56 protein-coding genes and 1 tRNA gene (1 of these 57 running past the window's edge) are annotated in these 55,475 nt (G+C 69.8%); 34 read left to right on the forward strand and 23 right to left on the reverse strand.

Annotation, left to right across the window (positions count from 1 at the left end; genetic code table 11):
* The first annotated feature begins 137 nt into the window (after positions 1-137).
* The 3 genes from ACYQ78_RS27035 (at position 138) to ACYQ78_RS27045 (ending at position 3,109) form a co-directional block, all read left to right on the forward strand.
* Complete coding sequence (locus tag ACYQ78_RS27035) at positions 138-773, forward strand: GntR family transcriptional regulator (RefSeq protein WP_459803722.1); 636 nt, start codon at positions 138-140, stop codon at positions 771-773.
* 127 nt (positions 774-900) lie between these two features.
* Positions 901-1,560, forward strand: coding sequence for a cysteine hydrolase family protein (locus ACYQ78_RS27040; RefSeq protein WP_459803723.1), 660 nt, complete (start codon positions 901-903; stop codon positions 1,558-1,560).
* A gap of 1 nt (position 1,561) precedes the next feature.
* A complete protein-coding gene (locus ACYQ78_RS27045) occupies positions 1,562-3,109 on the forward strand; it encodes a hypothetical protein (protein WP_459803724.1) in 1,548 nt (515 codons plus the stop codon).
* A 60-nt stretch (positions 3,110-3,169) separates the two neighbouring features.
* On the opposite strand, the gene ACYQ78_RS27050 is transcribed toward ACYQ78_RS27045, so the two are convergent.
* Positions 3,170-3,964 (reverse strand): DUF1206 domain-containing protein, encoded by a 795-nt coding sequence (locus tag ACYQ78_RS27050; RefSeq protein WP_459803725.1) that lies wholly within the window; start codon positions 3,962-3,964, stop codon positions 3,170-3,172.
* 126 nt (positions 3,965-4,090) lie between these two features.
* Here ACYQ78_RS27050 and ACYQ78_RS27055 point away from each other — a divergent pair, with 126 nt between their 5' ends.
* Positions 4,091-5,284, forward strand: coding sequence for a CHAP domain-containing protein (locus ACYQ78_RS27055; protein WP_459803726.1), 1,194 nt, complete (start codon positions 4,091-4,093; stop codon positions 5,282-5,284).
* Positions 5,285-5,517: 233 nt separating this feature from the next.
* Entirely contained in the window at positions 5,518-5,733 is a 216-nt protein-coding gene (locus ACYQ78_RS27060; RefSeq protein ID WP_459803727.1) for a hypothetical protein, read from the forward strand.
* A gap of 56 nt (positions 5,734-5,789) precedes the next feature.
* Here ACYQ78_RS27060 and ACYQ78_RS27065 read toward each other — a convergent pair whose 3' ends face one another.
* Entirely contained in the window at positions 5,790-6,680 is an 891-nt protein-coding gene (locus ACYQ78_RS27065) for an SDR family oxidoreductase (protein ID WP_459803728.1), read from the reverse strand.
* A gap of 67 nt (positions 6,681-6,747) precedes the next feature.
* On the opposite strand from ACYQ78_RS27065, the gene ACYQ78_RS27070 reads away from it, so the two are divergent.
* Positions 6,748-7,404 carry a TetR family transcriptional regulator gene (locus tag ACYQ78_RS27070; protein WP_459803729.1) on the forward strand — a complete coding sequence of 219 codons (657 nt, stop codon included), beginning with the start codon at positions 6,748-6,750 and terminating at the stop codon, positions 7,402-7,404.
* Here the strand turns inward: ACYQ78_RS27070 and ACYQ78_RS27075 are convergent.
* From ACYQ78_RS27075 to secA2, 4 genes are all read right to left on the reverse strand, one after another.
* A complete protein-coding gene (locus ACYQ78_RS27075) occupies positions 7,340-8,356 on the reverse strand; it encodes a tetratricopeptide repeat protein (RefSeq protein WP_459803730.1) in 1,017 nt (338 codons plus the stop codon). The two genes, ACYQ78_RS27070 and ACYQ78_RS27075, sit on opposite strands and share 65 nt — an antisense overlap.
* Complete coding sequence (locus tag ACYQ78_RS27080) at positions 8,307-9,845, reverse strand: ATP-binding protein (protein ID WP_459803731.1); 1,539 nt, start codon at positions 9,843-9,845, stop codon at positions 8,307-8,309. Before ACYQ78_RS27080 ends, ACYQ78_RS27075 begins: the two co-directional genes overlap by 50 nt.
* The gene (locus ACYQ78_RS27085; RefSeq protein ID WP_459803732.1) at positions 9,842-10,099 is read right to left on the reverse strand and encodes a hypothetical protein; all 258 of its coding nucleotides are present in this window, start codon (positions 10,097-10,099) and stop codon (positions 9,842-9,844) included. The genes ACYQ78_RS27080 and ACYQ78_RS27085 overlap by 4 nt, the downstream gene beginning before the upstream one ends.
* Before the next feature lie 198 nt (positions 10,100-10,297).
* Complete coding sequence (gene secA2 / locus ACYQ78_RS27090; RefSeq protein WP_459803733.1) at positions 10,298-12,550, reverse strand: accessory Sec system translocase SecA2; 2,253 nt, start codon at positions 12,548-12,550, stop codon at positions 10,298-10,300.
* 127 nt (positions 12,551-12,677) lie between these two features.
* Between secA2 and ACYQ78_RS27095 the strand changes: the two genes are divergently transcribed.
* Positions 12,678-14,258: a phytoene desaturase family protein gene (locus ACYQ78_RS27095; protein WP_459803734.1), complete on the forward strand. Its 1,581-nt coding sequence runs from the start codon at positions 12,678-12,680 to the stop codon at positions 14,256-14,258.
* A 45-nt stretch (positions 14,259-14,303) separates the two neighbouring features.
* Complete coding sequence (locus tag ACYQ78_RS27100; protein WP_459803735.1) at positions 14,304-15,161, forward strand: DMT family transporter; 858 nt, start codon at positions 14,304-14,306, stop codon at positions 15,159-15,161.
* On the opposite strand, the gene ACYQ78_RS27105 is transcribed toward ACYQ78_RS27100, so the two are convergent.
* A complete protein-coding gene (locus ACYQ78_RS27105; protein ID WP_459803736.1) occupies positions 15,151-16,245 on the reverse strand; it encodes an FAD-dependent monooxygenase in 1,095 nt (364 codons plus the stop codon). The genes ACYQ78_RS27100 and ACYQ78_RS27105 overlap by 11 nt on opposite strands.
* A 59-nt stretch (positions 16,246-16,304) precedes the next feature.
* Between ACYQ78_RS27105 and ACYQ78_RS27110 the strand changes: the two genes are divergently transcribed.
* Positions 16,305-16,889 carry a TetR/AcrR family transcriptional regulator gene (locus ACYQ78_RS27110; RefSeq protein WP_459803737.1) on the forward strand — a complete coding sequence of 195 codons (585 nt, stop codon included), beginning with the start codon at positions 16,305-16,307 and terminating at the stop codon, positions 16,887-16,889.
* On the opposite strand, the gene ACYQ78_RS27115 is transcribed toward ACYQ78_RS27110, so the two are convergent.
* Positions 16,867-17,442: a YdeI/OmpD-associated family protein gene (locus tag ACYQ78_RS27115; protein ID WP_459803738.1), complete on the reverse strand. Its 576-nt coding sequence runs from the start codon at positions 17,440-17,442 to the stop codon at positions 16,867-16,869. The genes ACYQ78_RS27110 and ACYQ78_RS27115 overlap by 23 nt on opposite strands.
* Before the next feature lie 137 nt (positions 17,443-17,579).
* Here ACYQ78_RS27115 and ACYQ78_RS27120 point away from each other — a divergent pair, with 137 nt between their 5' ends.
* From ACYQ78_RS27120 to ACYQ78_RS27135, 4 genes are all read left to right on the forward strand, one after another.
* Entirely contained in the window at positions 17,580-18,524 is a 945-nt protein-coding gene (locus ACYQ78_RS27120; RefSeq protein ID WP_459803739.1) for a phosphotransferase family protein, read from the forward strand.
* Between the two features lie 3 nt (positions 18,525-18,527).
* Positions 18,528-19,721 (forward strand): acyl-CoA dehydrogenase family protein, encoded by a 1,194-nt coding sequence (locus ACYQ78_RS27125; RefSeq protein WP_459803740.1) that lies wholly within the window; start codon positions 18,528-18,530, stop codon positions 19,719-19,721.
* Positions 19,722-19,794: 73 nt separating this feature from the next.
* Complete coding sequence (locus ACYQ78_RS27130) at positions 19,795-20,964, forward strand: acyl-CoA dehydrogenase family protein (protein ID WP_459803800.1); 1,170 nt, start codon at positions 19,795-19,797, stop codon at positions 20,962-20,964.
* Complete coding sequence (locus ACYQ78_RS27135) at positions 20,961-22,001, forward strand: acyl-CoA dehydrogenase family protein (RefSeq protein WP_459803741.1); 1,041 nt, start codon at positions 20,961-20,963, stop codon at positions 21,999-22,001. The genes ACYQ78_RS27130 and ACYQ78_RS27135 overlap by 4 nt, the downstream gene beginning before the upstream one ends.
* Positions 22,002-22,108: 107 nt before the next feature.
* Here the strand turns inward: ACYQ78_RS27135 and ACYQ78_RS27140 are convergent, their stop codons facing one another.
* Positions 22,109-22,708: a TetR/AcrR family transcriptional regulator gene (locus tag ACYQ78_RS27140; protein ID WP_459803742.1), complete on the reverse strand. Its 600-nt coding sequence runs from the start codon at positions 22,706-22,708 to the stop codon at positions 22,109-22,111.
* Between the two features lie 166 nt (positions 22,709-22,874).
* Between ACYQ78_RS27140 and ACYQ78_RS27145 the strand changes: the two genes are divergently transcribed.
* Positions 22,875-23,642 (forward strand): nuclease-related domain-containing protein, encoded by a 768-nt coding sequence (locus tag ACYQ78_RS27145; protein WP_459803743.1) that lies wholly within the window; start codon positions 22,875-22,877, stop codon positions 23,640-23,642.
* Here the strand turns inward: ACYQ78_RS27145 and ACYQ78_RS27150 are convergent.
* The 3 genes from ACYQ78_RS27150 to ACYQ78_RS27160 form a co-directional block, all read right to left on the reverse strand.
* The gene (locus ACYQ78_RS27150) at positions 23,598-24,788 is read right to left on the reverse strand and encodes a low temperature requirement protein A (protein WP_459803744.1); all 1,191 of its coding nucleotides are present in this window, start codon (positions 24,786-24,788) and stop codon (positions 23,598-23,600) included. The genes ACYQ78_RS27145 and ACYQ78_RS27150 overlap by 45 nt on opposite strands.
* Positions 24,789-25,016: 228 nt before the next feature.
* Positions 25,017-26,345 carry a vWA domain-containing protein gene (locus ACYQ78_RS27155; RefSeq protein ID WP_459803745.1) on the reverse strand — a complete coding sequence of 443 codons (1,329 nt, stop codon included), beginning with the start codon at positions 26,343-26,345 and terminating at the stop codon, positions 25,017-25,019.
* The gene (locus ACYQ78_RS27160) at positions 26,342-27,184 is read right to left on the reverse strand and encodes an AAA family ATPase (protein WP_459803746.1); all 843 of its coding nucleotides are present in this window, start codon (positions 27,182-27,184) and stop codon (positions 26,342-26,344) included. Before ACYQ78_RS27160 ends, ACYQ78_RS27155 begins: the two co-directional genes overlap by 4 nt.
* A gap of 91 nt (positions 27,185-27,275) precedes the next feature.
* On the opposite strand from ACYQ78_RS27160, the gene ACYQ78_RS27165 reads away from it, so the two are divergent.
* Positions 27,276-27,349 (forward strand) — tRNA-Lys (locus ACYQ78_RS27165).
* Positions 27,350-27,482: 133 nt separating this feature from the next.
* Here the strand turns inward: ACYQ78_RS27165 and ACYQ78_RS27170 are convergent.
* Positions 27,483-27,917 (reverse strand): hypothetical protein, encoded by a 435-nt coding sequence (locus tag ACYQ78_RS27170; RefSeq protein WP_459803803.1) that lies wholly within the window; start codon positions 27,915-27,917, stop codon positions 27,483-27,485.
* Here ACYQ78_RS27170 and ACYQ78_RS27175 point away from each other — a divergent pair.
* The 8 genes from ACYQ78_RS27175 to ACYQ78_RS27210 are packed head-to-tail and all read left to right on the forward strand — an operon-like array spanning position 27,801 to position 39,536.
* Positions 27,801-28,949 (forward strand): hypothetical protein, encoded by a 1,149-nt coding sequence (locus ACYQ78_RS27175; protein ID WP_459803801.1) that lies wholly within the window; start codon positions 27,801-27,803, stop codon positions 28,947-28,949. The genes ACYQ78_RS27170 and ACYQ78_RS27175 overlap by 117 nt on opposite strands.
* Positions 28,946-32,707 (forward strand): DEAD/DEAH box helicase, encoded by a 3,762-nt coding sequence (locus tag ACYQ78_RS27180; RefSeq protein ID WP_459803747.1) that lies wholly within the window; start codon positions 28,946-28,948, stop codon positions 32,705-32,707. Before ACYQ78_RS27175 ends, ACYQ78_RS27180 begins: the two co-directional genes overlap by 4 nt.
* Positions 32,704-33,879, forward strand: coding sequence for a hypothetical protein (locus ACYQ78_RS27185; protein ID WP_459803748.1), 1,176 nt, complete (start codon positions 32,704-32,706; stop codon positions 33,877-33,879). The genes ACYQ78_RS27180 and ACYQ78_RS27185 overlap by 4 nt, the downstream gene beginning before the upstream one ends.
* The gene (locus tag ACYQ78_RS27190) at positions 33,872-35,365 is read left to right on the forward strand and encodes a phospholipase D-like domain-containing protein (protein ID WP_459803749.1); all 1,494 of its coding nucleotides are present in this window, start codon (positions 33,872-33,874) and stop codon (positions 35,363-35,365) included. Before ACYQ78_RS27185 ends, ACYQ78_RS27190 begins: the two co-directional genes overlap by 8 nt.
* Before the next feature lie 10 nt (positions 35,366-35,375).
* Positions 35,376-35,819: a DUF4259 domain-containing protein gene (locus ACYQ78_RS27195; protein WP_459803750.1), complete on the forward strand. Its 444-nt coding sequence runs from the start codon at positions 35,376-35,378 to the stop codon at positions 35,817-35,819.
* Positions 35,820-35,822: 3 nt separating this feature from the next.
* The gene (locus ACYQ78_RS27200; RefSeq protein ID WP_459803751.1) at positions 35,823-37,751 is read left to right on the forward strand and encodes a BTAD domain-containing putative transcriptional regulator; all 1,929 of its coding nucleotides are present in this window, start codon (positions 35,823-35,825) and stop codon (positions 37,749-37,751) included.
* 10 nt (positions 37,752-37,761) lie between these two features.
* Entirely contained in the window at positions 37,762-38,418 is a 657-nt protein-coding gene (locus tag ACYQ78_RS27205) for a peroxiredoxin (protein WP_459803752.1), read from the forward strand.
* The gene (locus tag ACYQ78_RS27210; protein ID WP_459803802.1) at positions 38,418-39,536 is read left to right on the forward strand and encodes an NAD(P)/FAD-dependent oxidoreductase; all 1,119 of its coding nucleotides are present in this window, start codon (positions 38,418-38,420) and stop codon (positions 39,534-39,536) included. The genes ACYQ78_RS27205 and ACYQ78_RS27210 overlap by 1 nt, the downstream gene beginning before the upstream one ends.
* On the opposite strand, the gene ACYQ78_RS27215 is transcribed toward ACYQ78_RS27210, so the two are convergent.
* The 5 genes from ACYQ78_RS27215 to ACYQ78_RS27235 all read right to left on the reverse strand — a co-directional run bounded on the left by ACYQ78_RS27215 (position 39,533) and on the right by ACYQ78_RS27235 (position 42,091).
* A complete protein-coding gene (locus ACYQ78_RS27215; RefSeq protein WP_459803753.1) occupies positions 39,533-40,243 on the reverse strand; it encodes a maleylpyruvate isomerase family mycothiol-dependent enzyme in 711 nt (236 codons plus the stop codon). The two genes, ACYQ78_RS27210 and ACYQ78_RS27215, sit on opposite strands and share 4 nt — an antisense overlap.
* Entirely contained in the window at positions 40,197-40,724 is a 528-nt protein-coding gene (locus tag ACYQ78_RS27220) for an NUDIX domain-containing protein (protein ID WP_459803754.1), read from the reverse strand. Before ACYQ78_RS27220 ends, ACYQ78_RS27215 begins: the two co-directional genes overlap by 47 nt.
* 9 nt (positions 40,725-40,733) lie before the next feature.
* Positions 40,734-41,411: a hypothetical protein gene (locus ACYQ78_RS27225; protein ID WP_459803755.1), complete on the reverse strand. Its 678-nt coding sequence runs from the start codon at positions 41,409-41,411 to the stop codon at positions 40,734-40,736.
* A gap of 1 nt (position 41,412) precedes the next feature.
* Positions 41,413-41,571: a hypothetical protein gene (locus ACYQ78_RS27230; protein WP_459803756.1), complete on the reverse strand. Its 159-nt coding sequence runs from the start codon at positions 41,569-41,571 to the stop codon at positions 41,413-41,415.
* 139 nt (positions 41,572-41,710) lie between these two features.
* A complete protein-coding gene (locus ACYQ78_RS27235; protein WP_459803757.1) occupies positions 41,711-42,091 on the reverse strand; it encodes a nuclear transport factor 2 family protein in 381 nt (126 codons plus the stop codon).
* Positions 42,092-42,147: 56 nt separating this feature from the next.
* On the opposite strand from ACYQ78_RS27235, the gene ACYQ78_RS27240 reads away from it, so the two are divergent.
* From ACYQ78_RS27240 to ACYQ78_RS27265, 6 genes are all read left to right on the forward strand, one after another.
* Positions 42,148-42,495, forward strand: a complete 348-nt coding sequence (locus tag ACYQ78_RS27240) for an ADP-ribosylation/crystallin J1 (protein WP_459803758.1) — start codon at positions 42,148-42,150, stop codon at positions 42,493-42,495.
* Positions 42,492-43,133: a class I SAM-dependent methyltransferase gene (locus ACYQ78_RS27245; RefSeq protein WP_459803759.1), complete on the forward strand. Its 642-nt coding sequence runs from the start codon at positions 42,492-42,494 to the stop codon at positions 43,131-43,133. Before ACYQ78_RS27240 ends, ACYQ78_RS27245 begins: the two co-directional genes overlap by 4 nt.
* Before the next feature lie 6 nt (positions 43,134-43,139).
* Positions 43,140-44,150, forward strand: a complete 1,011-nt coding sequence (locus tag ACYQ78_RS27250; protein ID WP_459803760.1) for a Dyp-type peroxidase — start codon at positions 43,140-43,142, stop codon at positions 44,148-44,150.
* Positions 44,147-44,950 (forward strand): family 1 encapsulin nanocompartment shell protein, encoded by an 804-nt coding sequence (locus ACYQ78_RS27255; RefSeq protein ID WP_459803761.1) that lies wholly within the window; start codon positions 44,147-44,149, stop codon positions 44,948-44,950. The genes ACYQ78_RS27250 and ACYQ78_RS27255 overlap by 4 nt, the downstream gene beginning before the upstream one ends.
* 86 nt (positions 44,951-45,036) lie before the next feature.
* Positions 45,037-45,669, forward strand: coding sequence for a response regulator transcription factor (locus ACYQ78_RS27260; RefSeq protein ID WP_459803762.1), 633 nt, complete (start codon positions 45,037-45,039; stop codon positions 45,667-45,669).
* Positions 45,670-45,727: 58 nt separating this feature from the next.
* Positions 45,728-46,381 (forward strand): hypothetical protein, encoded by a 654-nt coding sequence (locus tag ACYQ78_RS27265; RefSeq protein WP_459803763.1) that lies wholly within the window; start codon positions 45,728-45,730, stop codon positions 46,379-46,381.
* 31 nt (positions 46,382-46,412) lie between these two features.
* Here the strand turns inward: ACYQ78_RS27265 and ACYQ78_RS27270 are convergent, their stop codons facing one another.
* Positions 46,413-47,345, reverse strand: coding sequence for an oxidoreductase (locus ACYQ78_RS27270; protein WP_459803764.1), 933 nt, complete (start codon positions 47,343-47,345; stop codon positions 46,413-46,415).
* An 82-nt stretch (positions 47,346-47,427) separates the two neighbouring features.
* On the opposite strand from ACYQ78_RS27270, the gene ACYQ78_RS27275 reads away from it, so the two are divergent.
* The gene (locus ACYQ78_RS27275; protein ID WP_459803765.1) at positions 47,428-47,955 is read left to right on the forward strand and encodes a TetR/AcrR family transcriptional regulator; all 528 of its coding nucleotides are present in this window, start codon (positions 47,428-47,430) and stop codon (positions 47,953-47,955) included.
* A 24-nt stretch (positions 47,956-47,979) separates the two neighbouring features.
* Here ACYQ78_RS27275 and ACYQ78_RS27280 read toward each other — a convergent pair whose 3' ends face one another.
* On the reverse strand, positions 47,980-48,714 hold the full coding sequence (locus tag ACYQ78_RS27280) for a GntR family transcriptional regulator (protein ID WP_459803766.1): 735 nt from the start codon (positions 48,712-48,714) through the stop codon (positions 47,980-47,982).
* 189 nt (positions 48,715-48,903) lie between these two features.
* On the opposite strand from ACYQ78_RS27280, the gene ACYQ78_RS27285 reads away from it, so the two are divergent.
* From ACYQ78_RS27285 to ACYQ78_RS27300, 4 genes are read left to right on the forward strand one after another with little or no spacing between them, the layout of a single operon-like run.
* Positions 48,904-50,079 (forward strand): ABC transporter substrate-binding protein, encoded by a 1,176-nt coding sequence (locus ACYQ78_RS27285; protein ID WP_459803767.1) that lies wholly within the window; start codon positions 48,904-48,906, stop codon positions 50,077-50,079.
* Entirely contained in the window at positions 50,079-50,927 is an 849-nt protein-coding gene (locus tag ACYQ78_RS27290; protein ID WP_459803768.1) for an ABC transporter permease, read from the forward strand. Before ACYQ78_RS27285 ends, ACYQ78_RS27290 begins: the two co-directional genes overlap by 1 nt.
* Positions 50,915-51,709 (forward strand): ABC transporter permease, encoded by a 795-nt coding sequence (locus tag ACYQ78_RS27295; RefSeq protein ID WP_459803769.1) that lies wholly within the window; start codon positions 50,915-50,917, stop codon positions 51,707-51,709. Before ACYQ78_RS27290 ends, ACYQ78_RS27295 begins: the two co-directional genes overlap by 13 nt.
* Complete coding sequence (locus ACYQ78_RS27300) at positions 51,706-52,764, forward strand: ABC transporter ATP-binding protein (RefSeq protein WP_459803770.1); 1,059 nt, start codon at positions 51,706-51,708, stop codon at positions 52,762-52,764. The genes ACYQ78_RS27295 and ACYQ78_RS27300 overlap by 4 nt, the downstream gene beginning before the upstream one ends.
* A 6-nt stretch (positions 52,765-52,770) precedes the next feature.
* Here the strand turns inward: ACYQ78_RS27300 and ACYQ78_RS27305 are convergent, their stop codons facing one another.
* From ACYQ78_RS27305 to ACYQ78_RS27315, 3 genes are all read right to left on the reverse strand, one after another.
* The gene (locus ACYQ78_RS27305; RefSeq protein ID WP_459803771.1) at positions 52,771-53,565 is read right to left on the reverse strand and encodes a hypothetical protein; all 795 of its coding nucleotides are present in this window, start codon (positions 53,563-53,565) and stop codon (positions 52,771-52,773) included.
* A complete protein-coding gene (locus ACYQ78_RS27310) occupies positions 53,562-54,785 on the reverse strand; it encodes a hypothetical protein (RefSeq protein ID WP_459803772.1) in 1,224 nt (407 codons plus the stop codon). The genes ACYQ78_RS27305 and ACYQ78_RS27310 overlap by 4 nt, the downstream gene beginning before the upstream one ends.
* Positions 54,786-54,943: 158 nt before the next feature.
* Positions 54,944-55,475 carry the 3' portion of an alpha-ketoglutarate-dependent dioxygenase AlkB gene (locus tag ACYQ78_RS27315; RefSeq protein WP_459803773.1) on the reverse strand. Its footprint extends 101 nt past the window's final position, so 532 of the gene's 633 nt are visible here — the last part of the coding sequence; its start codon lies off the right edge, out of view; its stop codon occupies positions 54,944-54,946.

A 55,475-nucleotide genomic window follows, 5' to 3' on the forward strand; every position in this document is an offset into this window, starting at 1 on the left:
CCATAATGGTAATAACTCGTGTTATCACGCTTTACCTCCCCCAAAGGTACCTCTAATGGTACAGAAGTGCTTTTTCGTGCCCGTGGGAAGGTGTGCGTGATTGATCTGCCAGAGTTGGGGGGTCAGAGGAGGTGGGCGTGCTCGAATCGGCCAGTCTCGTCGAGCTGTCGATGAACCAGCTCCGCGAGGACATCCTGAGCGGCGCGCTCCAGCCGGGGGAGCGCCTGATCGAGGAGGCCCTCACGCGGAGGTTCGGCATCAGCAGGGCGCCGTTGCGCGAGGCCCTGCGGCTGCTCGACGAACAGGGGCTCGTGGAGCACCTGCCCAGGCGCGGGGTGCGGGTGGCGCAACTGTCCGAGCGCGACGTCGACGAGCTGTTCGGGCTGCGCGACGTCCTGGAGCAATATGCCGTCTCGCTCTCGATGCCGCTGGAGGCCGGTGCCCACGTCGGCGAGCTGGAAGACGCGTTGAAGGCGATGGACGTCGCCGCCAAGAAGGGCGACCTCCGCGAGGAGAACGACGCCCACTGCCGGTTCCACATCGCCATGGTCGGCCTGGCCGGCCAGCGCCAGCTGCTGCTCGCCTACCGGCCCGTGATCCGCAAGCTCCAGCTCTACATGGCCGCCAACCTGCGGCGCGAGGTCGAGCACGTCGGCGATCCGGGCGACGGGGTGCGCCGGCACCGCAAGCTCTTCGACGCCGTCGTCAGCCAGGACGCCCCGACCGTGCTGGCCGCGCTCGCCTCCCACGGCGCACGGACGTACATCGGGTAACCCGCCGTTAACGGGACGCGGCGGCAGCGGATACAAATTCTGTCGACAATCGACGACATGGACCGCCCGGCCGGTCCGGCGTCGGGGGACGTACCGGCCCTGGAAGCAGTATTCAGAGGAGCCGGTCGTGCCCACTGTCGACGCGTCCCCCTATCCGTTCACGTTCTCCACAGAGTCGGCCGCGCTGCTGGTCATCGACATGCAGCGCGATTTCGTCGAGCCCGGCGGGTTCGGCGAGACCCTCGGGAACGACGTCAGCAAGTTGCAGAAGGTCGTGCCCCCGCTGGCCAGACTGCTCGGCGCCGCCCGCGCGGCCGGGCTGATGGTCATCCACACGCGGGAGGGCCACGTACCCGATCTGTCCGACTGCCCGCCCGCGAAGCTCAATCGCGGCGCGCCGTCGATGCGCATCGGGGATCCCGGCCCGAAGGGCCGGATCCTGATCAGAGGTGAGTACGGTCACGACATCGTCGACGACCTCAAACCCCTGGAAGGCGAGCCGGTCATCGACAAACCCGGCAAAGGCTCGTTCTACGCCACCAACCTCGGTGAACTGCTGGCCGAGAAGGGCGTCACCTCGCTGATCGTGACCGGTGTCACGACCGAGGTCTGCGTGCACACGACCGTGCGGGAGGCCAACGACCGGGGCTTCGAGTGCCTCGTCGTGTCCGACTGCGTCGGGTCGTACTTCGACGAGTTCCAGGAAGCGGGACTCGCCATGATCGCCGCCCAGGGCGGCATCTTCGGCTGGGTCGCGCCCTCCGACAAGCTCATCGAGGTGATGTGAGATGACCACCCCCGCAGTGAAGATCCCACGATGGGTGCCGGGCGACACCAACGCCTTCTTCGGCCTCGGGTTCAACGTCCTGGTGAACGTGCTGACCCTCACGGCGCTGTGCGTCGGCGTGGTGCACATCTCCGGCGGCGACGTGTACGGCGTGATCCTCCCGGCCCTCGGCATCCAGCTGCTGATCGGCAACGTCTACTACACCTACCTGGCCCGCAGGCTGGCGAAGAAGGAGAACCGCCTCGACGTCTGCGCGATGCCGTACGGTCCGTCGGTCCCGCACATGTTCATCGTCGTGTTCGTGATCATGTTGCCGACGTACCTGGCCACCAACGACCCGATCGCGGCCTGGCAGGCCGGTCTGGCCTGGTGCTTCATCATCGGCCTGATCGTCCTGCTGGGCGCGTTCATCGGCCCGGTGATCCGCAAGTACACCCCGCAGGCGGCCATGCTCGGCACGCTGGCGGGCATCTCGATCGCCTTCATCTCGATGCGCCCGGCGGCGCAGATGTGGGAGGCGCTCTGGATCGCGCTGCCGGTCCTGGTGATCATCCTGGTCGGGTTCTTCACCGACCTGAAGCTCCCGGGCAACATCCCGATCGGCCTGGCGGCCCTGCTCGTCGGCTCGGCCATCGGCTGGATCGGCGGCTACATGGAGCCCGCCGCCGTCGGCGCGGCCGTCAGCGACATCGCGATCGGCCTGCCGACACTGAAGCTCGACCTTCTCATCAACGGCCTGAGTGAGGTCGCGCCACTGCTGGCGACGGCCATCCCGCTGGGCATCTACAACTTCACCGAGGGCATGGCCAACGTCGAGTCGGCCGCCGTCGCCGGTGACAAGTACAACCTGCGCGCCGTCCTGATCGCCGACGGCGCGGGCGCCGTGGTCGGCTCGGCCCTGGGTTCGCCGTTCCCGCCCGCCGTCTACATCGGCCACCCCGGCTGGAAGGCGGCCGGCGGCCGGACGGCCTACTCGATGGCCAGCGGCGTCGTCATCGCCCTGTTCTGCTTCCTCGGCCTGTTCAGCGTGCTGGCGACCCTGCTCCCGACGCCCGCGATCGTGCCGATCCTGCTCTACATCGGCCTGCTGATCGGCGCCCAGGCGTTCCAGGAGGTGCCGCGCGTCCACGCGGTCGCGGTCGTGATGGCGATCATCCCCAACATCGCCTCGTGGGCGGCCACCCAGATGAACAACGTCATCGCCGCCTCGGGCGTGGCGGTGACCGCCGACCAGATCGCCGCGGCCGGGACGGTCTACCACGGCACCGTGCTGCTGGGTGGCGGCGCCATCCTGGCGGGTCTGGTGCTGGGCGCGGTCGTCGCGTTCATCATCGACCGCAACTTCTTCTGGGCGGCGGGCTACGCGCTGTTCGGCGCCGTGCTCTCGTTCATCGGCCTGGTCCACGCGGAGAAGGTCGGCTGGAACGTCGGCGGTCAGATCGCCCTCGGTTATCTCTTCGCCGCGATCGTCCTGATCGGCTTCGGCCTCTGGAAGGGCCGTTCTCCGGAACCTGCCCCGGTGAAGGAGGAGGCCCCGGTCGAGGCCTGACCACCCCACAGCGAGGGGCCTCCCGCCGGCCGGTCGGGAGGCCCCTCTTTCGCGTGCGTCTCAGGTGCGGTGCCAGCGGCTCTCCGCGAAGCAGTAGACGGCGAAGAGGATGAGGCCGATCGCGACCGCGCCGAGCAGCCACGGGCCCATCGGGGTGTCCGAGAGCGACTTGAGGGCGTCGTCGATGCCCGCCGCCTTGTCCGGGTCGTAGGTCAGGGCCGCCTGGCCGACCAGCACCCCGGCCGCGATGGCGACGACGCCGCGGGCGATGTAGCCGGCCTTGCCGAGGCGCACGACGGTGGTCCGGGCCTTGGGCTCGGTCACGTGCATGTCGCGCATGAACTTCTCGGTCCAGCCCTCGTGGATCCAGTAGACGCCCAGCGCCATCAGGCCCAGTGCGAACAGGCCGACCAGGAACTGGCCGCCGGGCATCTCGAGGAGCGCGCGGGTGGCGTCCTGCGACTGCGAGTCGGTGCTGGCCGCCTCCTTGCCCTTCACGAGGAGGGCGACGATGGAGAACACCAGGGCCGCGTAGACGACGGCGCGGGCGACCGACTCGACCCGCTCGCGGACCTTGGTCCGGCCCCAGATCGCCTCGCCGATCTGCCAGATCGTCAGGCCCGTCAGGCCGACGGCCATGACCCAGAGCACGACCGACCCGAAGGGCTGCTCGGCGAGCATGTGGATCGCGCCTGACTTGTCGGCTTCCTCCCCGCCCGAGCCGCCGAAGGCGATCTGCAGCGCGACCAGTCCGATGAGGGCGTAAAGCACGCCCCTGGCGGCGAATCCGACCTTCGCCAGCTTGTCGAGCAGGGGGTGTTGCACGGCCCTGCGTGCGGTCTCGACCGGCGTCATGGCGCGTCCCTTCGTTGAGGCTGGACCCCTTCTGCCGCGTATGTCGATCAGTAAACCCAAAGCAAAGTTTTGTATGGTTCTCTTACGGTTCGTCGTAAATGGGGCCTAATGTCCGGTTACTCAGCCGTGACCAAAGGAGATCCCCCCATTTCCCCCAACACCGACTCGCTGCTCGACGCGGCCCGGCAGGAACTGGGCTACAGCGCGCAGGCGGGCACGCAGAGCAAGTACGGCACCTGGTATAGCGACGGCAAAGACCCCTCCCTCGCCGCCGCCCCCTGGTGCGACACCTTCGTCTCATATGCCGGTCAGTCGGCCGGCATCCTGAACCAGGTCGGCAGCTTCGCCGCCTCGGCCGACCACGCCGAGTGGTTCAAGTCCAAGAGCGCCTGGACCAGCGAGCCCAAGCCGGGCGCGGTCGCCTTCCTCAAGGACCACGGCCAGGTCGGCGTGGTCGAGAAGGTCGCCGACGGCAAGGTCACCACGATCGAGGCCCTCAACGGCTCGGTCCAGCGGGTGACCAGGACCACGTCCGATTTCTCCGGGTACGGCGTTCCGGACCTGGTCGTCCATCCCGTGTACGAAGGCTCGACCACCGCCTCCTATTTCTGGGACGACGGTTCGGGCCGCAACGGAGACACCGGCGCCCCCGCGTCGGGCAAGCCCATGCAGAAAGGACTGGCGGCCAGTCCGAGCTGGCCCATGGGCACCGAAGGCTATGTCATGCACGACGGCAAGAAGGCGCCCTTCTTCGTCGGCGACCGGGGACCGGGCTCCCCGTCGGGCAGCGGCATCATGCTCGACCTCGACGGCCAGACCTTCGCCGACCTCACCGGCGGCACCTGGAACGACAGCAGCCTGACCGTGGAGGGCAACGGCGGCGCCGGTCACATCGACATCGACTACGTGATCACCAAGTGGGGCGAGGGCCTGGGCAAGAAGGGCGCCCCGGTCGCGTTCTCGGAGGGCGCCTACAACCAGCGCAGCGACCCCTCGGATCCGCCGGCGATCACCTTCAAGCCGTCCAGCTCCGAGGACGTCACCTGCGCCCCGAACGAGGCGCCCATCGCCCCGCAGAAGGCCGCCCCCGCCAAGAAGATCGTGGCCGCACCGGCCCCCGTGCCGGTGACCCCGCAGCCGAAGAAGACCGTCGCGATCCCGTCGGTCACCCACGTGGCCTACGACACCACGACTCCACGGCCGGAGACGCCCGTGCCGGTCATCGCCTCCGGGCTGGTGGCCTGTGCGCTCGTCGCGGTCGGCATGCGCTTCCTGATCGTCCAGGCCAGGAAGGGCAGGCACGAAAAGACCGGGGCATAGGGAAGAAGCGGGCCCCGAACCAGCGATCCGCGCCCCGTCTCCCAGGGGGCGCGGATCGTTGAATTCTGAATACTCGAATGAGCCCGGCGGCTTTTGCCTTTCTGTGCCAGTTTCTCATTTCCGGGTCCGTGGCCCGTTCCACCTGAGAAATCGCTCTTGCGCGCCGGTGATCTCCGGTTGAGGATCAACGGGTAGCGGCTCTTTCCCGCGCGGATCCACAGAAAGGCAACACCATGAAAGTTCTGAAAAGGGCGTTCGTCGGTCTCGCCATCGCCGGAGCTGTTTTCTCCATGTCCGGCACCGCACACGCCGAGAGCAAGTTCTACGGGGGCTACCCCGACTCGGGCAACTGCAATTACTGGCGATCCGCCGTGAAGGCGGCCGGCTGGTCGGTCTCGAGCTGCACGTATTCCACGCCGAACAAGTGGCACTTCACCGCCTGGCGGTAAAGACTCGAATAAGGTGCGGGGTCCGGCCGGGGAAAATGGCCGGGCCCTTCACCGCGTTATACGAAAACGCCGGTCAGCCTTTCCGAGACGAGCCAGAGGCGTTCGGCGTCGTCGCCGTTCAACGCTCTTTTCGGTACGCGCGCCGCTTTCGCCGGGCCGGTCAGTTCGCCGAACCCGCCGGGCCCGTAGTAACCACCGCCGACCGCCTCGGGGCTCATCGCGGCGAACCACGTCGGCAGGATCCCGCCCTCGATCTCCTGCCACATGCCCGGAATGCGGTAGGCGATCGCGTTGAACCGTCTCACCAGCCGGGCGCGCGTTCCCGAGGCCCCGTGGGTGGGCCCGGTGAACTGGAGATTGGTCTTCGTCCCGCCCGGGTGGGCGGCGTTGCTCAGCACGTTCCACCCGTTGAGGCGGGAGCGCCGGTCGAGTTCCCGCGCGAACATCAGGTTCGCCAGCTTCGAGGCGCCGTACGCGGCGCGCGGCGTGTAGCGGCGGGTGCTCTGCAGGTCGTCGAAGTCGAGCCGCCCCCACCGGTTGGTGAGGCTGCTCAGCGTGGTCACCCGCCCGCCGCGCAGTAGCGGCAGCAGGGGCAGGGTCAGCGCGAAGTGCCCTAGATAGTTGGCCCCGAACTGCAGCTCGAACCCGTCTCTGGTCTCGTCGCGGACCGGCGGGGTCATGATCCCGGCGTTGTTGACCAGCCGGTCGATCGGCCGCCCCTCGGCGAGAAGCCGCCCGGCCAGCGCCGCGACCGACGCGAGGTCGGCCAGATCGAAGATCTCGACCCGGAGGTTCGCCCGGGGGAACTCGCCCCTGATCCGCTCGGCCGCCGCACGGCCCTTGTCCGGATTCCTGACGGCCATGACGACCTCGGCGCCCTCCTGGACGAAACGCCTGGTCAGCCCGTATCCGATTCCGGAGTTGGCTCCGGTGATGACTGCGTACATGCCAGCCACAATAAGAGACCACTGGTCGATTAGCAAGCGACCAGTGGTCTGATATATCGTCGATCGCGTGGATTTCCAGCGGGCGCGCAAGCCGGAACAGGTGGAGGTGAGGCGGGCCGCGATCCTCGGCGCCGCCCGCGAGATGCTGCGCGACCGCTCACTGGCCGAGATCAGCCTCAACGAACTGAGCGCCAGGGCGGGCCTGGCCAAGTCGAACGTCCTGCGCTACTTCGGCAGCCGAGAAGTGATCTACCTGGAGATCCTCGACGAGACCTGGCGCGCCTGGCTCGACCGGCTGACCCTCGACCCGGGCGACGTGACCACCGGCTACGCCCGCGAAGAACGCGTCGCCACCCAGATCGCCGACGCGATGATCGCCGACCCGGGCATGTGCGAACTGATCGCCGCGATGGCCTCGGTCCTCGAACGCAACATGCCCCTCGCCTACGCCCGCGACTTCAAGCGCCGAGCCAGCGACAACAGCGAACGTCTCGCCACGATGGTGGGCGCGGCGCTGCCCCATCTGGGTCCGGCCGCCCTGCGCCACTTCGGCGGCGCGGTCTTCGTCGTCACCGCCGGCCTGTGGCCCTACGCGACGCCGTCGGGAACGGTCGCCCAGGTGTCGAAGGAGATGGGCGCACCCCCGGCCGCCGAGATGTTCACGACGGGGCTCCGCGAGGGCCTGACCAACCTGCTGGTCGGCCTCTCCGCCCGGACCTCATGAGTCTGGCTCTACTCGAGGATCCGCTGTTCGCGTGGCGTCCCCAGCCGTTGGAAGAGGACGTGTGCTTCTTCGAGAAGTCCGTCCGCACCTGGCCGAGGAGCCGCAGTGTCTCGGCCTGGCCGACGGGGTTGGGTAGTCGCCGGCAGATCGTGAGTGCCTGGGTGAGCAGGTGGGTGGCGGTCCGGTGGTCGCCCAGGAGGTGACGGTCGTGGCCGAGTTCGGTCAGCGCACTGGCCCGGCCCGCGGGATGGTCGATGGACCGGTATGCGGTCAGGGCGCGTTCGTGCAGTCGCAGGGCGGTGTCGAGGTCGCCCGCGTTCCGGTGCAGGCGGCCGAGATCACGGTCGCAGTCGGCCTCGCCGAGGCGGTCGTGGATGCTCCGGTAGAGGTCGCGGGCGCGTTCGTGGAGGGGGGCGGCGTCCTGCCCGGTGGCCTCCCGGACGCGTCCGAGGACGTTGAGCGCGTTGGCCTGGGCGAGGCGTCGGCCGGTGGTCTCGGCGTGGGACAGGGCGTGGTGCAGCAGGTCCTCCGCCGCGTGGTAGTCGCCGGTCCGGTAGCGGACTCGGGCCAGCTCCCAGCTCATGACGGCCTCTCGACTGCGCTCGCCCAGGTCCGCGTAGCGGTTCCGAACCTGTTCCCATCGCTGGGCCGCGGCCGGAAATCGGCCGGTCAGATACATGATGTTGCCGAGCTGGTAGTGCGCTGCGGCCATTCCCAGGAGGTCTCCCGAGCCACGCAGCATCGTCAAGGCCGCTTCGAGGAGTTCCGCGGCGCGGCGGTACCGTCCGGTCATCTGGAGCGGACCACAGGCCGCGACCAGCGCCTTGGCCTCGCGCAGCGGGTCGCCGAGCTCCCGGGACAGCGCGGCGACCTGTTCATGGACGGCGGCCGACGCCCGGTAGTCACACGCGAGGTAGCGGGTCACACCCAGCTCGGTCAGGGCGTTGGCCATGCCCGGCCGGTCTCCGTGCCGGTCGTACAGCCGCCGGGCCTCTTCCAGCAGGGACGATGGCGGGGTGGTGGTCGCCGAGCCGCCGTCGCAGGTGGGCGAGGTCGACGGATGCGTTCGCGCGGTCCTGATCGTTGGTGGCGGCGCTCACGGCGTGCTGATGAAGGACTGCGGCCTGCTGCCAGAGCCCCTCCGACGCCAGGAACGCGGCGAGCGCGGCGGACAGGGCGGTCACGCGCTCGGCCTGCGCATGCCTGATGGCGTATTCCGCGCAGGCCAGCAGGTTGCCGCGCTCGGTGCGCAGCCAGGCCAGCGCGGCGGCACGGGTGGCGGGGTCGCTGTCCGGGCCGGTGGGCAGATGCCGGTCGGCGGCCTGCGCGCCGCTCTGGTAGTGGTCGAGCAGCCGGGCGACGGCCTCGCCGGTCTCGCCGGCGGTGACGCGGGAGCGGGCGTAGGCGCGGGTCAGGTCGTGCAGGCGATAGCGGCCCGGTACGGATTCCTCGACGAGGTGCTCCACATACAGGGCGGCCAGTTCCCGCTCGGCCTGGCCGGGCGTGAGTCCGGCCAGAGCGGCGGCGGCCCACGGGTCGATGTCTGCGCCAGGGTGCACGCCCAGTAGGCGGAACAGTCGCCGCCGCGGAGCGGGCAGGTTCCGGTAGGACAGGTCGAAGGCGACGGTCACGGCACGCTCGCCGACGGCGAGCCGGTCGAGCCGGTCGACGGCCGCGGTGAAGTGCTCGGCGTATCGGTTGATCGACCAGGCGGGCAGGTGGGCCAGGCGGCCCGCCAGCAGTCCGATGGCCAGCGGCAGGTGGCCGCACCGGGCCACCAGGTCGGCGACGGCCGCCGGCTCGCCCGGTCGTGGCGCTCGGCGGCTCAACCGGAGGAACAGCTCACCAGCCTGGCCGGGTGGGAGCGGGTCGAGCGTCAGCGGTTCGGCGTCGTCGAAGGCGAGCAGCCGGCGGCGGCTCGTGATCAGGACCAGACAGCGGCCGTCGCCGGGTAACAGCGGCTCGACCTGCGCCTGGCCGTCGGCGTCGTCCAGCACCAGCAGCACGCGTCTGCCCGCCAGCCGGTCGCGCCACGCGCGGGCCCGCGCGTCCAGACCGGCCGGGATCTCCCCGGGTGCCAGACCGGCGGAGATGAGCAGGTCGGAGAGGATCTCACCCGGTTCGGCGGGAGGGGTGCCGGGCAGGTGAGCGTGCAGCCGGATGAACAACTGTCCGTCGGGGAAGTCGCCGGCGAGCCGGTGCGCCGCGTGGGTGACCAGGGCGGTCTTGCCGACGCCGGGCATGCCGTCGACGGCGCGGATGGCGGCGGTTCCCGTGAGCAGTCGGCGGAGTTCGTCGTCACGGCCGGTGAAGGCGGCCACGTCGCGGGGCAGGCCATATCGGACCGGAGAGGCGGGTCGGCCGACTTGGCCGACGTACAGGTCGCGGGCGGCGATGTGGACGTGGGCCCGGTCCTGGGCGTGTGCGTGAACGTCGGTCACTGGCCGGTGACGTGCATGTCCCGTCCGGCGATGAACTGACGTGAATCGTCCCGGGCGGTGGCGTTGATGACGACCGGCCGTTCCAGCAGCCGGAACAGGTCTGCGGGGTCGTCCACGAGCGGCTCCAGCCGCTGTGCCCACTCACGGCACAGGGCGGTCTCGGCCGCCGTGTCGCCCTGTGCCCGTGCCGCCAGCAGCCGGACCCGTGCCGTGTCCAGTTCATCCGGTATGCCGTCGGCCTCCGCGCGCCGCATCCGTCCGGCCCAGTCGGCGATCGCGGCTCGCGTTCGCTGTCAGGCATCGGTGGCCATCGCTCCGACCAGTGCCGTCGCGGCGGTGAGCAGGATCGGATCCACAGAAATCCCCTGTCTTCGATCTCACCGAATGTTGTCAGGTGATCGCATGACGTAGGGGTGGAATGCGCGGACTTCACCGCACGCCGTCCCCGGGTGCTAGCCCTTCTTGCGGCCTCGGAGCGCCGACGAGACGCGGCGCAGGACGCGGTCCCAGTCGGTGCCGAACGGGTTCTCCGAGACCAGGTAGGTCCACGTCGCCGAGGGGCGCTTCATGCCCTGTTCCGACAACGGCTCCGACAGGTCGAGGGCGTCGAAGCTGGCCGTGGAGCGCTTCTCGATCTCTTCGAGGAGTTTGCGGTAGGCCGGGAGGGCCTCGCGGTTGAACTCGTCGATGGGGCTGAGGCGGCCCAGGGCGCGCAGGTGGATGCCCTCGCGGAGGTCGGCGAGGAAGCCCAGGTGGTCGGTCCAGCACTGGTCGAGGTGGAACAGCAGGATCTGGCGGGCGGCGGAGGCGACGGCCTCCTCCGACGACTGTTCGACCAGTTCCCGGTAGCGCTCGGGGCGGGCGTCGCGGAGGGCTTCGGCGCCGGCGTCGCCGTAGAGGATGCGGTCGCGGTGTTCCAGCAGGCGGGTGCGCTGCTCCTCCAGCACTCGCGTGTAGCGCCAGGTGTTGCGGTGGATCTCGGTGTTGACGCCCTCGGCGATGCGCTGGGCGTGGCCGACCAGGTAGGTGCCCTGCTTGTCGCGGATCTGGCCGTCCTTGTCGGCCTTCGGCAGCGTCTCCTCGGGCAGGTAGGCCTTCAGCAGGTCGTCTTCGCCGCTGACGAAGAACACCGACCTGCCGGGGTCGCCCTGGCGCCCGGCCCGGCCGCGCAGCTGGTCGTCGAGGCGGCTGGACGGATGGCGGCCCGTCCCGATGACGAGCAGGCCGCCCAGGTCGGCGACCTTCGGGGAGCCGAGGCGGATGTCGGTGCCGCGGCCGGCCATCTGGGTGGAGACCGTCAGCGCGCCCAGTTCGCCCGCCTTGGCGATGATGGCGGCCTCTTCTGCGTCGTTCTTCGCGTTGAGGACGACCGGCTCCAGGCCCCGCGACCGCAGCTCCTTGGCCAGGGACTCCGATTCGGCGACGTCGAGCGTGCCGATGAGGATCGGGCGGCCGGTGGCGTGCTGGGCGGCGATCTCGTCGGCCAGGGCGAGCTCTTTGTCGATCAGCGACGGGTAGACGCGGTCGGGTTCGTCGACGCGGACGAACGGGCGGTTCGGGGCGATGACGGCGACCTTGAGCTTGTAGAACTCGCGCAGGTTCTCGCCGACGGCCACGGCGGTGCCGGTCATGCCGCAGATCTCGGGGTAGCGGGTGAGCAGGCCCTGGATGGTGATCGAGTCGATGATCTCGCCGGTGTCGGAGGGGGCCAGCTTCTCTTTGGCCTCCACCGCCGCCTGGAGCCCGTCGGGCCAGCGCTGGAGCTGGGCCACCCGGCCGCGCGAGGCGTTGACGAGCTGCACGCGGCCGTCGCGGATGATGTAGTCGACGTCGCGGACCAGCAGCGCGTGGGCGTGCAGGGCGAGGTTGATCTCGGTGACGGTGCCGGGGTGGTCGTACAGGCTGATTCCCAGAGCGGTTTCGACGGTGTCGGTGCCCTTGCTCGTCAGGAAGACGTTGCGGCCCTCGTCGTCGAGCTCGAAGTGGTAGCCGCGCGACAGGCGGCGCACCAGCGCGGCCATCTCGGGGACCACCGCGCCCGCGTCGGTCGCCCCGGCCAGCACGAGCGGCACGCGCGCCTCGTCGACGAGCACCGAGTCGGCCTCGTCGACCAGGGCGACCTGGGGCACCGGCTGGACGGTCGCGTCGGGGTCGGTGGCCAGGCGGTCGCGCAGGAGGTCGAAGCCGATCTCGCTGACGTTGGCGTAGGTGATGTCGCAGGCGTAGGCGGCGCGGCGCTCCTCGGCCGTGGACGCCTCGGCGATCCACCCGACCGTCAGGTTCATGGCGGCGTAGAAGGGCGCCATCCACTCGGCGTCGCGGCGGGCCAGGTAGTCGTTGACCGAGATGGCGTGCACCGACTTGCCGCGCAGCGCGAACCCCGCGGCTGCGAGCGCGCCCGCGAGGGTCTTGCCCTCGCCGGTGGCCATCTCGACGACGTTCCCCGACAACATGGCGAGCGTGCCGACGAGCTGCACGTCGAACGGGCGCTCGCCGAGGGTGCGGTCGGCGACCTCGCGGACCGCCGCGCAGAACTCGGCCGAGCCGACGTTCTTGGCCGCCATCTCGCGCAACTCCTCGAAGGAGAGGTCGCGGGCGCGGTCGGCGAGCGCCCCGGCGGCGGTGACGGTCCGCGCGAAGGGCGCGATGTCGACGCTGCCGGGCTTCTCAAGGAAACGCCGGATCAACTGGGATAGAGAGGCCACGCCCGCTCCAACGCGCTACACGAGTAGGTCGTTCCTGGGCACCCCGTAGGAAAAACCCCGGAATGACCGATGCTAGACCCAAGGGCAACCCTTGCGCTTTGACTGGTTATCCAGTCAGTGTTGAAGGATGAACGAGATCGCCGCCCAGCTCGGCCAGGTGGGGCTCCCCGAACCCGTGAAAGCCCTGGCGAGTCGCCGCTGGGACGTGGTGGTGGTCGGTGGCGGCCACAACGGCCTGACATGCGCGGCCTACCTGGCACGAGCGGGCAAATCGGTGCTCGTACTGGAGGCCCGGCAGCGCCTCGGTGGCGCGTGCACCCTGGAACGCCCGTTCGAAGATCCTCAGTACGTCGTGAGCCCCTGCGCCTACGTGGTCGGCCTGCTCGACGAGACGGTGATCCGCGAGCTCGACCTGAAACGCCGGGGCCTCGATTTCACGCTCGCCGACCCGCAGCTCTGGATCCCGTACGACGACGGCACCGCCTTCGCCCAGTGGCTCGACCACGACCGGACCGTCCACGCGCTGCGCGACCTCGGCCTGCCGCAGAAGGAGATCGACGGCTACCTCGCCTACGAGGACCTGTTCGACCAGATGCGGATCAGGCTCCGCAAGGGTGCCCGCGACACCTGGGCGGGTGAGTCGCCCTCCCGCGAGGAACTCGACGCGATCCTCGGCGACACCTATATGTCCGACGTCCTGTTCCACGCCTCGATCGCCGACGTGATCGACGACTTCGTCACCGACCAGCGGGTGAAGGACGCCCTGTTCGGCCAGGGCATCATCGGCACCTACGCCGGGCCCCGCGACCCCGGCACGGCCGCCGTCAAGCTCATGCACTTCATCGGCGAACTCGACGGCGTCGGCGCGGTCTGGGGCTACGTCAGGGGCGGCATGGGCATGGTCAGCTTCGCCATCGCCGACGCCGCCCGCGAGGCGGGAGCGGTGCTGGCCGCCGGGGTGCCGGTCGCCCAGGTGATCCCGGGCGAGGGCGTGCGCCTGGACGACGGCACGTTCATCGCCGCCTCGGCGGTCGTCTCCAACGCCGACCCCAAACGCCTGATGACCATGGTCACCGACGCGCCCGCCGACTACCGGCTGCGGATCGCCGAATGGGACGTCCGCAGCCCGGTCGTCAAGTTCAACGCCGCCCTCACCCGCCTGCCGACCTGGACGGCCGCCCCCGGCGAGACCTTCATGGCGCGCGGCGTGGTCGACGTGACGACCGGCCTCGACGAGGCCCAGCGCGCCTTCGAACGCTGCGAGGTCGGCGAACCGGCGGTGGGGTTCGGGGAGATCTACGTCCAGCCCGGCACGCATCTCATGAGTGTTTTCGGGCAGTACGCCCCCTATGGCGTCAAAGGTGGCTGGGAAGCGCGGCGGGACGAAGTGGCCCGGCAGTTCATCGACCTCATCAGCCGCTTCGCGCCCGACTTCCCCGACTGCCTGGCCCACTACGAGGTGCTCGGCCCGCCCGACATCGAGGCGCGCGTCGGGCTCACCGGGGGGCACATCTTCCAGGGTGAGGTGCGGCCGGACCAGATGTGGGACCGGCGGCTGACCCCTCGTACACCGATGGAAGGGGTGTATCTCTGCGGTGCGGCCACGCACCCGGGCGGCAGTGTTATCGCCCTGAATGGGCGGAATGCAGCCATGGCCGTACTGGTGGATATGGGAGACTCGACCCGGGGAACGGTCGATTGTCCCTAAGCTGAATCGGGTGACCACCACCCTCGAACATCGCGGAGCATGCCCATGAGCTGGCTGGGGTTCACCATTGCCCTGCTGGGTGCGCTCGGTTACGCGCTGGGTGCCGCTCTCCAGCAGTTCGAGGCGGTCGCCCAGGGAGCCACCCTACGGCTCGTCCGGCGGCCGCGCTGGTGGATCGGCGGAGCGATCAGCTTCACCGGCGCCTGCCTCCATGCCGTCGCGCTCAGCTTCGCGCCGCTCATCATCGTGCAGCCGATCAGCGTCGCCACGCTCGTGTTCGCGGTGCCGCTGGCGGCCTGGCTCCACGGGCGGCGGGCGCACCGCAGCGAATACCTCGGCTCGGCGGCCGTCGCGGGCGGGCTGCTCTGGCTGATGCTGCTGGTCCCCACGCACAACTCCATGCCGTCGATGTCGACGGGCGAGGGCCTCGGGCTGATCCTGGTGGTCGCGCTGATCGCCGCCGCGAGCTTCGTGTCGGCCCGGTTCTTCGCCGGTCCCGGCAAGGCCATCTGGATGTCGATCGGCGCGGGCGCGGTGACCGCGACCGTGTCGACGTTCGTGCGGGTCGTGGGCGCCAACTTCAACGGCGCCTGGGGCGACTTACTCCACTGGTTCGCCCTCGCGATCCCGCTCCTGCTCATCGCGGCCGTGGTGCTGCTGCAGAAGTCCTACGAGGTCGGCTACTTCGGCATCGCCTACGCGACCGTGCAGATCGTCGACCCCATCACCTCGATCACCGCCGGGACCGTCCTGCTCGGCGAGCCCCTGCCGACGGGAGTCGGCCAGGTCGTCCCCGCGCTCATCGCCACCGCGATCCTCGTCTGGGGCACCATCACGCTCAGCCGGTTAGCGCCCGACCACTCGCCCAAGCTCGAAGAGGCCAAGCAGCCCGTCACGGTCTGACCGGCGGGTCCCAACCGAAGACCGCGTCCATCTGCTTGAGCGCCGCCTTGCTCGTCATGCCGATCAGCGTGTTCCGCACGGCCACCGCGAGCGGATTGCGCCAGGCCGTGACGCGGGAGATGGTCAGCGACCGCTTCACGATCGGCGTCGTGCGCGCCAGGCGCGCCGCCGAATAGGCGCTCAAATCGGTGGTGTACGCCAACGCGATCGCGTCTTCGATCGCCTGGCAGGCGCCCTGGCCGAGGTTCGGGGTCATGGCGTGGGCGGCGTCGCCGAGCAGCGCGACCTTGCCGGAGTGGAAGGCCGGGGGAGCGGTCTCCATGCTGTGGATGTCGGTCCGGATGACCCTGGCGGGGTCGGTGCGGGCGAGCAGGCCGGGAATGGGGTCGTGCCATCCGGCGAACATGCGCCTGAGCTCGCCGAGTTCGTCGGGTGACGTCTCGCCGGGCGGGGCCGTGCGCGTGGCGTAACAGTAGATCTCGCCGTCGGCCAGTGGCATGACGCCGAAGACCTGGCCGTCGCCCCACGACTCGGAGGTCTGGGCGGTGCCGTCGACGATCAGCCGCCAGCTCGTCACGCCCGAGTAGACCGGCTCGGGGAGCGCGGGGAACAGCTGCCGCCTGATCCGCGACCAGATGCCGTCGGCCGCCACCACCAGGTCGGCGTGGAGTTCGCCCTTCGACGTGGTCACGGCACCGCCGGGCGTGACCGACTCCACGGTGGTGGTGAGCTCGATGTCGGGGGCCCGCTCGGCCAGCAGGTTCACCAGGACCGACCGGCGCAGCAGCACGGTCGGATCGCCGTAGCGCTGCTCGGCCTCCTCGGCGCTGGTGCGCGACAGCCACTTCCCCGTCTTGGTCTTGATGCCGCCGGAGCCCTGGAAGGCCGACAGCTTCCTGACCTGGTCGCCGACGCCGATCACGTCGAGCGCGCGGAGCGCGTTGGGCGCCATCGCCAGCCCGGCGCCGACCGGCTCGATCGAGGCGGCCCGCTCCAGCACGGTCACCGCCCAGCCCTGCTGTCTCAGCGCGGCGGCGGCGGTCAGGCCGCCGATTCCGGCGCCGACCACTACGGCGTGTCTCATGGTCTCTCCCTCGATGGAAACTACATCTGTAGTATGCACTACATGTGTAGTCTTCGGAAGTGAGCACTGAGCGGACGCGCCTCGTCGGGGACGCGGCGATCGAGATCCTCGCCGACCTGGGCATGCGCGGGCTGACCCACCGCGCGGTCGACGCCGCGGCCGGGCTGCCGGCCGGGTCGACGTCGAACCTGGCGCGCAGCCGCGCCGCGCTGCTGGAGCTCGCGCTGGCCCGGCTGACCGAGCTCGAAGACGAGCACTTCGGCGAGCTGCTGACCCGGCCGCTGCCGGCCGACCGCCGCGAGGCCATGATCGAACTGCTGGCGGTGTCGACCCACAAGATGATGAGCGTCGACCGGCGGCGCAGCATCGCGCGCTACGAACTGGCGCTGGAGGCCACCCGGCGGCCCGAGCTGCGCGCCGTCTACGACGACATCGGGCGGCGCTATCGCGAGCCGTCGGTGGCGATGTTCGCCGCCGCGGGGACGTCCGACCCGGCCCGGCACGGGCGGCAGCTCGTCGCGTTCACCGACGGGCTGCTGTTCGACGCCGTGGTCGGCGCGGGGGGTGCCTACTCGCTCGACGACCTGCGGGCCGCGTTCGCCGAATATCTGGCGGCGGTGTTCAGGGACGCGTCGCCGACTTGATGCGGCGTCCGGCCGCCGAGTCCTCCATCAGCGTGGCCAGACGGCGCAGCCGGGTCTCCTCCTTCTTGGCGCTGATGACCCAGTAGATGGCGGTCCGGCGATACCAGGGGGCCTGGCCCTCGAACCAGTCCCATGCGGTCTTGTCCTCCTGGAACCGGGCGGCGTACTCCTCGGGGAGCTCGGCGGCCTGCTGCTGTTCGTAGGAGTAGATCTCCGACCGGTCCTCGCTGCGGGCCTCGAAGGCGGCGGCGCCCGCCTCGTGGACGACGCCCAGCTCGATCAGCTCGCGGATGCGGTTGATGTTCACCGAGCTCCACGTGCTGCGGGGCTTCCTGGGCGTGAAGCGGATGACGTAGGACTCGGGGCCGAGGCTCTTGCGGACGCCGTCGATCCAGCCGAAGCAGAGCGCCTGGTCGACCGATTCGGGCCACGTGAGGCTCGGCCTGCCGGTGGAGCGTTTGTGGAAGCCGACCCACAGCTCTGTCTCGTCGGCGTGGTGGGCGGCCAGCCAGGCGTACAGCTCGTCGGGGGTTTCGAAGAACGTCGGTTCCATGGGCAATCACCCTAGGGTCGTGGGGGGTCGGGCCACCCGAACCACTATGTCCTGATATATCCAGAAAAAACGGTTAGTCACTCTTGTGTCTAGCCCGTGTCGACACTCATACCGGCTGGTCGGTATGCTCGCGAGCTGTGAAAGTGCCCGGACTGGATCTCGACCGTCTCGCCGCCCGCCTCGACGAAGCCGGGGTCACCCGCGGCCCGCTGACCGCCGAACTGATCGAGGGCGGCAAGTCCAACCTCACCTACATCGTCCGCGACGCCGAGCGCACGGTCGTGGTGCGCCGCCCGCCGCTCGGCCACGTGCTGGCCACCGCCCACGACATGGGCCGGGAGTTCCGGGTGATGAGCGCGCTGGCCGACACCGACGTGCCGGTGCCGCGCATGTTCCACTTCTGCGACGATGTCGAGGTGGTCGGCGCGCCCTTCTACGTCATGGAATACGTCGAGGGCACCCCCACCCGCCTGTCGCAGGAGGTCGGGGAGCATCTGGCCGGCGTACTGGCGAACCTCCACGTGATCGACCCGGTCGCGGTGGGCCTGGGCGACTTCGGGCGGCCCGAGGGGTTCCTCGACCGGCAGGTCAAGCGCTGGAAACGGCAGCTCGACGCCTCCCGCAGCCGCGAGGTCGCCGGGATCGACGAACTGTTCGCCCGCCTGGCCAAGGATGTGCCGGTGTCGGGGGCGCCGGCGATCGTCCACGGCGACTTCAAGCTCGGCAACACGCTCATCCAGGGCGGCCGGGTCGCGGCGGTGCTCGACTGGGAGATGTCGACCCTCGGCGACCCGCTCACCGACCTGGCGCTGTTCCTGCTCTACGCCGACTTCCCCCACCTCGACATCGGCGCGCTCGGCGGCGAGGTCGACGTCGCGGCGCTGGCCGCCCGCTACGCCGCGGAATCGGGCCGCGACGTGTCCCGGCTGGGCTGGTATGTCGGCCTGGCCTGCTTCAAGCTCGCGGTCATCACCGAGGGCATCTACTTCCGCTTCACCCAGGGCCTGACCGTCGGCGCCGGGTTCGCCGACATCGGGGACATCACCGCGCCGCTCGTCGAGCGCGGCCTTCGGGAGGTCTGACGCATGGATTTCGCCTTCGACGCGACGACCGACGACCATCGCGAACGCCTGCTGGCGTTCATGGACGAACACGTCTACCCGGCCGAACCGGTCTTCGAGGAGCAGGCTCGCGAGAGTGGCTGGAGTGCCCCGCCCGTTCTCGACGCCCTGAAGGCCGAGGCCAGGAGGCGCGGTCTCTGGAACCTGTTCCTCCCGAGCGCGGGCCTGACCAACCTCCAGTACGCGCCTCTCGCCGAGATCATGGGCCGGTCCCCGGCCATCGCCCCCGTCGCGACGAACTGCGCCGCCCCCGACACCGGGAACATGGAGGTGCTGCACCAGTTCGGCACCGACGACCAGAAGAAGCGGTGGCTCGAACCCCTGCTCAACGGCGAGATCCGCTCGTCGTTCGCGATGACCGAGCCCGACGTCGCCTCCTCCGACGCGACCAACATCGCCACCTCGATCGTCCGCGACGGCGGCGAATACGTGGTCAACGGCCGCAAGTGGTTCATCACCGGGGCGATGAACCCCAACTGCGCGATCTTCATCGTGATGGGCAAGAGCGACCCCGAGGCGCCCAAGCACCGGCAGCAGAGCCAGATCCTCGTCCCGCGCGACACCCCCGGCCTGACGGTCGAGCGCGGCATGTCGGTCTTCGGCTACACCGACAACGACCACGGCGGCCACGCCGAAGTGATCTTCGACGACGTGCGCGTCCCGGCGGAGAACCTCATCGGCGAGGAGGGCGGCGGCTTCGCCATCGCCCAGGCCCGGCTCGGGCCCGGCCGCATCCACCACTGCATGCGCCTCATCGGCATGGCCGAACGGGCCATCGAGATGATGTGCCAGCGCGCTCTGGCCCGCACGGCCTTCGGGAAGCCGGTGGCGCAGCAGGGCGTCGTCCAAGACTGGATCGCCGAGTCGCGGGTGAAGGTCGAGCAGCTCCGCCTGCTCGTCCTGAAGACCGCCTGGCTGATGGACACGGTCGGCAACCAGGGCGCCCACACCGAGATCCAGGCCATCAAGATCGCCACTCCGATCGCGGTCGAGTGGATCCTCGACAAGGCCATCCAGGTCCACGGCGCCGGGGGCGTCAGCCAGGACTTCCCGCTGGCCGCACTGTGGGCGGGCGCCCGCAGCCTGCGCTTCGCCGACGGCCCCGACGAGGTCCACAAGCGCTCCCTGGCCTACCGGGAGCTGAAGAAGCACACGTGATTACACCGATACCGGACTTCTCAACTGGTGCGGTACGACTTTGGCACGGCACGTCAGACAGGGGAACCACGTGGTGGACGCGACCACGGTCAGGGAACGCGCGGAGGCGTTCCTGACCGAGCACGACCCTTCGGAACTGAGCACACTCGACTGGCTGAGGGCACGATTCGACGCCGGTCTGGCCTGGGTGCACTTTCCCGAAGGCCTGGGCGGCCTCGGCGCCCCGCGCGACCTGCAGGGGGTCGTCGACCAGCTCTTCCGGGGCACGCCCGACAACAACCCCGGCCGCATCGGCATCGGCCTCGGTATGGCCGCGCCGACGATCCTCGCCTACGGCACCGACGAGCAGAAGAAGCGCTTCCTGCGCCCGCTCTGGACCGGCGAGGAGGTCTGGTGCCAGCTCTTCTCCGAGCCCGGCGCCGGGTCCGACCTGGCCTCGCTGGCCACCCGCGCCGTCCGTGACGGCGACGACTGGGTCGTCGACGGCCAGAAGGTCTGGACGTCCAGCGCCCACCTGGCCCGCTGGGGCATCCTGGTCGCCCGCCACGATCCCGACCTGCCCAAACACCGGGGCCTCACCTACTTCGTCTGCGACATGGCCGACCCGGGGGTCGAGGTCAGGCCGCTGCGCCAGATCACCGGCGAGGCCGAGTTCAACGAGGTCTTCCTGACCGGTGTCCGGCTCGGCGACGACCTGCGCCTCGGCGAGATCGGCGACGGCTGGAAGGTCGCCCAGACGACCCTCATGAACGAACGCGTCGCCATCGGCACGGCCGGATCGCCGCGCCGCACCATGATGGGCGTCTTCGCCGAGTCGTGGAACGAACGCCCCGAACTGCGCACCCACGACCTGCACCAGCGCGCTCTGGAACTGTGGGTCCAGGGCGAGGTGATGCGCCTGACCGGCCAGCGCCTGCGCGAGCAGCTCCTGGCCGGACATCCGGGCCCGGAGGGGTCGGGGATGAAGCTGCTGTTCTCCCGGCACCACCAGGAGGTATCGGCGCTGGAGGTGGAGTTCCTGCGCGAAGACGGCCTGACCTACGACGACTGGACCTTCCGCCGCCCCGACGGCGTCGACTTCCTCGGCCGCGGCGCCGGCTACCGCTACCTGCGCGCCAAGGGCAACTCGATCGAGGGCGGCACGTCCGAGATCCTCCGCAACATCGTCGCCGAGCGCGTCCTCGGCCTACCGGCGGAACCCCGCACCGACGTCGCCGGCCCCTGGAAGGACCTCCCACGATGACCCTGCGCTACACGGAGGTCGAAGAGGAACTCCGCACCGCCGTCCGCGACCTCCTCACCGACAAGGCCCCGGCCGCCGCCGAGGGCGACAACCCCGCGGCCTGGAACGGGCTGGCGCGCGACATCGGCGTGGCGGGTCTGCTGGTACCCGAGTCGTTGGGGGGCGCGGGCGCGTCGGCCCGCGAGGTCGCGGTGGTCCTGGAGGAACTCGGCCGCGCGGTGACGCCGGTGCCGTTCCTGACCTCGTCGGTACTGGCGACGCGGGTCCTGCTCGACGTGGGATATCCGGAAATTTCGCGACTGGCGACGGGGGAGGCGACGGCTGCGCTGTGCGTGTCGCTGGCTGCCTCGCCTTATCGGGATATTTCGGTAGGTGTCCTCGACGGAGACCAGGTGAGTGGGCGGTTCACCGGGGTGGCGGGGGCCGTTGGGGCGGATCTCTTCGTGGTGCCGCTATCCGAAGGTCGGGTCGCGGTGGTCGAGAGTGAGCAGGTTCGGGTCGAGCCGGTGACCTCGCTCGACGTCACTCGGCCGCTGGCGACGGTCACGTTCGACAACGCTCCTGCCTCGGTGTTCGGGGGTGCTTCCGTCGGGGATGCGCTGGTGTTCGCGGCCGGGTTGCTCGCTTCTGAGCAGCTTGGGGTGGCTGAGTGGTGTCTGACCACGACGGTGGCTTATCTGAAGGAGCGGCGGCAGTTCGCGCGGCCCGTGGGGTCGTTCCAGGCGCTCAAGCATCGGCTCGCCGATCTGTGGCTGGAGGTCGCGGGGGCCCGTGCGGCGGCGCGGAGCGCCGCCGATCAGCTCGCCGGGGGTGTCGATGCCCGCGTGGCCGTGGCGGTCGCGGCGTCGCACTGCGGTGAGGTCGCGGTACGTGCTGCGGAGGAGGCCCTCCAGCTTCACGGCGGTATCGGGATGACCTGGGAGCATCCCGTTCACCTCTACCTGAAGCGGGCCAAGGCCGACGCGATCGCCTTCGGCACCCCCGGTGACCATCGCAACGCTCTCGCGCCTCTGGTCGGGCTTCCGGGGCCGGTTTAGGCGTTACGGGGCTCGCCGGGCGCGGCCGGTTGGTGCCGGATACGGCGGGTGCCGGGCGCCGGTGGGCGGTGCCGGGGTGGGCGGTAGCCGTAACGGAAGAAGAGCTCTTAGCTTTTCGGCGTCAGGGAGCGGAGGAGGAGGTCGGCGAAGTAGCGGCCGACCTGCTCGCCCGTGAGGGGGCCGTCGGGGTGGTACCAGGTGCCGAGGTGGTGGACGGAGCCGAAGAAGAAGTCGACCACCATCTCGGCCGGGACGTCGGAGTGGAAGACGCCCTCGCGCTGGCCTTCGAGGACGAGGTCGCGGAAGCGCTCGTGGTAGCGGCGGCGCTCGGCTCGGACGATCTTGCGGGTGTCGGGGGCGAGCTGGTGGTTCGACCTGAAAAAGATCTTCGAATCGTCGAGGTTGTCGACTGTGGTGTTGATCACATCGGCGGCCGCGGCGTGCAGGCGCTCCGCGACGGTGCCCTCACCGTCGGCGAAATGCCGCAGGCGGTCCATCTGCATGCGGAGGACTCGGCCGTAGATCTCATGAAGAAGATCATCTTTGGAGTCGAAATAGTGGTACATGGCCCCTTTTGTCACGCCCGCGGCAGCTACGATTTCTTGAACGGACGTGCTCTCGAAGCCCTTGTCGGCGAACAGACGCGTCGCCGCCGACAGCAACCGCTGGCGAACCGGTTCCTCGACGGACGTGCCCAACCGCGCCATGCCGACCTCCTCTGATCGACGACCAGCATACCGACTGGTCGGTCAAGAAGAGGTTGATTCAACCGGTGGTGGCGGAAGTGTGCTAGTTCCATCACCATCGTGGATCTGGAATCCCTGATCGGGTACGCCTTAGGCAAAGCTGCCCTTATCTATCTGGGAGTGCAGGGTGCCCAACGGGTCCATCTATGTCCCGCGCGACGAGAAGTTCACCGGGTCGTCGCCCCAGAACCTGTACTTGACCTTCTGGCTGGCCGGCCGCAAGAACCGCCTCCGGTTGCGCGCCGCCTACTCGGTGGCCGGGCTCATCGCCGGCTACCTCCTCGCCGAACGCCTCGGCTGGAACCCCGTGGCGACGGGTGTCGTCCTGGGCGCGCTGGTCGGCGGCACCGACGCCTTCATCGCCTGGCGGGCCCACGAGCGCACCGCCGTCTGGCGCGGCAAACGCCGGGGGGAGGTCCGCACCGGCCGCGTCCTGCGGCTGCTGCTGCGCCGTCACGGCTACCGCGTCATGGACGGCCGGGCCGTCCCCGGCAAGGCCTCCGTCGACCATCTGATCATCGGCCCCGGCGGCCTGTGGATCGTCGACAACGAGGCCTGGTCGCCCGACACGATCGTGGCCAAGCACGGCAAACGCCTCTTCTTCGACGAGAAGTACGGCACCAGCGTCGCCAAGGGTCTCATCGGCGCCGCCACGGACCTGGCCGAGGTCCTGTCGAAGGAGACCGGCATCGAGGTCACGATCAGCCCCGTGCTCGCGTTGCACGGGTGCACGATCGCCAACCGTTCAGGCGTGGTCAGCGGCGAGGGCTTGACCGTGGCCTACCCCCGTAAGATCCCCGGCGCCATCAGGCGCAACCCGACCGCCCAGCTCGACGCCGAGCAGGTCGAGCTACTCAGCCGGACGGCTGCGCGCATCCTCCGACGGATGCGCTAGCAGTTCCTTCGTCAGCAGCGCGACCATGATCAGGGCCGTGACCAGCGCCGTCCACGGCCCTCCGATCACCGTCGCCAGCGGTGTCAGCGCCAGCACGATCACCCCGGTGACGCCGAACACGACCGGCTTCAGGTCCCACCTGCCGTTCGCGAGGGCGTCGATGCCGGCGTAGGCGAACAGGAACGTCGCGACCGGAACGGTGAGCGCCAGCGCCGCCCCCCACTCGGGCAGATGCGTGCCGTGCCCGCCCGTGGCGCCCGCGATGACCGCCACCCCCACGCCGCCCGCCGCGATCGCGGCGAGGATGAAGTAGTGGCCGTACGACCAGATGTAGGTGGTTCTGGGGTTGGTCTTGAGCGCCGTGAAGTCGAGGTAGCCGAAGTAGAGCCACCAGATCGACAGCGAGATCAGCAGCGCCGCCACCGCCAGGATGATCAGCTCGGTGACGTGGCCGCCCTCCTGGAACGCGCTCTGGATGGCCAGCGTCGCCGCGGTGATCGACTCACCGATGACGATCAGCGTGAACAGCCCGAACCGCTCGGAGATGTGGTGCGGGTGGAACCCGCCCTGGTCGCCGTTCCAGCCCGCGAACCACGGCACCGACAGCTCCAGCGCGAACAGGATGACGAACGCGATGATCCGGTAGTCGTCGGGGAGCAGCAGCTGGAGCACCCAGAGCACCTGCACGGCCGCCGTCCCACCGGCGATCTTCAACGCCAGTGTCCGGACGGCCGGATGCTCCTTCCCCGCCCGGAGCCACTGGGCCAGATAGCCGACGCGCATGATGACGTAGCCGAGCACGACCCAGCGGAAGTCGAGGTCGTTGAACGCCGACGGCACCCCCGCCGCCAGGACGAGCGAACCGGCGATCTGGACGAAGGCGAGCATCCGGTAGGGGCCGTCGTCGCAGTCGAAGGCGCTGGCGAACCAGGTGAAGGACATCCAGGCCCACCAGATGGCACCGAAGAGCATCAGGAAGCTGATGATCCCCTGCGCGACATGACCCTCCAGGAGGGCATGGTCGAGCTGCGCCGCGACCTGCGCGACGGCGGTCACGAAGACCAGGTCGAAGAGCAGCTCGAGAGGGGTGGCGGTGCGATGGGGCTCGCGTGGGTCACGCGCGACCATCCCGGTCTTCCAGGGCATGGTCCGCATCGTAGCCAGCGGGTCGGACGTTCCCGCACGACGGTTCGAAGCGGACACGGCCGGTCGTCGCCGGTCGGGGGATGGGCCCGCGATTCCGGTTCGTGTGTGCCTGGTGGCCGGACATGGTCGTTGCGGTGCCGTTCCGGCGCGGCCGGTTGGCGCCTCGACGGCGGGTGCTCGGGACGGCGGGCGGTGCCGGGGTGGGCGGAGCCGTAACGGAAGAAGGCTTTAGGTGTTTTCTTCGATGAACGTGGCCAACTGGTGGACGTTCCGGCATTCGTGCATCGGCATGACGGCGGCATAACCGCTGGCGACGGAATCGCCGGTGTCCCATTGGGCGCGGGGTTCGGGGTTGAGCCAGTAGGCGTGCCGGACCTTTTCCGTGAGGCGTTTCAGGGTCTCGGTGTTCGGTGGTTGGTAGTTGGAGCGGGCGTCGCCGAGGATGAGCAGGCTCGTTTTCGGGGTGAGGGCGCTCGCGTAGCGTTCCTCGAATCGGGTCAGGACGTGGCCGTAGTTGGTGCGGCCGAATCTGGTGATGTCGGCCTCGCTGGTCATGCGGGTGATGGCGTCGAGGACGTCGGTGCCCGGGGCGAAATACTTCGTGATCTCGTCGACGGTGTCGACGAAGGCGAACGCCCTGACTTTGGTGAACTGCTCCCTGAGGGCGAAGGTGAGCAGCAGGGTGAACTGCGCGAAACTCGAGACCGAGTCGCTGGCGTCGGTGATGACGACCAGTTCGGGTTTGTGCGGGCGCCGGGGCTTCAGGTGGACTTTCAGCGGAACCCCGCCCGACTGCAGCGACGATCTGACCGTCTTGCGGAAGTCGAGCCTGCCCCGGTCGCCGTTCCGGTGTTTCAGGGAAAGGCGGGTGGCCAGCCTTCTGGCGAGCGGATGCACTTCTCTTCTCAGCTCGGCCAGTTCGGCTTTGGTGACGCGCAGGAAATCGCGGCGGTCGATCGACGGTTTCACCGCCGACCTGGTGATGCGTTCCCGCCCTTGTTCCTCGGCGATACGCCGCCGGACATCGGTGGCCACTTCGGCCTCGAACGCGGCGATGTTCGTGGCGACGCGCTGCCGCGCGAGTTTCTCCGGGAGGCCGCCGCGTTCGTCGAGCAGGGCGTTGAGAATGCGGGCGATCAGCGTCTGTGGAGAGAGGGCGCGCATGACCGGATAGGAGAACCACGACTGCCGTCCCGGACCGGCCTGGACCTGGCCGAACCGTTCGACCATGGCCTGCGCGAAGGCGCGGAACTCCGGTGCGTTCGGGTCGCCGGTGAGCAGATCGGCGAGTTCCTCGCGCAGATCCTCCGGGTCGTCGTCTCTCTTCTCGGCCGGATTCCTGGTCGTGGCGGGGAACCACAGATCGAAGAGGACGTCGAATCCCTCGCGGTGCTGGGGGCGTTTCACCAGGGTCGCGGCGTAGGCCTCGCGGAGGGTTTCCCTGCTGGTGAAATCGATGAGTTCCAGGGCTTTGGCGGCGTCCAGTCCCTCGGCCAGGGAGACGGGGAGACCGGAGTCGCGCAGGGCGTGCACGAAACCGATGTGCCGGTCGATCACTGGAGGCCCAGTTCCTTGGCGGCCCGCCTTTGGTCGGAATGGTGTTTCAGGACGACGCCCAGCGTTTCCGCGATGGTCTGTTCGTCGAGGACCTCCCGGCCGAGCGCGAGCAGGGTGTGCGCCCAGTCGACGGTCTCGGCGATGCTCGGCGATTTCTTGAGTTCCAGGGAACGGAGCGTGGCGGCGGTTCTCGCCAGTTGTTCGGCGAGGCTTTCCGCGATGCCGGGGACCTGTGCGCGGACGATGTCGCGTTCGCGTTCCGGCGTGGGGTAGTCGAGGTGGAGATAGAGGCAGCGGCGTTTGAGCGCCTCGCTGAGTTCCCGGGTCGCGTTCGACGTGAGAACGACGAAGGGTTTCCTCGTGGCGGTGATGGTGCCGAGTTCGGGGATGGTGATCTGGAAGTCGGAGAGGATCTCCAGGAGGAGGCCCTCCACTTCCACATCGGCCTTGTCAGTCTCGTCGATCAGCAGGACGGCCGGGGTTTCCGACCTGATGGCCTTCAGCAGGGGGCGTTCGAGGAGGAAGTCCTCGGCGAAGATGTCGTCCCAGGCGTCGTCGTCGGCCTGGATCCTCAGGAGTTGCTTCTTGTAGTTCCATTCGTAGAGGGCTCTGGCCTCGTCGAGGCCCTCGTAGCACTGGAGCCTGATCAGGTCGGCGCCGGTCGCCTCGGCGATCGCCTTCGCCAGCTGGGTCTTGCCCACGCCCGCCGGGCCTTCGGCCAGGAGGGGCTTCTCCAGGGCGCCGGCGAGGAAGACGGAGGTGGCTGTGGCGTCGTCGGAGAGGTAGCCGGTCTGTCTGAGACGGGCGGCGGCGTCCGGCGGTGAGGCGAACCAGGTCACGTGGGCTTCCCTCTGGGCGTACCGAATGATGTTCTAGTCTAGCCCGATTTGGTGGGGGTTCGGGAGCTGCGGTAACCTTCAGGGGTCTTAAGCGCCGCTAGCTCAGTTGGTTAGAGCAGCTGACTCTTAATCAGCGGGTCCGGGGTTCGAGTCCCTGGCGGCGCACCGGTCAACCCCAGGTGACATGTCACCTGGGGTTTTTCCGTTTCATGGCATATGTACGCGGATTTCCGGCAAGTAGCGGAAGTTTGGTTCGCGGCGATTTGTGCTCTGCTAGCGTCTCCTGCGTTCGGGGCTCCTACTGAGCTTTCCCGGAAGGGTTCGCGTGGATTCGCTTCCTCCCAACGCCGCCAGATTTCTCGGAATCGAACGCGGTGAAATCACCTTCGGTGAAGGCTCTCCCGCCGAGCAGGCCGTCGCCTTCTTCGCGGAGAAACTGGTTCCCGAGGTCGTGGCGCGGTCGTTCGCCGATGGCGGGCGTCGTCCGAAGGGGCCGGTCGACCTGCTGGTCAGCCTGTCGGGGCATTCGCCGCTGACCACGATCATCTCTTACGAGGTGCTGAAGCCGCGCCGGGTGCTCATTCTCTCTTCGACCGGTGCCGTTGACAGCGTGAATGTGATCAAAGCTCATCTCCATGGACGTCGCGGCCTGAAATATGCCGATGTCCTGCACCGAATGTGTAATCCGACTGATCCGCGAGAGATTTACCGGATAGTCAAGGAAGAACTGCATCAAATCGGGGACGCCTCCCCTTACGCGGTGATCGACATCACCGGTGGGCGCAAGGTGATGACCGCCGCTGCGGCCCTGGCCGCCTGGCAACTGCGTCTCGACATCGGGTACGTCGACAGCGACTTCGACCCGGAGCTCCGCCGGGTGGTGCCCGGATCCGACCGGTTACTCCTGCTGGACAACCCGATCTCGATCTTCGGTGACCAGGAGATGCAGGCGACGCTGGAGCTGTTCCGTACGGGCGCCTTCGCCGAGGCCGCCCGCCGCTACGGCGAACTCGCCACGACTCTGCACGAGCCGGCGCGGGCCCGCTTCATGAAGACGCTCGCCGAGCTCTACCGCGCCTGGTGCGACCTCGACCTCGAGCACCTGCCCGGACACATGGCCGCCGTCCGTGACCTGCTCGACCACGAGCGCAGCCTGCTCGCACCCGACACGGTCCGGCGGATCGAGGAGCAACTGGGGTTCCTCGACCGGCTTCACGCCGGAGATCCCATGGCGTTCGTCCTCTGCTTCTACGTGCTCGGCCTCCACTACCTCGAGATCGGCCGGCTCGACTTCGCCGTCCTGTTCTTCTACCGGGTCATCGAAGGTTGCCTGGCCGGGCGCCTGGAGTCGCGGGCCGAGGGTTTCCACTGCGACAAGCCCGACTACTCGCTGCTCACCGGGGACGCCGACGCCTTGATCGCCGAGTGCCAGACCATCTGGGGTGGGCTCGGCCGCGCGGACTCGCCCGTGACGCTGCCGCCGAAGGTCGCGCTCATGTGGGCCGCAGTGCTGCTCACGGCCCTTGGTGATCCGCTGATCACCAAGGCGGGGCTCGCCGGAACGAAGGCCCTGTCGCATCTGGACCGGGTGGTGGGGGCACGCAACCGCTCGGTACTGGCGCACGGACACAAGAGAGTCACCGAAGACCAGATGAGGGAGCTGCAGGCGAAGGCCAAGCTGGTGCTCAGGGCCTATCTGAAAGGCCAGGAGAGGGACGCGGACGCGCTGTGCGCGCGCCTGACCTTCCTCCGGACCGACCGTTGACCCTCAGACCGCCGGAGGGATGGCGTACCGGCAGGATCACCGGGCTCAGTGAGGTGGCGGCCCGGCTCGGTCCGATCGTCCTGTCCCACTACCCGCAGACGGCGTACGACCCCGCCGCCATCGAAGTGGAGCTCCGTGACGGCGCGGTTCTCACGGGTGCTCCCGGCGGACGCCGGCTCAAGCTCGTCGGCGTGCGGAACACCGTCGAGCTGAGGGTGCGACCGGGCGAGAACAGCCAGTTACCGATCACCGTCGTCCACGATGTGACCGAGACCGTCCTGCCGCCGAGGGAGGGCTGGTTCACCGCCGACCTCAGGATCCGGTCGATCCACGAGGAGACGCCCTGCGACATGGCGTCCGTCTGGCGGGTGCTCGGGGTGAACGGTCCGGGTGCGCGTCCGGCCCGGGTCGGGCTGCCCGACGGCCGGTCGGAGCGGCTGCTCGGCCGCCACTACGGTCCGCTCCAGGAGCTGCTGAACCTGCTCAGGACCCGGGCCAAGCATGAGGTCGTCACGGCCGAGTGCACGGTCGTTCGGGTACTGCCGGGGTCGGGGCGGCTGGAGGTGAAGATCACCGGCAAGGCCGCCGACTTCGACGGCGCTCCGGTCAAGGCCGCCTGCGGGAACGTCTCGTGGGAGACGCGGGTGTCCGACGTCCACCACCGCGACGCGCTGATCGAGGGGCCCGCCCTCCGTCCGGGCAGCGTGGTGACCCTGACCAAGTCGGCCCGGTTCGACCTGGCGCAGCACGAGACGGCGCTGCGCCGGTTGGTCACCGGTGACGTGACGGGCGACTGGACCTCCCTGGCCACGCTCATGACCGGCGGCGAGCTGGGGCGGCCCGACGGGGCGCTGGCGCCGGGCCGGTTCTTCGCCGACGAGGAGGGTTTCCTGCTCCACCCCGCTCAACGCGACGCGGTCCGGGGAGCGGTGAGCGCTCCGCACGCCTACTTCGTCAAGGGCCCGCCCGGCACCGGCAAGACCACGGTGATCTGCGAGATCATCCGCCAGCTGGCCGCCCGGGGCGAGCGCGTGCTGCTGGTGGCGCCCAGCCACATCGCCGTGGACGAGCCGCTCCAGCGGGTCGGCGGCAAGCCCGGCATCAGGGCCATCCGGCTGAGCCACGACGAGCAGAAGGTGCACGAGGAGACCCGCCGCTACCTGCCCGACCGGCTGGTGGCCCTGGGCGCCGTCCGGGTCCGCCGCCGGGAGACCAGCCGGGCGGCCCAGTGGAGGGCTGAGGTGGAGTCCATCGACACCGAAATCGCCCTCCGCGCCTCGCTCGGGCGGGAGGGGGAACGGCTGGCCGATCTCCTGGCGGCCAGCGGCCGGGCCGAGAGGGAGGCCGGGCAGCTCGGCGAACAGGCGCGCCGCATGGCCGAGGGCGACGACCCGGAGCTGGCCGAGGCGCAAGCGCGCCTCTTCGAGGCGGAGACCGCGCTGCGCGAGGAGGAGGCGGCGCAGGAGGCCGCCGCCGCCCAGCTGCGGCTGCTCTACGCCACCGCCGACGAGCTGCGCCGGGTCGTCGCGTCGGTGATCTCGACCACCGACATGGCGGTCCAATGGGAGAGACGGCTCTCCCAGCTGCGCACCCATCTGTCCGGCCGGCTGGCCAGGATGAACTCCCATGACATCCAGCTCGGCAGGCTCGGCTACCACGACCTCCGGCGGGACATCGGTCAGGCGGAGGCGACGGTGAACGTCCACCGTGCCCGGGCGGACGAGCTCCAGGAACGGATCACCGAGCTGGGCGGCGGCCCGGTCGCCGGCTTCTTCGGCACTCCCAGCATGGAGGAACGGGCACTCAGGGAGCAGCGGGACGAGGCGCGCCGCCTCCTGAAAGCCTGGAACGGCCACCTCCAGCGGTTGCATACGCAAAGGGCGCAGATGGCCTACGAGCTGCCCTATGTCGTGGGCTCCTACGAGCGGGCCGCCGCCGACGTCGGGGAGACCGAGCGGGAGATCGCCGAGGCGGAGGCCAACCTCGGGGCGCTGCACCGCTTCTGGCTCGCCGACGTCGCCGTCCTGGACGGCAGCATCCTGTTCTGGCCTCCGGACGGTGACGCCTCCTCGCTGCACACCATCCGGATCCCGGCGCCGCTGGAGATCCTCGAAGTGCCCACTCTGCCGCCCTTCCTGGCGTTCTCCAGAGTCGCCCAGGTCCGCGACTCCATCGCGAGTCACCAGCGGAGGCCGGGAACGCTTTTCGGACTCCGCTCGGCACGGGCCGAGCGCGCGACCGAACTCAGCAGGCTGATGGGAAGCGCGGAGACGCGGAAGGCCGCCCTGCGCGACCGGCTCGACGCGCTCGCCCGGTCGCGCGAGCAGCTGGAACAGGACCTCCAGCGGCAGCGGGCCGTCATGGCGGAGGCCGCCGCCCGCGTCGAGCGGGTGCCGAACCCGGCGGAGCGGCAGGCCGAGCTCACCGCCCGCAGGGAGTTCCTCGTCCTCGCGATCGACCTGGAGGACCGCTGGTGCGAGCTGGTCCGGGACATCGACGACGAACGGATCAGCGAGGACGTCCAGCTCTCCTACACGCGATCGGCCAACCTCGTCTGCGCCACGACCGCCGGCATCGCCGGGCGCGGTAGCGAGATCGCCGGCTCGGCCGACTTCGACACGATGATCCTCGACGAGGCCAGCAGGGTCACCGACACCCAGTTCCTCATCGGCGCCGTCAGGGCCCGGCGCTGGGTGCTGGTCGGCGACGAGCACCAGCTCCCGCCCCACGTCGGCAACGAGGACGAACGCTTCCTCCACGCTCTGGTCGCCCTCGACCGGCACGACAGGGAGGGCTCCGGCGTCAGGGAGGCGGTCGAGCACCTGGCCGCCTCCGTGGAGTCGGACGAGGAGATCAGGAAGATCCGGGTCGACGACGTCGCCACCTACGCCACCTCCCTCCGCGACTGGGAACACCTCTACCGCGACGGCTTCAAAGAGGCTCGCCGCCGGACCAGGGAGACCACCAGGAAACGCGCCGGGAAGAACGTCGAGACCGACGTCGACCGCGCGGTCCTGCTGAGCATCCGCGACCACTTCGTCCACAGCCTGTTCGAGCGCCGTACCGGCCAGCCCGCCCTCACGACGGCGCTCGACATCCAGTCGCGCATGGTCGATCCCATCGCCTCCCTGGTCAGGGACACCGTCTACGACGGCGCCTACCGAACGGCCCAGACGGGCCGGGTGCCGGTGCCGCTGACCACCACGACCTTCACCGCTCCCGTGGTGTTCCTCGACACCAGCGCCCACGCGACCGCGCTGCAGCAGCAGGTCGGCACCGGCTACGTCAACGAACTGGAGGCGACGTGGGTGGTGAAGGCGTGCCAGGAGTACGAACGCCACCTCCGGGTCACCGACCCGGAGGGCGCACCGGTGTCCGTCTCCGTGCTGGCCATGTACAAGGCCCAGGCCGATCTCATCTGGAAGAGGCTCGGCGGTCCGGCGTTCCCGCAGTTCCGGCGTCTGGCGTTCACCCGGGTCGTCCCGGTCGACCGCAGTCAGGGCCAGGAGAGCGATCTGATCATGCTCAGCTTCACCCGCGCCAGGACGGGCGCCAGGCCGGGGTTCGCCGCCTGGCTGCAGGACCTGCGGCGGCTCAATGTCGCCTGCACCCGGGCCAAGCGGGCGCTGGTGCTGGTCGGTCACCGCGACACGCTCTCCCGGCTCGGCCCGGGCCCGGCGCAGGGGTTCTACAAGAACCTGTTCGAGCAGCTCGATGGGCCTGACCCCGCCTTCCAGCAGATCCGGGACCTGACGTGACGGCCGGCTACACGGTCGAGTGGGCCGACCACGTGCCGACCCCGAAGGACGGCGAGATCGTGGTGGCCGAGGCGCTGCTCCCGATGCTCTTCTGGCGGGGGCTGGAGATCCGCCGGGTCACCGAGGTACCGCTGGCTCCGGTCGAGCGGTTCCTGCTGGAGGCCGTCGGCCGCGTCCGGACGCTGACGGCCGCGCTGGTCACCGAGGTCACCGACCTGTCGGCCGAGACGGTGGCCGCCGTCGCCGACGGGCTGACCGAGCCGGGCCTGCTGACCAGGGAGCACGACGGCTGGCGGGCCGAGCCCGGCCCGATCGCCGACGCCCTGGAGCGCGGCACACTTCACCTGAGCCAACGGGACACCTGCTCGATCGTCTTCCTGCCGCACTCCGAGGAGGCGGTCGCCTTCGGCGCTCCCCTACAGGGAAGGCGGCGCCGGAGCGGGCCGCTGTCGGTGCCCTCCGATCCTCCCGACGCCGACCTGGCCCCCCTCGACCCAGCCCACGTCGGCCGCCCGGTCCCCGCCTTCCTGAACGATCTCCTCGACCAGGGACTGATCGCCCGTCTCGACGGCATCGCCGAGTTCGCCACCGGCGCCGACGACCCCTTCCTCCCCGCCACCGCCCTCGCCTACCGGGCGAGCGGCGTTGTTCGGCGCACGGCACCCGAGGTCGACCTGCGCATCCATTCGGGCCAGGAACCGACCCGCCTCGATCTCACCGGTGCCACCGCCCTCACCAATCATTGGCGCCGGATGGCGGGTTTCGCCGAAGACCCCCCGGGGCCGGGGTTGATGGCGGCCGCCCTGGGCTGCGCCGCCGACGACCTGACGGTCGGCGAGGTCGTCGCGGGCCGCCGGGAACTCCTCCTATCGGAGAAAGCGGCCCGCGCCGTGGCCGAAAGGCACAGCCTGGACACCCGGGGCGGCTTCCACGTCCGCGACGAGCTCTCGATCATCGCGATCGGCGTGGTCTTCCGTCCCGCCGACGGCGAGGCCGAAGCGTTGTTCGCCCTCGACCGGGCCGCCGCGAGGGTCGGAAAGGCAAGGAAATTCGAGGCCGTCTGCGCCGAGTTCGGCGTGACCCAAGAGGCACTGACCGACCGATTGTGGCAATTGTCGCGATACGACACCATCTACGCCCTGCGTGAGGATGAGGACTTCCGCTATGACTGATCGGATCGATCTTGGCGAGATCCGTCTCGACGGCGGCTACTTCCTGCGCCGCGACGGCCGGACCGCGCCGTTCGCCCCACTCCCAGACGAGGGCGACTACGGCCACCTGGTCACTTACCGGAACTCCCCGCCGACGATCCGGGCCGCCCTGCTCGACCTGGTCCGGACCGCCCGTCGCAAGGTCTTCGTGGCCAGCTGGTTCATCGGCGATGCCGAGCTCACGCAGGCGCTCATCGAGGCGGCCGACCGGCTGCGCGGCGGCGTCTACGTCATCTCGGCCATCGACTCGGGCAGCCTCCGCCGGGGACTCAAAGGCTTGGAGGAGGCCGACAACCGTGACGCCGCCGAACACAAGCGGTTCGACGAACTCTGCAAGGCCGGGATCCGCGTGCGCGGTCACGAGAACTGCCACGCCAAGTTCGCCGTCGCCGACGACGAGGTGGCCGTCGTCACCAGCGCCAACTTCGTCACCCGCGCGTTCAAGGTGACCGGCGAGTCGGGCGTGGTCGTCCGCGACCCCCGGCAGGCGGAACGGCTGGGCCGCCTGTTCGCCCGGCTCTGGCACGAACGCTGCACCTGGGAGCTCCCGCTCGTGCCGCGCGACGGCCTCTACACCGCGGGCGGTCACACGCCGCGGAAGTGGCCGGGGAAGGTCGTCCAGCCCGGTCTGGAACCCGGTGTCATCTGGACCGACGACGACGAACACCACATCCGACGCCATCTCCACGACATCATCGGTGGAGCCCGGGAAGACCTCCTTCTGGCCACCTGGAACCTCAACGCGTCGGGCGACCCCGGCCTGCTGCTCGACCCGGTCAGGGCGGCGGCCGAGCGCGGCACCCGGGTGAGGATCCTGGTCCGGGCCTTCCCCGACCGTGCGACGCACCGGGCCGAGGCAACCGCCCTGGTGGAAGCGGGCGCCGAGGTGTACGCCGACACCGAGACCCATGTCAAAGGCGCGTTCGCCGACACCGACAAGGGCGCCCTGTTCTCCGCCAACTTCGACGCCGAGCACGGCATGACCAGCGGAGTCGAGGTCGGCTGCCGTCTCGACGGCAGCCCCGCTCTCGCCATCGCGCGGAGGTTCCTCGATCACATGATGACCGGCGCGGACACGGACTTCGTCGTCGATCCCCGCCAGCGTGACCTGCACGACCGCATGGACCGCCGTTGTCACTGGCACCTGGTGTGGCCGCTCGCCCGTGAGATCGAGGTGGCCGCCGACGATCACGACTGGCGGGAGTTCACCCTGCAGAGCGCCCGAGGTCCGGTCCTGTACGTCGGCGGCGCACCCCGGATCGATCTGCTCACCAACGGGGGCCGCTGGAGTCTGGTCCCCGGAGAGAGGTACACGCTGAGCCGATCCCAGAAACCCGCCGTTGATCCACACAGACAGCTGGAGAGCTGGTTCGGCCGCAAGGGGGAGGGGCCGCACGGCATCTGCCCCGCCGTCCTGGTGCGTGGAACCGTCGGGGGCCTCCGGTAGAACTACGCCCATGGGAACCTGGGACATCGGGCCGTTCGACAACGACTCCGCCGCCGACTGGTGCGGAAAGCTCAACGCCACCCCCGCCGCCGACCGCCCCGCCCTCCTCCGCGCTGCCCTCACCGAGGCCGTCACCAGCGTCGACTACCTCGACGAAGACCAGGCCGTCCCGGCCATCGTCGCCGCCGCGATCGTGGCCGCCCACCACGGCGGCCCGCCGATCACCTCCGCCTACGCCCCGGCCTTCCTCCGGAACGGCGAGCCCCTCCCGATCGACGCCGACCTGCCGTCTCTCGCGGTCAGGGCGCTCGATCGGGTCACCGCCGACAGGTCGGAATGGCGGGCGCTCTGGGAGGAGGCGGGTCACTACCCGCAGGCGGTGGCCGTCGTCGACGGCATCCGTGCGGTGCTGTGGCACCATTCGGAATGTCCTGGTGGTCACGTTCCAAGGTGAGTTGTGATTGATTTCCGCGTTGACGTGTTCGGTGGCTTCCAGGTCAGGGTCGGTGATCGGCTGATCGCGCCGGAATCCTGGTCGCAGCGTAAACCGGCCGCCCTCGTCAAGCTGCTGGCGCTCGCCCCCGGCCACCGTCTGCGCCGTGAACAGATCACGGACGTCCTCTGGCCCGACCTCGACCAGCGGGCCGCCGCCGCGAACCTGCGCAAGGCGCTGCACTCCGCCCGCCGGAGCCTGGCCGAGGACAACCTGATCCTCTCGGCGGGAGACCTCCTCTGCCTCCCGCCGGAGGGGCTGAAGGTGGACGTCACCGCCTACTGGTCGGCCCGCCGCAACGGGCGGCACGCCGAGGCGATCGACCTCTATCGTGACGGTCTCCTGCCGGAGGACGTGTACGAAGACTGGGCCGCCGCGCCCAGGGAGGAGCTGCGGCTCGACTGGCTCGCCGCGGTCGAGGAGTACGCCGGGCTGCTGGAGTCGGCGGGCGAGCTCAACGAGGCGGCGCGAATGGTGCAGCTGATCGTCGCGGAGGAGCCGCTCGCGGAGCGGGCGCACGCCTGGCTGATGCGCCTCTACACGCTGGCCGGGCGGCGCGACGACGCCCGGCGTCAGTACGCCCGCCTCAAAGACGTCCTCCACGACGAGCTGGGGGTCGAGCCGCAGCCCGAGACGCAGCGCCAGTACGCCGAGATCGGCGCCGACCACGACCCCGCCCTCACCACCGATCTCTGGGAGAAGGTCGGTGACCTGCGGGTGCAGTCGGGTGACCCCGCCGGGGCGGTGAAGGCCTACGGCCAGGCGCTCGCCACGGGGCGCATCCACCGCAAGACCGCCGCCGCGTGGCTGATGCAGCACGTGCCGGACGAGGCCGAGCGCCACCTCGACGCCGCCGAGCACGACGACCCCGACGCCGCGGAGATCGGGCGTCTCATCTGCCTGCGGGCCAATCTCGCCTGGGAGCGCGGGGATCTCGTCACCGCTCACCTGCTCGCCGAGAAGGCCCACGCCATCGCGCTGCACGACGGTGACTCCGCCGACGTCGCGGCGGCGCTGGAGGCGCTCGCGTTCGTCTCCCACGTCCAGGGGAACTGGCGGCCAGGGCTGCACGCGCAGATCGAGGGGCTGGCCGGGGTCTCCCTCGGGGTCAGGGTGGCGCGGCTGTGCGACTTCAACCACTGTCTCGGCCAGTACCAGCTCTACGGCGACGCCTTCTCCGGCGACGTCGAAGACTACGCGCGGCAGACGCTCGCCCTCGCCGAGCGGGCCGACGCGATCCCCGCCCAGGCGTTCGCCTGGTGCCTGCTCGGTGAGTCGCTGCTGCTCAGAGGCGACTTCGACGAGGCCGAGGCGTGTCTCGAACGCTCCTGCGAGCTGTACGCGCCCCTCGGCAGCCGATCGGTCGCCCTGCCGTGGCTGCGGCGGGCCGAGGTCGCCGCCTGCGTGCACGCCCACGACGAGGCCGCGGCCCATCTCAAGCGGGCGCGGGCCATCGCGATGGTCACGCCGATGGCGCGGCACGCGTGGGCCCGGCTGCACGCCACCGCCGCGCTCGCCGCCATGGAGCGCGGCGACCCCGGCGACGTCATCAGGGCGGTGCGGGCCACCCAGAACGCCGCCGCGCGGCACGGCGACTGCGCCACGTGCAGCGCGCTGCTCAATCCCGTCGGGGCACAGGCGTTCGCGCTGGTGGGGGACCGCGAGGGGGCGTACACCCTCTTCGAGGCGGCGAGCCGGCTGGCCGGATCGTTCGAGAGTTCCGCCTGGAGCGCCATGGCCGAGTCGGCGGCGGGGAGCGTGGCCCTCATCGACGGCGACCACGCGAAGGCCGACGCGCACTTCGGCGCCGCAGCCGGGCTCTACGACCGGGCCGGGCACGCCCACTGGGCGGCCAGGACGCGAGGGAACGTTCAGGGAACGCGGGCTCCGTAACGTCTTCCCCATGACTTTGAGCATCGGCAGCACCGCACCCGACTTCATCGCCGCGACCACCGACGGCGCGATCGGCTTCCACGACTGGATCGGCGACTCCTGGGCGGTGCTGTTCTCGCACCCGAAGGACTTCACCCCGATCTGCACCACCGAACTCGGCTACATGGCCCGGATCAAGCCCGAGTTCGACCGGCGCGGGGTGAAGATCATGGCGCTCTCGGTCGACCCGGTCGACAGGCACGCCGCCTGGGCCGCCGACATCGAGGAGACCCAGGGGGTGGCGCCCAACTATCCGATGATCGGCGACGCCGACTACACCGTGTCCAAGGCCTACGGGATGCTCGGCGCCGACGTGAGCGGCGACCCCGCCGACCGGACCGCCGCCGACAACCAGACGGTGCGCGGGGTCTTCGTGATCGGCCCCGACAAGAAGATCAAACTGATCATGCTCTACCCGATGACGACCGGGCGCAATTTCGACGAGATCCTGCGCGTCATCGACTCGCTCCAGCTCACCGCGGCGCACAAGGTGGCCACTCCGGTGAACTGGCAGCAGGGCGACGACGTGGTGATCGCCGGGTCGGTCTCCAACGACCAGGCCAGGGAGCTGTTCGGCGGGTGGGTCGAGCCCAAGCCGTACATCCGCATCGTCCCGCAGCCCAAGTGATGCGCGTCCTGGTGCTCGGGGCCGGGTTCGGCGGTCTCGAACTGACCACCCGGCTCTCCGAGGCGCTCGGCGAGGCCGTCGACGTCACCCTGATCGACAAGGCCGAAGGCTTCGTGTTCGGCTTCTCGAAACTCGACGTGATGTTCGGCCGGACCGTCCCCGACGCCGTCGTGCACCGTTATGAGGGCCTGGTCAAGCCGGGTGTACGTCTGGTGCGCACCACCATCAGAACCGTCGACCCGGCCACCCGGCGGGTCGAGACCGACGCCGGGACGTTCGAGGGGGACGTCCTGGTGATCGCCCTCGGCGCCGACCTGGACCCCGCCGCCACGCCGGGACTGGTCGAGGCCGGGCACGAGTTCTACACCGTCCCGGGCGCGTTCGCGGTGCGCGACGTGCTCGCCGGGTTCCAAGGTGGGAGGGTGGTCGTCGGGGTGACCTCGACGCCGTTCAAGTGCCCGCCGGCGCCCAGCGAGACGGCCCTGATGCTGCACGACCACCTGGTCGCGCGGGGCTTGCGCGAGAAGTCGGAGATCTCCCTCGTCATGCCGCTGGGCACGCCCATCCCGCCCTCTCCCGCCGCCTCCGGCGCGCTGCTCGACGCGTTCGCGGAACGGGGGATCGGCTGGTACCCCGACCGGCTCGTCCGGGAGCTCGACCCCGACCGGCGCGTGGCGGTGCTCGCCGGCGGCGAGGAGATGCCGTTCGACCTGTTCCTCGGGGTGCCGAGGCACCGGGCCCCCGAGGCGGTCGCCGGGATGTGCGTCGACGGCTGGATCCCGGTCGACCCGCTGACCCTGGAGACCGCGTACCCCGGCGTCTACGCGGTCGGCGACGTGACCAGCGTCGGGACCCCCAAAGCGGGGGTGTTCGCGGAAGGCCAGGCCGCCGTGGTGGCCGACCGGATCATCGGTTCCGCCGCGACCTACGGCGGGACCGGGATCTGCTACATCGAGTTCGGGAAGGAGACGGTGGCCCGGGTCGAGGTGACGTTCCGCAGCGGTGAGCGCCCGCACGGGCGGTTCGACGACGCGTCCACGGCATATGCGAAGGACAAGGAGGAGTTCGGGTCGAGCCGGGTCAGGCGCTGGTTCGGGCGGGAATGGACGACGGTCTAGAACCGGGCGCGCTCCCGCCACGACGCCCAGACCGTCTCGTCGCCGAAGACCTCCAGACCGTCGTCGCCACGGTTGACCAGGGCGAGGAACAGGTCTGCGGCGCTTCCCTTGACGGCCACGTCGCCCTTGCCGTGTCCCGTCTCCCACGTCACCCGGCCCTCCTCGCCGTGGATCATCCACTCGCCCGCCACGTCGGTCGTGTGCAGGTGGACGCTCACGCCCGGGTCGAGCGTCTGCCGGGAGGCGGCGACGGTGTCGATCCACTCCTCGATGCCGTCCACGGCCAGGTCGGCGGCCAGTTCGTAGGGCTGCCCGAGGGCCAGGGCGGCGTCCGCCCGGTGCACGGTCGCCTCGTGGAGGCGGCGGCGGACCCACCACTCCGCCGGGCGGGGGCCGAGGAACGTCCACACCTCCGTCGCGGCGCCGACCGAGGCGATCGCGTCGGCCAGGACGCCGGGACCGCCGAGGAGCCAGGCGGTCTCACCGTCGACGGGCGGCTTTCCGTCGCGCACGTCGCGGGGGTCGAGGAGGCCCTCCACCCGGTCGGAGATGATCTGGGCGGACCATCGGTCGCCCCGGCCGACGTGGCGGAGGAGCTGCTTCAGGCTCCAGCCGGGGCAGGTCGGCACGGGGGTCGCCGGGTCGGCGGCGCGGAGGAGGTCAGCGAAGCGGGAGTTCTGGTCGATCAGGGCGCTCATGTGGTCCATGGGCACGATCATCCCCGGTCGGCTCGCCGTCCGACAGGAAGAGCAGGCCGGAACCGGTATGCCGCAGGGTGGCGCCGATCCGGCGGGCCAGCGGCGCGCCCGTGAGGGGAGCCACCTCGTCGAGGGCGACGAACCGCACCTCGGCGATCTCGGCGTCGTGGAAGTGGATCGCGGCCAGGTCGTCGGGGGTCAGACGCCCGCCGTCGAAGAGGAAGGCCAGCAGGGGGCGCAGGCTGCGGTGCACGTCGATGCTGAGCAGGTCGCCCACCGGGCGGTCGAGGCCCAGCTCCTCGAACAGCTCCCGCCGGGCCGCCGCCGCGGGCGTCTCCCCGCCGTCGACCTCGATCACGCCGCCGGGGATGTCCCATTCCTCTTTGTACGTCGTCCGCACCAGCAGGACCCGGCCCGCCTCGTCGGTGAACAGGACACCGGCCGCGCAGACGGCGACGGGGAGGGCGGCATACCAGGCGGGGAGTTCCACCGGCCGACTCTACAACCGCTGCCACGGGTGGACCCCGGCGTCCAGCACGGCCCTGTCGCCCAGCGGGCGGGACAGGTCCACGGTGAACGGGGTGCGCGGATTGCCCTGGCAGGTCACCGCGTCTTCCTGAAGCATCCGGACCGCGACGACGATCCGGACCTCCTCGTCGGTCTCCTCCAGATCGACGAGCGTGATCCGGCCGGTCGCCGGTCGGCCGCTCGCGCACTCGACCTCCGTCACCCACAGATTCAGCTTGTCGCCCGAGGCCGACGCGACGGCGACCTGGGCGTCACCATGGCCGGGGACGACCCGGCGCAGGGCGCACTGGGCCGACATCCGCAGATTCCACGCGTTGTCGCGGCCGTAGCGTTCGACCAGCAGGTAACGGTGGGTCCGCAGCTCGCCGAAGTGCCGGACGGGCGGCACGAGGTCGCCGATCAGCGCCACCCGGTCGGCCGTCTCCTCGACGATGTGCCACGACTCCAGGTCTTCCGGGGCGCGCACCTCGCCACCCTTGAGCGCCGCCTGCCCGTGGGGGCCCAGCTGCGTCGCGGGGGGACCGGTGAGCCCGGCCATCGGGACGACCTCACCGCCACACGCGTAGGTGTGGTCGGGAGGGGGCTCTGCCGTGACGGGTTCCGCGCCGCAACCGGTCAAGAGGAGGAGCAGGGCGAGGGTTCGCTTCATGTCAGGCGTATCCCGGATGGGTGCGGGCGCAGTCGGAGCAGCGGGTCTCGGCGGAACGCTCCAGGTTTCCGGAACTCGCCCATAACGGCTGCCCGGGGCCGATGCGCTGCCACACGCCGTGGGCGGGTGCGAGCACCTGGCCCCATTCCCGCGTGAACACCTCCGGAGGCGGAAAGTGCACGCACGCATCTGGCAGGTGGGCGAAACCGTTCGGGGAAATCAGAATTTCGGGCGGCGGTATGGTCCGGACCGGAATTCCGTTACAGGAACAGCCCTCTCCGATGATGAGTTCGCATCTGTCACACCTGTTTCTCGACATATCCGGGATTATCCGTCATATGCCAGTAGTCGCGTGTCTCGACGGCAAGTCCGTTCTCGTCGAAGCGCACGAAAACGCATCCGGCCAGATGGCCCTCCTCGGCATGGACGAGAAACTCGATCGCCGCCGTGTCGCCGTCGACCAGCGGCTCGCCGAACTTCACGTCGAGCACGACCTCCTCGGAGAACGACCACGTCAGATACCTCTTCAACTCCTCAAGCCCCCGGTGCGGCTCGCGGAAGGGCATCGAGCGGTGGACGATGCCCGGGGCGTACAGAGAAAGGAGCAGTTCGACGTCGTGAGTGGCCCAGCCGGCCTGCCAGGTGCGGGCGAAGCGGAGCGCGGATTCCCTGATGGTCACCCGTCGAAGCCTAAATGGGCGCGCCGCCCCGCAGCGTTCACGACAAAATAGGGCGTATGCGCACATTGACCCTGTGGCGTCCCACCGGCCCCGAGGAACTGGAGCTGGTGCGCCGGTCGGGCTTCACCGCGTGGCCCCCGAGGCTGCCCGAGCAGCCGATCTTCTACCCGGTCCTCAACGAGGACTACGCCATCAGGATCGCGCGCGACTGGAACGTCCCGGCCTCCGGCGTCGGCTACGTCACCCGGTTCGAGGTGGACGCCGAGTTCGCCGCGCGCTACCCCGTTCAAAGGGCGGGGGGCGAGACCATCCTCGAACTGTGGGTTCCGGCCGAGGAGCTCGACGAGTTCAACCGGCACATCGTCGGGCCGATCGAGGTCGTGCACGAATTCCGCCCCGCATGAGGCTGCTCGGGCCGGCCGAGCTGGACGCCTCGCCCGTGGTGGCGAACATCGCCATGAACCGGGGCAGGCGGCTGGCAAGTTACTCCCGCGAGCTCGGCCTCGACCTGGCCGGGCTTCTGCCGGGCTCGTCGTGGCTCGACCTGTGCTGCGGTGAAGGACACGCCCTCGCCGAGGGCGCGATGCTCGGTGCCGACGTCACCGGGGTCGATCTGGTCGATCACTTCGCGGTCCGGCCGGGGAAGAACCTGGAGCTGGTCGTCGCGGCCATCCCCGGCTGGCGGCCCGAGCGGGCATTCGACCTGGTCACCGTCGTGCACGGCCTTCACTACGTCGGCGACAAGCTGAGGGCGCTCACCGAGATCGCCGGGTGGCTGACCGGGCACGGCAGGTTCGCGGCCAGCTTCGACGTCGCCTCCGTCGAGACGCCCTCGCGCCGGAAACTGCTGGCCACGCTCAGGAGCGCGGGTTTCGTGTACGACCCCAGAAAAAAACTCATCACGCGCACCGGCCCCGGCACGATCGAGCTCCCCTATGAATATCTGGGTGCCGACGACAGGGCCGGGCCCAACTACACGGGCCAACCGGCCGTCCTCTCCCACTACCGACCGCACGAACCCGTGACCCGAAAAGGAGATTGACCGACCATGTCACCGGCGACCCCTAGCGGGGTGGACGACTATCGCAGCGGGGTGCAGGCGGTCCTGGGCTCACTCAGCCCGGCGGCCATCTTCATCGTCGCCACGATCAAGCCGACCGGCCACCAGGCCGTCAAGGACCTGGGCGAAGACCTCGCCGGGCTGCTGCGCACGGTAGGGTTCCGGTCGCTGGACCCCGGGCTGTCGTGCGTCCTCGGGTTCGGGTCGCAGTTCTTCGACCGGCTCTACCCGGGCGTGCCGAAGCCGCGGGGGCTCCACCCGTTCAAAGAGATCAGGGGCGCCCACTATGCGCCGTCGACCCCGGGCGACCTGCTGATCCACATCCGGGCCAACCGGCAGGACCTCTGCTTCGAGCTGGCCGGGATCATCATGGACCGGCTCCGCGACGCCGTCGCGAGCGCAGACGAGGTGCACGGCTTCCGCTACTTCGACGCCCGTGACCTGCTCGGATTCGTCGACGGCACGGAGAACCCGACCGGGGACCTGGCCCTCGACTCGGTGCTCATCGGCGACGAGGACGCCGACTACGCAGGCGGTTCCTACGTCCTGATCCAGAAGTACGTCCACGACCTGACCGCCTGGAACGGCATCTCCACCGAGGAGCAGGAGAACGTCATCGGGCGGCGCAAGCTCTCCAACGTCGAGCTCGACGACGACGTGAAGCCGTCGAACGCGCACAACGCCCTCACGGTCATCGAGGTCGACGGCAAGGAGCTGAAGATCCTGCGCGACAACATGCCGTTCGGCAACGCCTCGCAGGGGGAGTTCGGCACCTACTTCATCGGCTACGCCCGCACGCCCGACGTGATCGAGCGCATGCTGACCAACATGTTCATCGGCGATCCGCCCGGCAACTACGACCGGATCCTCGATTTCTCCACCGCGCTCACCGGTTCGCTGTATTTCGTCCCCTCAGGTGCCTTTCTGGAAGACCAGCCGGAGCCCGTGCAGTCGGGCCGGCTGATCATCGGCGACCTCAAGGGAGTTCCGCAGACATGAACAACCTCCACCGGGAACTGGCCCCGATCTCCGACGCCGCCTGGGCGCAGATCGAAGAGGAGGCCACCCGCACCTTCAAGCGTCACATCGCCGGACGGAGGGTGGTCGACGTCCACGGGCCCGGTGGGACCGAACTGTCGGCGGTCTCGACCGGCCACACGACCCCGATCTCGTCGCCGTCGCCCGACGTGCAGGCCCGGCAGCGGGAGGTGTCGCGGCTGGTCGAGCTGCGCCGCCCGTTCGAGCTCGACCGCGAGGCGATCGACGACGTCGAGCGCGGGTCGAACGACTCCGACTGGCAGCCGGTCAAGGACGCCGCCGCCGCGCTGGCCATCGCCGAAGACCACGCCATCTTCGGCGGCTACGACGCCGGTCACATCTCCGGCGTCATCCCGCTGAGCGCGCACGCGCCGCTGGTGCTCCCGGGCGACGTGCGCGCCTACCCGGACGCCGTCGCCCAGGCCCTCGGCATCCTGCGGATGGCCGGGGTCGACGGGCCCTATTCGGTGCTGCTGAGCGCCGACGCCTACACGGGCGTCGCCGAGACGGCCGACCACGGATATCCGGTGCTGGAACACCTTCAACGGCTGGTGTCGGGCGACATCGTCTGGGCTCCGGCCATCTCGGGCGCGGTCGTGCTCACCACTCGGGGCGGCGACTTCGACCTGCACCTCGGGCAGGACGTCTCCATTGGATATCTGAGCCACACCGACACGACGGTGACGCTCTATCTCCAGGAGTCGTTCACGTTCCTGCCGTTCACCGCCGAGGCCGCCATTCATTTGACCACGGGCAATTAGTTCTTCGGCAATTATTGACATGTCATGCCGTACCCACCAGTATTGCCCGGACGAGGCGGGGGCCACAGCTTTAAACACGGGGAGACATGCGGGTATTCGTCGTGGACGAAGATAGGCAGACGGCGGCGGACATCGAAGCGGCGCTGGTGAAATCAGGTTATTCGGTCACGGTCGGACCCGACCGGACGGCCGTGCTCGGATATGACGTTGTGTTTCTCGGTGTGGGAGCCGACGACGGGGCAGAGGCGTGCCGGGAGATCAGGCGGACGAGCGACGTCCCCATCATCGTTCTCTCCGCCCGCGACAACGGGGCCGAACGGGTGCGCGGCCTGCGGGCGGGAGCAGACGACTACCTGGTCAAACCCGTGTGCATGGAGGAATTGGAAGCGCGAATGGAGGCCGTGCTGCGGCGCTCGCGCGGCGGCAAGACCGACGTTCTCCAGGCCGGTGACATCCAGATCGACGCGAAACGTTATCTGGTCTGGCGCGACGGCCGGAATGTGCCGCTGACACCGAAGGAGTTCGCGTTACTGCGGCGGCTCGTGCAGACACCCGGCGAGGTCGTCACCAAGCAGGCGTTATTGCTGGAGAACTGGAAGGACCTGAGCAGGTCGGCGGCGCGTACTCTCGACGTCCACATCGCGCACCTGCGGGCCAAACTGGGTGAGCCCAATGTCGTCGAAACGGTGCGCGGCGTCGGCTACAGACTGGTGCCCTGATAAAGACTGGCAGTTATTGCCAGGAGCGGTCCAACCGCCGATGCGATAGATCTCTCCCATGAGAAAGAAGCCGTTTCGGCTGTTAAGCGCTCCACTGCTCGCCCTCACGATGGTCCTGTCCGTCATGAGCTCGCCCGCGAAGGCCACGGACACCGACCCGGTGCTCGCCCTTCAGTGGGAGCTGGCCCGCACCACGTACACCCTGTTCGAGAGCCTGAACCACCCCAACCCGGCCATCGGGCGGGCCGCGCGGTCGCAGAGCATCTCGGTCGACATCGCGGCCCCCCGCGACGAGGTGTTCGCGATCTACTCGAACTTCGAGAACCACATCGGCGCCAACCCGCTGCTCCAGCGGGTGGTCGTCCACTCCGACACGACCACCGCCGGGGTCCGGACCATCAACCAGACCGCGGTCGAGAACACGCCGCTCCAGCCCGGACTGCCGGCGACGCCGATCAACACGCACGCCCAGCAGCGCATCAACGCGGCGGGCTACTTCTACGAGGTCGACTCGTGGACCCTGCCCAACGTCGTCACCCACCAGACGATCACCTTCACCGACCTCGGTGAGGCCGGGACCCGGGTGACCGAGAACCTGACGTTCGAGGCCAGCGTCCTGCTGATCGACTACACCGTCTCCCAGGGCGTCATGGCGCACCAGGGCATCCAGTCGGTGTTCAAGAGCCGCATCGAGAGCGGTTACTACAGCTAGTCCTCGGCCGCGCTCGTCCTGGCGGCGTCCGTCAGGACGAGCTCGCCGATCTGCCCTGGCGGGCCAGGTCGTACACGACGCCGGTCAGCCGTTCCGACTCGGCCCACAGCCGTCGCCGGACGCCGGCGTCATATGACTCCGGGCTGGACGTGATGCGCTCCGGGTGGCCGGTGAACTGGGATCGGCCCGGCGGGCCGTAGAACTCGCCGCCCCGCACCGACGGGTCGACCGCCGCCCGCACCGCCGCGAGCGCGCCGACCTCCGGGTCCTGCATCAGCCACCACGTCACCGGCCGCAGGGCCGGGCGCATCATGACCCGGACGAACGGTGACATGTCGCGGCCGAACTCGGTGCGGGCGTTGCCCGGATGGGCCGTCACCGAGAGGGTCCCGGCGCCCGCCTCGGTGAGCCGCCGGTGGAGTTCGTAGCCGAACAGGAGGTTGGCCAGCTTCGACTGGAAGTAGGCCTTCTGGTAGTCGTACCGGCGCTCGAAGTGCAGGTCGTCGAAGTTCATGGTGCCGCGCCGGTGGCCGATGCTGCTGACCGTCACCACCCGCGAGCCCGGCACGGACAGCAGGCGGTCGAGCACCAGGCCGGTGAACGCGTAGGTGCCCAGGTGGTTGGTGGCGAAGGTGAGCTCCCAGCCCTCGTCGGTCACGGCGTGGCGGGGGCGGATGCCGCCCGCGTTGTTGATCAGCAGGTCGATCCGTTCTCCCGCGAGCTCTCCGGCCGCCGACCTGATCGAGGCCGGTGAGGCCAGGTCGAGGATGAGCACCCGCGCCCGGGGCGAGCCGAGCCGGGCCAGCGCCCGCCGGGCCCTCGACGGATCGCGGCAGGCCATGACCACGCTCGCGCCCTTCTCCGCGAGGAGGCGGGCGGCCTCGTAGCCGAGGCCGGTGTTGGCGCCCGTCACGACGGCCGTGCGGCCGGTCTGGTCGGGGATGTTCGAGGCGGTCCAGCGCATGGTGGTGTCCCCCTAGAATCGGGATGAGCGTCCCGTTTCGACTATACGGGACGGGTATCCCGTTTGTCGACGAGGGGGAAGCATGCGCGCGGACGCCCAGCGCAACCGGGCCAGGGTGCTGGCCGTGGCGGCCGAGATCTTCGCTTCGGAGGGGCTGTCCGTGCCCGTACACGAGATCGCCCGCAGAGCGGGGGTCGGCACGGGCACCGTCAGCCGCCACTTCCCCACCAAGGAGGACCTGTTCGCGGCCGTGCTCCTCGACCGGATGAGGGAGCTCAGCGAGCGGGCCGACGCGCTGACCGGCCGTCCCGGCGCGTTCTTCGCCTTCTTCGCCGCCCTCGTCCGCGAGGGCGCGACGCATCGGGGGCTGGCCGAGGCGCTGGGCGGCGCCGGTTTCGACGTGGACGCCGCGGCCGCCCGGGCCGGCTACGACGTGAGCGCCCGGCTGCGCGCCCTGCTCGCTGCCGCGCAGGAGGCGGGGGAGGTCCGGCCCGGCATCACCTTTCCCGACGTCAAGGCCCTGATGGCCGGGTGCCTGACGGCCGACCCGGCCGACCCGTCCGCCCTCGACCGCCTCATCGACGTGGTGTCCGGCGGGCTCCGCCCCTGACCTGGTCGCGGCGGCCTAGTACACCTAGTCCTGCGGGTGCACCGCGAGGGCGCCCGCCGCGTTGCGGATCGCGAACGTCACGCTGCCGGCCCGGTAGCGGTCGTCCGACCACTCCGCCGGGCGCCCCTCGCGCGTCGTCGTCACCCGCCGCTGCCGCAGCAGCGGCCCGCCCCGCCGCACTCCGAGCAGGCGGGAGTCCTCCGTCCCGGCCGCGACGGCGTCGATCAGGTGCTCTCCGTACGCGAAGATCAGGCCCCTCGATTCGTACAGGGCCCGCGTGACCGAGTCGCAGTCGGCGGGCAGCCGCTCGACGGCGGGGGCGAGCCACCCCGCGTACACCGTTCGTTCCAGCAGGACCGCCGCGCCGTCGAGACTGCGTAACCGCAGCACGCCGAGCACCGGGTCGCCGGTGGCCAGCCCGAGCCGGGCCGCCTCGGCGGCGGTCGCCCCGCGACGGCGCTGGTTGAGGACCTGTCCGGTCACCTGGTGCCCGGCCGCCCGCGCCCACTCGGCGAAACTGTTCAGTACCGCGAAGTTCTGGCTGCGTTCGCGCCCGAGGACGACACGTCTGGCACCCTGGCGGGAGCCCACGAGCCCCTCGGCGGTCAGCACCGCGACGGCCTGGCGGACGGTTCCCCGCGCCACCCGGTGCCGGGTGGCCAGCACCGTCTCCGAGGGCAGCGGTGTGCCCACCGGGAGCTCACCGCCGAGGATGGCGGCCCGGAGCTCGTCGGCGATGCGCGCGTAACGCGGGTGCACGGCGGTCCCCCCAGCTGACTGTGTACAGGCAGGCTTCACCGTACGGTCCGGAAAACGTCCGGAAAAGTAGGTGTTTAGCCATTTGACGAATGGCCTCCGACTGTTCACCGTCAGGACAAGGGTGGTCGATCTGGTGTCCCTAGCTTGTTTGAACAAGTTAAGCGCACTTCGCTCCAGTGGGAGTTCATCGTGGTCTCTTCCCGAGTCCGTCTCACCGGCCTTGCGGCCGGTCTGCTGATCGCCGTCGCGGCCTGTGGGTCCGCGCCCGGTACCGAGGCAACCTCTACTTCATCGGCCGCCGCCTCCGGTGGCGCCGCCGCGGTCGACGCCAAGACCGCGACCTCCGCCGCCGACTTCGGCGGCATCGACAAGCTGTACGAGGCCGCCAAGGCCGAGGGCAAGCTGCACGTCATCGCGCTGCCCCCGGACTGGGCCAACTACGGCGAGATCCTGGCCGCCTTCAAGGCCAAGTACCCCGGCATCGAGATCGAGGAGGAGACCCCCGACGCCTCCTCCGCCGACGAGATCAACGCGGTGAAGACCCGCAAGGGCCAGGACCGCGCCCCCGACGTGCTGGACATCGGCCAGTCGTTCGCCTACTCGGGCGCCACCGAGGGCCTGTTCGCGCCGTACAAGGTCGCGACCTGGGACAAGATCCCCGCTGCCCAGAAGGAGGCCAACGGCCTCTGGGTGAACGACTACGGCGGCTACGTCTCGATCGCCTGTGACGCCAAGAAGATCGCGGCCTGCCCGCAGACCTTCGCCGACCTGCTCAAGCCCGAGTACAAGGGCAAGGTCGCCATGAACGGCAACCCGACCAAGGCCGGTTCGGCCTTCGCCGGCGTGTACGCCGCCGCCCTCGCCAACGGCGGTTCGTTCGACGACATCCAGCCCGGCATCGACTTCTTCAAGAAGCTCAAGGACGCCGGCAACTTCAACCCGGTCGAGACGACCCCGGCGACGATCGAGAAGGGCGAGACCCAGATCTCGATCGACTGGGACTACAACAACGCCGCCTACGCGCCGATCATGGCCGAGAAGGGCCTCGACTGGAAGACCGTCATCCCCACCGACGGCAAGTACATCTCCCTGTACGCCCAGGCCATCAACAAGGACGCCCCCCACCCGGCCGCCGCGCGGCTGTGGCAGGAGTTCCTCTACAGCCCCGAGGGCCAGAACCTGTACCTGAAGGGCTTCGCCCGCCCGGTGCTGCTGCCCGCGATGATCGCCGACGGGTCGGTCGACCAGGCCGCCTCCGCCGCCCTGCCGCCGGTCGACGGCGAGCCGACGTTCCCCACCGCCGACCAGGTCACGAAGGCGAACGAAGTCGTCGCCTCCGGCTGGGGCGCCGCGGTCGCCGGCTGATGACCGGCCCGGTACGTACCCGGCGCCGCGGAGGCGGCGCCGGGTGGCTGGCGGCGGCGCCTCTGCTCGCCGTCACGCTGATCGCCTTCGGCATCCCGGTCGTGGTGCTGGTCATCGGCGCGTTCTCGGTCAAGACCGGCGGGTTCGGGTTCGACAACCTGTCGGCGACGATGCGCGAGCCGTACATCGGGGCGCTGTGGAGCAGCGTCAAGCTGTCGGCCGTCGTCGCCGTCGCGGGCGCGATCCTCGGCGCCTTCCTCGCGCAGGCGGTGCTGACCTCGCGGTCCGGACTGCTGCGCGAGGCCGTGCTGACCGCCTCCGGTGTGCTGTCCAACTTCGGCGGGGTGCCGCTGGCCTTCATCTGGATCGCCACGCTGGGCAACTCCGGCGTGGTCACCGCCGCCCTCGGCCTCGGGTCGGGCGCGCTCTACAACTTCTGGGGCCTGGCCCTGGTCTACCTCTACTTCTCCGTACCGCTGATGGTGCTGGTCATCGCCCCGGCGCTCGACGGCCTCAAGCCGCAGTGGCGGGAGGCCGCGCAGAACAACGGCGCCTCGACCTGGCAGTTCTGGCGGATGGTCGGCATCCCGGTGCTCACCCCGTCGCTGCTCGGCGGCGCGGTGCTGCTGTTCGGCGGCGCGTTCGCCGCCTACGCGACCGCCGCCGCGATGGTCGGCGCGTCGGTGCCGCTGGTGACGCTCCAGATCGCCGACGCCCTCACGGGCAACGTGCTCATCGGGTACGAGAACATCGCCCTCGCGCTGTCCCTCGACATGATCGTGATCGCGCTGCTGGTGATGGCCGTCTACCTGCCGCTGCAGAAGAGGAGCTCCCGATGGCTGGCGTGATGTGGCGCCGGGTCACCCTCGGCGTGGCGGCGGTCTACTTCCTGGTGCCCCTGGCCATCTCGGTCTGGTTCACCGTCTACAACGAGTCGCAGGGCTTCTCCCTCGGCGCCTACGGCCGGATCGTCTCGGCCCCAGGCTTCGCCGAGAGCCTGGTGAAGTCGCTCCTGCTCGGCGCCGCCGTGATCGTGCTGGTCCTGCTCCTGACCCTGCCCGCTCTTCTGGCGGTACGACTGGGGGCACCCGGCCTGCGCCCGGTGCTGGAGACGATCACGACGCTGCCGCTGATCGTGCCCCCGATCACCTACGTGGTCGGCATCGCCAACGCGCTGCGCGGCGGCACCGACGCCCTGGCGGCCACGCCGTTCTGGCAGACCCTCATCTCCATCCAGGACGAGAACTTCCCCGTCGTCCTGGTCCTGGCGTACGTCATGCTCGCGCTGCCGTTCGCCTACCGTTCGCTGGACACCGGCCTGCGGGCCATCGACGTGCGCACCCTCGTGGAGGCGGCCCGGAACCTGGGCGCCTCGTGGCCGTACGTGCTGTTCCGGGTGATCCTGCCGAACCTGCGTTCGTCGGTGGCCAGTGCGGGCTTCCTCAGCCTGGCGCTCGTCATGGGCGAGTACACGATCGCCGCCCTGATGGGCTACCGCACGTTCCCGGTCTGGATCGTCACCATCTCCGGCAACGACGGCCAGCTCTCGGTGGCGCTGTCGGTGCTCAGTCTCGGCCTGATCTGGCTGCTGTTGCTCACCCTGTCCGGGGCGGGAAGGAAAGCGAAATGACCGTTGAACTCCGTGAGCTGCGCCGTTCGTTCGGCGGCGCGGTCGCCCTCGACGGACTCAGCCTGACCATCGAACAGGGCGAACTGATCGCCTTCCTCGGCCCGTCGGGCTGCGGCAAGACGACCGCGCTGCGCTGCGTGGCCGGTTTCGAGCGCCCCGACACCGGCGCCGTCCTCATCGACGGCGCCGACGTCACCCGGGTCCCCGCCAACCGGCGCGACGCGGGCATGGTGTTCCAGAGCTACTCGCTGTTCCCCAACCTGAACGTGCGCGACAACGTGTCGTTCGGCCTCCGGGTCCGGCGCCGCCCTGCCACCGAGCGCCACGACCGGGCCTCCGAGCTGCTGGAACTCGTGGGTCTCGGCGGCTTCGGCGACCGCTACCCGCACCAGCTGTCGGGCGGCCAGCAGCAGCGCGTGGCTTTGGCCCGCGCGCTGGCCCTCCAGCCGAAGGTGCTGCTGCTCGACGAGCCGCTGTCGGCCCTCGACGCCAAGGTCCGCGTGAGCCTGCGCGAGGAGATCCGCCGCCTCCAGCTCGAACTCGGCATCACCACGATCTTCGTCACCCACGACCAGGAGGAGGCCCTGTCGGTCGCCGACCGGGTCGCGGTGCTGAAGTCGGGCCGGTTGGAGCAGGTCGGTTCCCCCGCCGAGGTGTACGACCGCCCGGCCACCCCGTTCGTGGCCGAGTTCGTCGGCACGATGAACCACCTGCCGGGCCGCGTGTCCGGGGAGACGGTCGAGGTCTTCGGCCAGATCCTCCCCCTCGACGGCACGGCCCCCGGCGAGGAGGTCGACGTCCTGGTCCGCCCGGAGGCGGTGCGGGTCGCCCCGTCCGACGAGGGTCGCGGGTTCATCCTCGCGTCGTCGTTCCGCGGCTCGATCGCCCGGCTCCGCGTCCAGCTCGACGACGGCGGCGAGGTCCTCGCCGACGTACCGGGCCACGAGGCCGTCCGCCTGGCCCCCGGCCTGAAGGTCGACGTCACGCTGGTCGAACGCCCGGTCCTGACGGCCCAGCGCACCGCAGTGGCGGCCCCGGTCGAGCCGGTGTCCTGAGCGGTCCTACGCGGAGGCGATCGTCGTTTCCCGGGTCTCGGCGACCGGGCGGCGATCGGCCTCCGCGGCCGTGCGCATCGACCAGATCAGGCGCACGACCCCGAGAGCCATGATCCCCTGAAGCACCTGAACGAACGCCGTCTCCATCGGCTGCGACTGCGCCCACATGAACGGCAGGACCCAGCTCACCAGAGACAGCGCGACCGCGCACCAGCCGAGCCCGATGGTCGTCGCGCTCCAGCGGCCGTCCCGCCGCTGCGCGAGCAGGATCATGAACCACCACGCCTGCGACAGCACCACCTGCGCCAGCGCCGCCACCGGCGGGAGGAACACCCACCACGGGACCGCCACGACCAGGGCCAGCACGACGAGGGTCACCCGGTAGGCCCGCGACGCTTCGGTGAGCGCGAGCGACAGCAGCAGGTTGACGGCCAGCCCCAGGATCAGGGACACGATCGAGGTCCCGTTCTCGGCCAGGGTGTCGTCGACGAGGTCGGCCAGTTCGTAGAGCGCCCAGGCCCCGATCAGGTCCATGAAGACCTCGGCGTAGATCAGCCGCCGCAGCCACCGGACCCCGCGCTCACGGGAGCGGCGCACGTGGAGTGCCTCCCACAGGAGCCAGGCGTTGAGCCCGCCCACCAGGACCATCAACGGCACCATCGGCCAGTCCAGGGCGGAGGGCGGAAAGAACGCCACCATGGTGACCAGGGAAAGGTGCCGAAGGTCGTCGACGACGACCGAGACCACGGCGGTGGCGAGCACGGCGACGCCGTAGAGGGCGACGACGATGGTGCGGATCACTTGTGCACGACTTCCTTCGTGGAGCGGCCGGGGAAGATGACGATCATGTGGTGTTCGGCCTTCAGACCCGGGGTGGTCAGGTCGCGGGCGTACAGGCGCACCCGCTGGTGACCCTTGGGGGAGTCGTGGAAGAACAGCGGGTAGGTCCCGCGTGTCAGGAGGCCGCCGTCGGGGGAGCGCACCGGGACCTCGACCACGCTCCGCCATCCCTCGGCGCGGACCGGCGGCGCCGAGGCGAACGTCTTCGCCGTCATGCACACCGCCCGGACCCCCGCCCCGACGGTCACCGGGACCCTCTCCAGGTAGCCGGGCGGGTCGCCCGGGAGGTGGGTCTCGATCCGGTAGCCCGAGGCGGGATCCTGCAGGAAGACGGGGAAACTGACCTGCCCGCGTACTCGGTGGTGGGGCCAGGGGTCCCGGCAGTTCCTCTCGAGCGCATACTCCACCTCCCGGTCGGTCAGCGGAGGGTCGTCGACGGGTTCGGGCTCGACCGCCACCACGCCGACCACCTCCTGGGGCGGTAAGGACACCCCTGCCACCGTGCCGATCACCAGCGCGGACACCACCGCCGCCGTCACCCGGGCCGCGATCGGGGTGGCCGGGGTGGTCGCGGGGTCCCGGCCCAGGTCGGTGGCGGTGTGGGCCAGCCACAGGGCGGTCAGCACCGCGAACCCGTCGAGGAGCAGCCAGAGCACACGCGGGTCGTTGGCCGCCGAGAGTTCGGTCGGCAGGCTGTTCGCGAGGCCAACGTGGACGAGCGCGGCCATCCCGAGCCCACTGGTGATCGGGTTCCACCGGCCGAACGACTGGAGCAGCACCACCCCGATCGGCCAGACGATCTCCGCACCCGGCACGAAAGAGGCCGTCACCCCCGCCGCCGCGACGGCCATCCGGACCGCCACGGGAACCTGGTGGAACACCATCGGGAGCAGTACCAGCACGGGCAGCATCAGGAAGAAGCCGACGTCTTCGGCCTCCGGGCCCAGCAGGAACAGGACCGCGTTCACAAAGATCAGCCACCGCAGCGCCCGCATCCACAGCGGGCCCTCGAAGCGCGGCCAGACCAGCAGGGTCCAGATCAGCCAGCCGCGCAGGGCGGCCGACACCAGCACCGCGAGCACCAGCCCCAGACCGGCGGTGTGATGGTGTTCCCAGACGGTCGCCAGGAAGAAGACGTCCCAGTCGCCGGTGAGTATCGACCACACGAGAGCGCCGAGCATGGCGGCCGAATAAATGCCGACAATAGCCGTCGCTATTCGTTTGGACACGTCATTCCCCGGCTAATCGACGGCAAGGCGACGATCTTAGCGTGGATTTATCCGGACGAATGCGGGCGAAAGTCGTGCGCTAATGGGTTCGGCGAAATCGCGCCGTGAATTCAGCGGACGCCGCGTACCCGGAACTGGATGCTGATTCTCGGGCCCAGCGCTTTGGCCGACTTGGGGATGGCGTGTTCCCACGTGCGCTGGCAGCTGCCGCCCATCACGATCAGGTCGCCGTGGCCCAGGTCGTGGCGGAGGGTCGTACCGCCGCCTTGAGGTCTGAGCAGGAGCGCCCGGGGAGTGCCGACCGAGACGATCGCCACCATCGTGTCCTCCGTCGAACCGCGCCCGATGCGGTCGCCGTGCCAGGCGACGCTGTCGCGGCCGTCGCGGTAGAGGCACAGGCCGGCGGTGCGGAACGGCTCTTTCAGCTCGTCGCGGTAGTAGCCGTCGAGCATCCGTTTCGCCTGGTCGAGCAGAGGGTCGGGCAGCGGGTCGCCCTCGTCGTAGAAGGCCAGCAGCCGGGGGACGTCGACCACGTTGTCGTACATCTTGCGGCGCTCGGCCCGCCACGGCACCGTGTCGGCGAGGCGGGTGAACAGGGCGTCGGCGCCGGAGATCCAGCCCGGCCGGGTGTCGATCCAGGCG

It is taken from the genome of Herbidospora sp. RD11066 (genome assembly GCF_054661255.1).

Bases quoted from the DNA above. Each gene is read 5' to 3' on its own strand.
- ACYQ78_RS27190 (WP_459803749.1), top strand. From the start codon at position 33,872: ATGACTGATCGGATCGATCTTGGCGAGATCCGTCTCGACGGCGGCTAC.
- ACYQ78_RS27085 (WP_459803732.1), bottom strand. From the start codon at position 10,099: ATGCGGCGCGCGGAGGCCGACGGCATACCGGATGAACTGGACACGGCA.
- ACYQ78_RS27050 (WP_459803725.1), bottom strand. From the start codon at position 3,964: ATGACGCCGGTCGAGACCGCACGCAGGGCCGTGCAACACCCCCTGCTC.
- ACYQ78_RS27105 (WP_459803736.1), bottom strand. From the start codon at position 16,245: ATGAGACACGCCGTAGTGGTCGGCGCCGGAATCGGCGGCCTGACCGCC.
- ACYQ78_RS27260 (WP_459803762.1), top strand. From the start codon at position 45,037: ATGCGGGTATTCGTCGTGGACGAAGATAGGCAGACGGCGGCGGACATC.
- ACYQ78_RS27250 (WP_459803760.1), top strand. From the start codon at position 43,140: ATGTCACCGGCGACCCCTAGCGGGGTGGACGACTATCGCAGCGGGGTG.
- ACYQ78_RS27065 (WP_459803728.1), bottom strand. From the start codon at position 6,680: ATGTACGCAGTCATCACCGGAGCCAACTCCGGAATCGGATACGGGCTG.
- ACYQ78_RS27295 (WP_459803769.1), top strand. From the start codon at position 50,915: ATGGCTGGCGTGATGTGGCGCCGGGTCACCCTCGGCGTGGCGGCGGTC.
- ACYQ78_RS27290 (WP_459803768.1), top strand. From the start codon at position 50,079: ATGACCGGCCCGGTACGTACCCGGCGCCGCGGAGGCGGCGCCGGGTGG.
- ACYQ78_RS27045 (WP_459803724.1), top strand. From the start codon at position 1,562: ATGACCACCCCCGCAGTGAAGATCCCACGATGGGTGCCGGGCGACACC.
- ACYQ78_RS27245 (WP_459803759.1), top strand. From the start codon at position 42,492: ATGAGGCTGCTCGGGCCGGCCGAGCTGGACGCCTCGCCCGTGGTGGCG.
- ACYQ78_RS27205 (WP_459803752.1), top strand. From the start codon at position 37,762: ATGACTTTGAGCATCGGCAGCACCGCACCCGACTTCATCGCCGCGACC.
- ACYQ78_RS27240 (WP_459803758.1), top strand. From the start codon at position 42,148: ATGCGCACATTGACCCTGTGGCGTCCCACCGGCCCCGAGGAACTGGAG.
- ACYQ78_RS27265 (WP_459803763.1), top strand. From the start codon at position 45,728: ATGAGAAAGAAGCCGTTTCGGCTGTTAAGCGCTCCACTGCTCGCCCTC.
- ACYQ78_RS27095 (WP_459803734.1), top strand. From the start codon at position 12,678: ATGAACGAGATCGCCGCCCAGCTCGGCCAGGTGGGGCTCCCCGAACCC.
- ACYQ78_RS27255 (WP_459803761.1), top strand. From the start codon at position 44,147: ATGAACAACCTCCACCGGGAACTGGCCCCGATCTCCGACGCCGCCTGG.
- ACYQ78_RS27300 (WP_459803770.1), top strand. From the start codon at position 51,706: ATGACCGTTGAACTCCGTGAGCTGCGCCGTTCGTTCGGCGGCGCGGTC.
- ACYQ78_RS27135 (WP_459803741.1), top strand. From the start codon at position 20,961: ATGACCCTGCGCTACACGGAGGTCGAAGAGGAACTCCGCACCGCCGTC.
- ACYQ78_RS27075 (WP_459803730.1), bottom strand. From the start codon at position 8,356: ATGGCCAACGCCCTGACCGAGCTGGGTGTGACCCGCTACCTCGCGTGT.
- ACYQ78_RS27275 (WP_459803765.1), top strand. From the start codon at position 47,428: ATGCGCGCGGACGCCCAGCGCAACCGGGCCAGGGTGCTGGCCGTGGCG.
- ACYQ78_RS27195 (WP_459803750.1), top strand. From the start codon at position 35,376: ATGGGAACCTGGGACATCGGGCCGTTCGACAACGACTCCGCCGCCGAC.
- ACYQ78_RS27270 (WP_459803764.1), bottom strand. From the start codon at position 47,345: ATGCGCTGGACCGCCTCGAACATCCCCGACCAGACCGGCCGCACGGCC.
- ACYQ78_RS27170 (WP_459803803.1), bottom strand. From the start codon at position 27,917: ATGCAGTTCTTCCTTGACTATCCGGTAAATCTCTCGCGGATCAGTCGG.
- ACYQ78_RS27125 (WP_459803740.1), top strand. From the start codon at position 18,528: ATGGATTTCGCCTTCGACGCGACGACCGACGACCATCGCGAACGCCTG.
- ACYQ78_RS27100 (WP_459803735.1), top strand. From the start codon at position 14,304: ATGAGCTGGCTGGGGTTCACCATTGCCCTGCTGGGTGCGCTCGGTTAC.
- ACYQ78_RS27310 (WP_459803772.1), bottom strand. From the start codon at position 54,785: ATGCTCGGCGCTCTCGTGTGGTCGATACTCACCGGCGACTGGGACGTC.
- ACYQ78_RS27060 (WP_459803727.1), top strand. From the start codon at position 5,518: ATGAAAGTTCTGAAAAGGGCGTTCGTCGGTCTCGCCATCGCCGGAGCT.
- ACYQ78_RS27140 (WP_459803742.1), bottom strand. From the start codon at position 22,708: ATGGCGCGGTTGGGCACGTCCGTCGAGGAACCGGTTCGCCAGCGGTTG.
- ACYQ78_RS27225 (WP_459803755.1), bottom strand. From the start codon at position 41,411: ATGAAGCGAACCCTCGCCCTGCTCCTCCTCTTGACCGGTTGCGGCGCG.
- ACYQ78_RS27115 (WP_459803738.1), bottom strand. From the start codon at position 17,442: ATGGAACCGACGTTCTTCGAAACCCCCGACGAGCTGTACGCCTGGCTG.
- ACYQ78_RS27215 (WP_459803753.1), bottom strand. From the start codon at position 40,243: ATGGACCACATGAGCGCCCTGATCGACCAGAACTCCCGCTTCGCTGAC.
- ACYQ78_RS27210 (WP_459803802.1), top strand. From the start codon at position 38,418: ATGCGCGTCCTGGTGCTCGGGGCCGGGTTCGGCGGTCTCGAACTGACC.
- ACYQ78_RS27150 (WP_459803744.1), bottom strand. From the start codon at position 24,788: ATGCCCTGGAAGACCGGGATGGTCGCGCGTGACCCACGCGAGCCCCAT.